Source organism: Lentzea sp. NPDC058450, from assembly GCF_042721395.1.
Taxonomy (GTDB): domain Bacteria; phylum Actinomycetota; class Actinomycetes; order Mycobacteriales; family Pseudonocardiaceae; genus Lentzea.
In genome coordinates this window covers 1-57,671 of record NZ_JBHXLO010000021.1, presented here as the reverse complement: position 1 = coordinate 57,671, position 57,671 = coordinate 1, and the positions used below count along the sequence as shown (strand labels likewise).

Annotated in this window: 6 protein-coding genes (1 of these 6 running past the window's edge); 2 read left to right on the top strand and 4 right to left on the bottom strand. The window is 71.0% G+C overall.

The features are described from left to right. The 4 genes from ACFWNN_RS28780 to ACFWNN_RS28765 form a co-directional block, all read right to left on the bottom strand. Positions 1-3,174: the 5' end (the start) of a type I polyketide synthase gene (locus tag ACFWNN_RS28780; protein WP_382443057.1), read on the bottom strand. The gene continues 18,405 nt to the left of window position 1, outside the view; the window shows 3,174 of its 21,579 coding nt (coding positions 1-3,174); it begins with the start codon at positions 3,172-3,174; the stop codon falls past the left edge of the window. A 24-nt stretch (positions 3,175-3,198) separates the two neighbouring features. Continuing rightward, entirely contained in the window at positions 3,199-23,754 is a 20,556-nt protein-coding gene (locus ACFWNN_RS28775) for a type I polyketide synthase (protein ID WP_382443056.1), read from the bottom strand. A gap of 194 nt (positions 23,755-23,948) precedes the next feature. Next, the gene (locus tag ACFWNN_RS28770; protein ID WP_382443087.1) at positions 23,949-50,909 is read right to left on the bottom strand and encodes a type I polyketide synthase; all 26,961 of its coding nucleotides are present in this window, start codon (positions 50,907-50,909) and stop codon (positions 23,949-23,951) included. A 211-nt stretch (positions 50,910-51,120) separates the two neighbouring features. Continuing rightward, positions 51,121-53,877, bottom strand: a complete 2,757-nt coding sequence (locus ACFWNN_RS28765; RefSeq protein ID WP_382443055.1) for an AAA family ATPase — start codon at positions 53,875-53,877, stop codon at positions 51,121-51,123. A gap of 697 nt (positions 53,878-54,574) precedes the next feature. On the opposite strand from ACFWNN_RS28765, the gene ACFWNN_RS28760 reads away from it, so the two are divergent. Then, the gene (locus tag ACFWNN_RS28760; RefSeq protein ID WP_382443054.1) at positions 54,575-55,369 is read left to right on the top strand and encodes a carbon-nitrogen hydrolase family protein; all 795 of its coding nucleotides are present in this window, start codon (positions 54,575-54,577) and stop codon (positions 55,367-55,369) included. Between the two features lie 33 nt (positions 55,370-55,402). Then, a complete protein-coding gene (locus ACFWNN_RS28755; protein WP_382443053.1) occupies positions 55,403-57,091 on the top strand; it encodes a flavin monoamine oxidase family protein in 1,689 nt (562 codons plus the stop codon). Positions 57,092-57,671: the final 580 nt, after the last annotated feature.

Sequence of the window (57,671 nt, the reverse complement as noted above, 5' to 3'; positions counted from 1 at the left end):
GTCCACGACGCCGCCCCAGCGGTCGGCGTGCTCCAGACCCACCACGTAGCCGATGCCCCACACCTGGGTCTGCGCCGGGTCGACCACGCCGTCGGACCGGCCGGTCGACACCGCACCGCGGGTCGTGACCCACAGCGGGGCCGTGATCTCCGCGTCGCCCAGGGCCTGCACCACGACGAGCGTCGCGGTCGCGGGCTCCGTGAGGGCCACCAGCGACAGCACCCCGTCGACCGCGCCGACGTCCCGCAGCGCGGCGGCGAGGGTTGCCCGGTCGGCGTCGTACCCGACCCGGACCACCTCGACACCGCGCTCGGTCAGGCCGGCGGCGATCTCGTCGTGACCGGTGCCGAGCACCAGCCACCGTCCCGACGCCGTGGCGGCGCCGAGGTTCGTCAGCGGGAGCCAGGAGACGCGGTAGCGCCACGCGTCGACCTTGTTGCTCGTCCTGCTCTTGCGCCGCCACTCGGCGAGCGCGTCCAGCGCGTCCTGCCCGAGCGACAGCGAGTCGCCCAGCGAGTCCAGGTCGCCGCTCTCCACCGCGGCCCAGAACTCGGAGTCCTCGCCACCGCCGGCGGCGGCCGCGCTCGACGCGCCCACCTCCAGCCAGAAGTGCTCGCGCTGGAACGGGTAGGTCGGCAGGGCCACCGGACGCGCGTCCACGAAGAACGCCGACCAGTCGACCTTCACACCGCGCACGTGCAGTTCGGCGACCGCGCGGACGATCGTGGCGACCTCGTCACGGCCCTTGCGCTGCCCCGCGACCAGCACGGCCTCGGTGACGGAGTCCTGGCCCATGGCGGTCAGCACGCCGTCCGGGCCGATCTCCAGGAACGTGCGCACGCCCTGGGCTTCCAGCGAGGTCACGGCGTCGGCGAACCGCACCGCGTCCCGCACGTGGCGCACCCAGTACTCGGGGTCCGTCACCTCGCCCAACATCGCGATCTTCGGGGCGTGGAACGTCAGCTTCGAGACGATGGCCCGGAAGTCGGCCAGCATCGGCTCCATCAACGGCGAGTGGAACGCGTGCGACACGGAAAGCCGCTTGGACTTCCGATCGGCGAACTGCGCAACCACCTGCTCGACAGCGGCCTCGTCACCCGCGATGACCACGGACGAAGGCCCGTTGATCGCGGCGATCGAGACCAGGTCGGTCAGATGCGGCGTGACCTCGTCCTCGGTGGCCTGCAACGCCACCATCGCCCCGCCCTCGGGCAGCGCCTGCATCAGGCGAGCCCGAGCACTGATCAACGTGGCCGCGTCCTCCAGCGACAACACACCAGCGACGTGCGCAGCAGCGATCTCACCGATCGAATGCCCAGCCAGGAAGTCCGGGCGAACACCCCACGACTCGACGAGCCGGTAAAGGGCGACTTCCAGCGCGAAGATCGCCGGCTGGGTGAACTCCGTGCGGTCCAGTTCCTCGTCCCGCACGTCCACCAGCGCCGCGACCTCGTCAAAGGCCTTGGCGTAGGCGGGGAACGCGGCGTACAGCTCACGGCCCATGCCTGAACGCTGGCTGCCCTGGCCGGTGAACAGGAAGGCCGTGCGGCCCTCGACCGTCCGGCCGGACACGACGTGCTCGGCGCGTTCGCCACCGGCCAGTGCTGCAACACCGGTCTCGACGTCACCGAGGACGACGGCGCGGTGCTCGAACGGGGTGCGGGTGGTGGCCAGCGACCAGCCGACGTCCACCGGGTCACCGGCAACGCCCTGCAGCCGGGAAGCCTGGGCGCGCAACGCTTCCGAGGTACGCGCGGACAGCACCCACGGCAGCACGCCGACGGTCTGCGGCGACTCGCGAACATCCTCTTCGGACTCCGGAGCCTGCTCGATGATCGTGTGCGCGTTGGTGCCGCTGACGCCGAACGACGACACGGCGCCGCGGCGCGGACGGCCGGTCTCCGGCCAGGTCTCCTCCTCGACGAGCAGCTTGACGTCGCCCGCCTCCCAGTCGACCTGCGGGGTCGGCTCGGTGACGTGCAGGGTGCGCGGGGCGACGCCGTGCCGGATGGCCATGACCATCTTGATCACGCCACCGACACCGGCGGCGGCCTGCGAGTGGCCGATGTTGGACTTCAGCGAGCCCAGCAGCAGCGGGCGGTCGCGGTCCTGGCCGTAGGTCGAGAGGATCGCCTGGGCCTCGATCGGGTCACCGAGCCGGGTGCCGGTGCCGTGCGCCTCGACGACGTCCACTTCGGACGGCGTGAGCTTCGCGCCGGAGAGCGCCTGGCGGATGACCCGCTGCTGCGCCGGACCGTTCGGGGCGGTGAGGCCGTTGGACGCACCGTCCTGGTTGATCGCGGAACCCCGCACCACGGCGAGGATCTGGTGGCCGTTGCGCTGGGCGTCGGACAGCCGCTCCAGCAACAGGATGCCGGCGCCCTCGGACCAGCCGGTGCCGTCGGCGGAGGCGGAGAACGCCTTGCAGCGACCGTCGCTCGACAGACCGCCCTGTTTGTCGAACTCGGAGAACACCGACGCGTTCGACATGACCATGACGCCGCCCGCGAGCGCCAGCGAGCACTCGCCGTTGCGCAGCGACTGGGCCGCGAGGTGGATGGCGACCAGCGACGACGAGCACGCCGTGTCGATCGTGACCGCGGGGCCCTCGAAGCCGAGCGTGTAGGCGACCCGGCCGGAGAACACGCTGGGCGTGCTGCCGGTCAGCAGGTGGCCTTCGAGGCCCTCGGGCACCTCCTCGAGACCGGTGCCGTAGCCGGTGGCACTACCACCGACGAACACACCGGTCTGGCTGCCGCGCAACGACCTGGGGTCGATGCCCGCCCGTTCGACGGCCTCCCATGAGGTCTCCAGCAGCAGCCGCTGCTGGGGGTCCATGGCGAGGGCCTCGCGCGGCGAGATGCCGAAGAAGGCCGGGTCGAACTCGGCGGCGTCGTGCAGGAAACCGCCGCCGCTGACGCCGAACGTCAGATCGTCGTCGAGCCAGCCGCGGTCGGCGGGCAGCGCCGAGATGGCGTCGCCCCCGGTGGACACGAGGTGCCACAGGTCTTCCGGCGAGCTCACGCCGCCGGGGTACCGGCAGCTCATCGAGACGATGGCGATGGGTTCGCGTGCGGCAGCCGCGAGTTGCTGGTTCTGCTTTCGCAGGCGGTCGGTCTCCTTCAGAGACGCCCGCAGTGCCGCAACGACCTTGTCGTTGGAGGAGGTGGTCATCATTTACTCCGCACTCGGGGCTGATCAGGAGTTCTTGGTGTCGAGAGCCATCTCGACGAGGTTGTCGATGTCCATGTCGTCGATCGAGTCCCCTTCGTCGTCAGCGACCGGTTCCGCTTCGCCGTTCGCGAGGCGCAGCAACGCGTCCAGCAGGCCCGCCTCGCGCAACTGCTCCAGCGAGAGGCCCGTGAGCGCCTGGCGCACCTCGGCCTCCGCGGTGTCACCGATCAGCTCGGTGCGCAGGAGGTCGACCAGGACGAGCGGGGTCGGGTAGTCGAAGACCAGGGTCGCGGGGAGCCGCAGCCCGGTCAGGGCGTTGAGTCGGTTGCGCAGTTCGACCGCGGTGATCGAGGAGAAGCCGAGCTCGCGGAACGCTCGGTCGGCCTCGACGACACCGGCGGACTGGTGCCCGAGCACCGCGGCCGCCTCGTCCCGCACCAGGTCGAGCAGCAGGCGGTCGCGGTCGTCGGCGGGCAGGCCCGTGAGCTTCGCCCGGAACGCGGCACCGGTGTCCACATCGGACACCTGGTCGCCCGCACGGCGCACCTCGGGCAGGTCCGCGATCAGCGGGCTCGGGCGGCCGGCCGTGAAGATCGGCGCGAACCGGGTCCACTCGACATCGGCGACGGTGACCGCGCGGTCCCCGGACTCGACGGCCTGCCGCAGCGCGGCGATGGCACGCTCCGGTGCCATGGCCGGAAGTCCGCTGCGGCGCAGCAGCTCGTCCTGGTCGCCACCGGCCCACGGGCCCCAGGCGACCGACGCTCCGGCGAGGCCGCGGGCGCGGCGCCGGTCCACCAGTGCGTCGAGGAACGCGCTGCCGGCGGCGTAGGCCGCCTGGTTCGCGGCGCCCCAGACACCGGCGGTCGAGGAGAACACCACGAACGCGTCGAGCGGCGTCTCCCCGAGCAGGTCGTCGAGGTGGGCGGCGCCGAGGATCTTCGCGGAGAGGACCGCTGCGAACCCGTCGAGGTCCTGCTCCCCCACCGGGGTCGACTGGGTGACCTCGACGGCGTGCACGACGGCGTCCGGCGCGTGCTCACCGACCAGCGCGGCGACCTGGTCCCGGTCGGACACGTCGCACCGCACCACCGTGGTCCGCACGCCCAGCTCCGCGAGCAGTTCGTCGACAGGGCCGTCGTGGTCCGCGGTCAGCACCAGGTGCTCGGCGCCCGCACCGGCGAGCCAGCGGGCGACCTGCCCGCCGAGCACCCCGGTGCCGCCGGTCACCAGCACCGTGCCGCGGGGCGTCCACCCGCCGGTGGCCGGACCGGCCGGCGCGTGCGCCAGCCGTCGGGCCAGCACCCCGGAGGCGCGGATCGCGACCTGGTCCTCGGTGCCCGCGAGCACGTCGGCCAGGTGGTCGAGCACGACGTCGTCCCACTCGGCCGGCACGTCCGCGAGGCCACCCCAGCGGTCGGGGTGCTCCAGCGCGGCCACCAGGCCGAGACCCCAGTTCTGGGCTTGGGCCGGGTCACGCACCGGGTCGTCGGCGCCGGTGGAGACCGCGCCGCGGGTGAGGGCCCACAGCGGCGCGGTGAAGCCCGCGTCGCCGAGTGCCTGCACCAGCACGAGGTTCTCCTCGGCGGAGCCGGCCAGGGCCAGCACGCCGTCCACGGTCCCGACACCGGTCAGCGCCTCGGTGAGCGCCACCCGGTCGGTCGAGGCCGCGACGGAACCGACCTCGAGTCCGCGGTGCACGAGGCCGTGCAGCAGCGCAGATTCCTCGTCACCGACTACGAGCCAACGCCCAGAAGGCTGCCCGCCGTGGGCGGCGACCGGGGTCCACTCGACGCGGTACCGCAGGCTGTCCGTGTCCGGCGCCTCGTCGGAGGTCAGCCAGAACCGCTCGCGCTGGAACGGGTAGGTCGGCAGGTCGATCCGCCGCGCGCCGGAGCCCGCGAAGAACGGCGACCAGTCGACCGGAACGCCCCGCACGTGCAGACCGGCCAGCGCGGTGACGACCGAGCCGGGCTCGGGCTTGTCGGCGCGCAGGGCGGACACGAGCATCGCGTCCTGCACGCTCTCCGCGCCCATCGCGGTCAGCACCGCGTCCGGGCCCAGCTCCAGGAAGGTCGACACACCGGCGCTTTCCAGCGTCGTGACGGCGTCGGCGAACCGGACGGCCTCGCGGACGTGGCGGACCCAGTAGTCCACCGACGTCAGCTCGGCCGTGGTGGCGAGCTGTCCGGTCAGCGTCGAGACGATCGGGATCCGCGGTGCGGCGAAGGCCAGTCCCTTGGCCACGACGCGGAACTCTTCGAGCATGGCGTCCATCCGCGGCGAGTGGAACGCGTGGGACACGCTGAGCCGCTTGGACTTCCGGTCGCCGAACTGCGCGACGACCTCCACCACGGCGTCCTCGTCACCCGCGACCACCACCGAGCGCGGCCCGTTCACCGCGGCGAGCGACACGCGGTCGCCCAGCAACGGCGTGACCTCGTCTTCGGTGGCCTGCAAGGCGATCATCGCGCCACCGGTGGGCAGCTCCTGCATCAACCGGCCGCGCGCGGCGACCAGCGTCACGGCGTCGTCCAGCGTCAGCACGCCGGAGACGTGCGCGGCCGCCAGCTCGCCGATCGAGTGCCCTGCCAGGAAGTCCGGCCGCACGCCCCAGTGCTCGTAGAGGCGGAACAGCGCGACTTCCAGGGCGAACAGGGCGGGCTGGGTGTTGCCGGTCTCGTTGAGTGCCGCCGCGTCGGTGCCGAAGACGACGTCGCGCAGCGGCAGGTCGAACCGGGCGCAGACCGCGTCGAACGCGTCGGCGAACACCGGCTGGGTCTCGTACAGCTCACGGCCCATGCCGATCCGCTGGCTGCCCTGACCGGTGAACAGGAAGGCGAGCCTGCCGTTCGCCGTGGCCCCGCGCACCACGTCGGGTGCGTCGGTGCCGCCGGCCACCGCGAGCAGGCCGCGGTCCAGGTCGTCCCGGTCACCGGCGATGATCACCGCGCGGTGTTCCAAGCCGGCCCTGCCGGTGGCGAGCGTGAGGCCGAGGTCGCTCAGGTCGGTGTCCACAACGGACTGGAGCTGAGCGGCCTGGGCGCGCAACGCCGCCGGGGACTTCGCGGACAGCACGACCGGCACCACGGCGACCTCGGAGCGTTCCGCGACCGGCGTGACCGGTGCCTGCTCCAGGATCGCGTGGGCATTGGTGCCGCTGTAGCCGAACGACGACACACCGGCCCGGCGGGCGCGGCCCGTCTCGGGCCACGGCGTGGTCTCGGTGGCCAGCTCGACGGCGCCGGAGCTCCAGTCGATCTGCGGCGACGGCTCGTCCACGTGCAGCGTCTTCGGCACGACCCCGTGCCGCATCGCGAGCACCGCCTTGATCACGGCGGCGACACCGGACGCGGCCTGGGTGTGGCCGATGTTCGACTTCACGGAGCCGAGCAGCAACGGAGCCTGGCGGTCCTGACCGTAGGTGGCCAGCAACGCCTGCGCCTCGATCGGATCACCGAGCGCGGTACCCGTGCCGTGCGCCTCCACGACGTCCACATCGGACGGTGCGATGCCCGCGCGGTCCAGTGCCCGGCGGATCACCCGCTGCTGCGAAGGACCGTTCGGCGCGGTCAGGCCGTTCGAAGCGCCGTCCTGGTTGACGGCGGTGCCCCGCACGATCGCGAGCACCTCGTGGCCGTTGCGCTGGGCGTCGGAGAGCCGCTCGACGAGCAGCATGCCGACACCCTCACCCCACGCGGTGCCGTCGGCTCCGGCGGCGAACGCCTTGCAGCGTCCGTCGACCGCGAGTCCGCGCTGCCGCGAGAAGTCCACGAACGCGGCGGGCGTCGACATGATCGTCACGCCACCGGCCAGCGCGAGGTCGCACTCACCGTTGCGCAGCGCCTGGGCCGCGAGGTGCAGGGCCACGAGCGACGACGAGCACGCGGTGTCGACGGTGACCGCCGGGCCCTCGAAGCCGAACGTGTAGGAGATGCGGCCAGAGAACACGCTGGCCGCGTTGCCGGTGCCGAAGTACCCCTCCAGCTCGGGCGGCAAGGAAGTCAGCTGCGAGCCGTAGTCCTGGCCGTTCGTGCCCGCGAAGACACCGACCTGACCGCCCCGCAACGACGTCGGGTCGATCCCGGCCCGCTCGAAGGCCTCCCACGAGGTCTCCAGCAGCAGGCGCTGCTGCGGGTCCATCGCCAGCGCCTCGCGCGGCGAGATCCCGAAGAAGCCGGGGTCGAACTCCCCTGCCGCGTGCAGGAACGCGCCCTCGCGGGCGTAGGACTTGCCCGGCGCGTCCGGGTCCGGGTCGTACAGGCCCGCCAGGTCCCAGCCGCGGTCGGCCGGGAACCCGGTGACGGCGTCGCCGCCGTCGACCAGCAGCCTCCACAGGTCCTCCGGGGACGAGACGCCGCCCGCGAACCGGCACGACATCGCGACGATCGCGATCGGGTCGTCGGCGACGGCCGTGGTGACCGAGGTCAGCGCGACCGGCGTGGCACCGACGAGCTCCGCGCGCAGGTGTTCCGCGAGAGCAGCCGGGTTCGGGTAGTCGAAGACGAGCGTGGCCGGCAGCCCCAGGCCCGTCGACGCGACGAGGCCGTTGCGCAGCTCGACCGCGGTGAGCGAGTCGAAGCCCAGTTCCTTGAACGCCCGGTCGGGCCGGACGTCGTCGGCGGAGCCGTGGCCGAGTGCGGCCGCGGCCTGCTCGCGGACCAGCTCCACGAGGAGGTGCAGCTGCTCGCCCTCGGACAGCTCGGCGATCCGGCGAGCCAGTGACGAGTCACCGGCCACCGCGACGGTCTGCTCGGCGACCTCCGGGAGCTCGCTCAGCAGCGGGCTCGGCCGGACGGCGGTGAACACCGGCACGAACCGGGTCCAGTCGACGTCCGCGACGGTGATCGTGGTGTCGCCGGACCGGATGGCCTGGCGCAGCGCGGTCATGGCGGCGGCCGAGTTCATCGCGACCACACCGCGGCGGCGCAGCTGCTCGGCGGCGTCGCCCTCGACGGCCATGCCGCCGTCGGCCCACGGGCCCCAGGCGACCGCCAGTGCGGTCAGCCCGCGGGCGCGGCGGGACTCGGCCAGCGCGTCCAGGTGGGCGTTGGCGGCGGCGTAGGCCGACTGGCCACCACTGCCCCACACCCCGGCGATCGACGAGAACAGCACGAACGCGTCGACCTCGCCGACCAGCTCGTCCAGGTTCCGCGCACCGGAGACCTTGCCCGCCAGCACCTTCTGCAACGTCCCGGGGTCGTGTCCTTCGACCGCTTCGTTGTGGTCGATGCCGGCCGCGTGGAAGACCGCCGTGGGCGGGTGTTCCGCGACCAGCGCGGCAACGGCGTCGCGGTCGGCCGCGTCACACGCGGCGATCGTGACCCGTGCACCGAGTTCTTCCAGCTCTGCCCGGAGTTCGGCAGCGCCGGGCGTGTCGAGGCCGCGGCGTGAGGTCAGGACGAGGTGCTCGGCACCCGCGCCCGCCAGCCACCGGGCCACGTGCCCGCCCAGCGAGCCCGTGCCACCGGTGATCAGCACCGTGCCGCGCGGCGTCCAAGCAGACCCACCGGCAACCGGTGCGTGCACCAGGCGGCGACCGAAGACTCCGCTGGCGCGCACCGCGACCTGGTCCTCGGACCCGGCCAGCACGGCGGCGAACCGGTCGAGGGCGCGGTCGTCGAGCGTGCCGGGAAGGTCGACCAGACCGCCCCAGCGCTCGGACAGCTCCAGCGCGGCCACCCGGCCGAAGCCCCACAGCTGCGCGGCTTCCGGCCGGACCGCGTTGTCCGCCCGGCCGACCGACACGGCTTCCCGCGTCACCAGCCACAACGGCGCGGCGACAGCGGCCAGCCCCTGCGTGATCGTGAGCGCCTCGGCCACGTCGGCCGGGAACGCCAGCACACCGTCGAACTCCCCGAGTTCGGTAGCCGCTGCCGGCTCCGTGACGGTGACGACTTCGATGCCACGGGCGATAAGCGAGTCCACGACGGGGTCGGCGCCCACGGCCAGCCAACGACCGGAAACCGCGGTCTGGGAGGCCGAAACCGGCTTCCACTCGACCCGGTAACGCCATCCCTCGACGGCAGACTCGCCACGGCTGTCCCGACGCCACTTCGACAACACGGGCAGCACGGCGTCGAACGCCTGCGAGTCCTCCTCGCTGAGCGCGGCGCCGAGCGACTCCAGGTCCTCCCGCTCGACCGCGTCCCAGAATCGGGCCTCGATCGAGTCCTGCACGCGGGTGGCGGCCGTCTCCAGCCACAACCGCTCGCGCTGGAACGCGTAGGTCGGCAGATCCACCCGCCGCGCGCCGGTACCGGCGAAGAACGCGGACCAGTCGACCTCGGCCCCGCGGGCGAACACCCGGCCGAGCGCGGTCAGCAGCGACCGCGCCTCCGGCCGGTCCTTGCGCAGGGCGGGCACGAACGCCGCGCCACCACCGGCCATCGCCGACAGCACCGCGTCCGGGCCCAGCTCCAGGAACGTCGTGACGTCCTGGGCTTCGAGCTCCGCGACGGCATCAGCGAACCGGACCGTGTTCCGGACGTGGTTCACCCAGTACTCGGGGTCGCTGACCTCGCCCAGCATGGAGATCGTCGGCTCGTTGAACGTCAGTTCCGCGACCACCGCGCGGAAGTCGTCCAGCATCGGGTCCATCAACGGTGAGTGGAATGCGTGCGAAACACTGAGCTGCTTCGACTTGCGGTCACCGAACTGCGCGACGACCTGCTCCACAGCGGCCTCGTCACCGGCGACGACCACCGCGTCCGGCCCGTTGACCGCCGCGAGCGATACCTGATCCGTCAGAAGCGGCAGCACTTCCGCTTCCATGGCCTGCAAAGCCACCATCGCGCCACCCTCGGGCAACGCCTGCATCAACCGGGCCCGCGCCGACACCAACGTCGCCGCGTCCTCCAGCGACAGCACCCCGGCCACGTGCGCGGCAGCGATCTCACCGATCGAGTGCCCGGCCAGGAAGTCCGGGCGCACACCCCACGACTCGACGAGCCGGAACAAAGCAACTTCCAGCGCGAAGATCGCCGGCTGCGTGAACTCCGTGCGGTCCAACTCCTCGTCCCGCACGTCCACCAACGCCGCGACCTCGTCAAAGGCCTTGGCATACACCGGGAACGCGTCGTACAGCTCACGACCCATGCCCACGCGCTGGCTGCCCTGACCGGTGAACAGGAACGCGAGGCGACCCGGCGTGACCGCGGCCGACTCGACCCGGGCCAGTTCCGCGACCAGCTCGTCCTGATCGGCGGCGACCACCACGGCCCGGTGCTCGAACCGAGCCCGCGAGGTGGCCAGCGAGAAGCCGAGGTCCGTCAGGTCCGCCGGTGCCAGTGAGGCCAGGCGGTCCGCCTGCTCCCGCAACGCTTCCGGCGTCTTGGCCGACAGCACGACCGGCACCAGCGGCAACGGCTTGTGCTCGACCTTGCTCGGCCGGGCGGCGGGAGCCTGCTCGACGATCAGGTGCGCGTTGGTGCCACCGATGCCGAACGACGACACACCCGCACGGCGTGCCCGGTTCACCGAAGGCCATTCCCGCGCCTCGGTCAGCAGCTCGACCGCACCGGACTCCCAGTCCACGTGCGGGGTCGGCTCGGCCAGGTGCAACGTCTTGGGCGCGACGCCGTTGCGCAGCGCCATCACCATCTTGATCACACCCGCGACACCGGCCGCGGACTGCGAGTGCCCGATGTTGGACTTCAACGATCCCAGCAGCACCGGCTGCTCGCGGTCCTGGCCGTAGGTGGCGAGAATGGCCTGCGCCTCGATCGGGTCGCCCAGCTTCGTACCGGTGCCGTGCGCCTCGACCAGGTCGACGTCCGAAGTGGACAGACCAGCGTTCGCCAGCGCTTGCCGGATCACCCGCTGCTGCGACGGACCGTTCGGCGCGGTCAACGTGCTCGACGCACCGTCCTGGTTCACCGCCGAACCACGGACCACCGCGAGCACCTCGTGCCCGTTGCGCTGAGCATCGGACAAGCGCTCCACCATGAGCATGCCGACACCCTCGGACCAGCCGGTCCCGTCCGCGTCGGCCGAGAACGCCTTGCAGCGGCCGTCCGGCGAGAGCCCGTTCTGCTTGGCGAACTCCGCGAAGAGCGCCGGCGTCGACAACACCATCACGCCACCGGCCAACGCGAAGTCGCACTCACCACGACGCAACGCCTGCACAGCCAGGTGAATCGCCACCAACGACGACGAACAAGCCGTGTCAACCGTCAGCGCAGGGCCTTCCAGACCGAAGGTGTAAGCGATCCGGCCGGACATCACACTCGGCGTGCTGCCGGTGAGCACCAGGCCCGCCAGCTCCTCAGGAACGACCTGGCCCGCGGAGCCGTAGTCGGTCGAGCTACCACCGATGAAGACGCCGGCCTGCTTGCCCCGCACCGAAGCCGGGTCGATCCCAGCCCGCTCGAAGGTCTCCCACGTCGTCTCCAGCAGCAACCGCTGCTGGGGGTCCATCGCGAGGGCCTCACGCGGCGAGATGCCGAAGAAGTCGCGGTCGAAGTCCATGGCGTGGTCGACGAAGCCGGCACCGGCGACGTCGAAGTCGAACTCCTGCAACAACCAGCCGCGGTCGACGGGCAACGGCGTGATCGCGTCCGTGCCCGTGGCGACGAGGTCCCACAGGTCTTCCGGCGAACGGACGCCACCGGGGAAGCGGCAGGCCATCGACACGATCGCGATCGGCTCGTCCGACCCGACCGTCGCGGCCACCGCCTTCTGCACCGGCGCATCGCCGGCCGAGCCCACCAGCTCACCGCGCAGGTGCACCGCGAGCGCTTGCGGGGTCGGGTAGTCGAACACCACCGTCGCCGGCAGCCGCAGACCCGTCGCGGCACTCAGGGTGTTGCGCAGCTCCACCGCCGACAACGAGTCCAGCCCCATGTCGACCAGACCACGGGTCACCTGCACCTGCTGCGCCGAGGAGAAGCCCAGCACCACGGCGACCTGACCGCGCACCACGTCCAGCAGCAGGTCGTCCTGCTCGGCGACCGACAGCGAAGCCAGCTTCTGGTTCCACTGCGTCGCTCCCGCGGCGACACCCGCGGCGTTGCGGCGCGTCGGCACGCGGACCAGGCCGCGCAGCAACGGGTGCAGGTCGTTCTTGCTGCCCCGCAACGCGACGAGGTCGAGCTTCATCGGCACGGAGACCGGTTCGTCCAGCACGAGCGCCGAGTCGAACAGCTCGAAGCCCTCGGCGACGGACATCGCGGGCATCCCGGCGCGGGTCATCCGCGACAGGTCCACCCGGGACAGTCCGGCGCCCATGCCCGTGCTCTGGTTCCACAGGCCCCACGCGAGCGAGACACCCGGCAGGCCGAGGAAACGCCGGTGTGCGGCCAACCCGTTCAGGTACGTGTTCGCGGCCGCGTAGTTCGCCTGGCCAGGAGAACCCATCAAGCCGGCCGTCGACGAGAACAGGGCGAACATCGCCAGGTCCCGATCGAGCGTCAGCTCGTGCAGGTGCCACGCCGCATCCACCTTCGGCGCGAACACCGTGTCCAGACGCTCCGGCGTCAACGACTCCAGAACACCGTCATCCAACACACCAGCCGTGTGCACAACACCAGTCAGCCCCCCAATCCCCTCGATCACCGAAGCAAGCGCCGCACGATCGGACACGTCACAGGCCACGACCTCGACCTGAGCGTCCAGCTCCGCCACCAGCTCGGCCGCACCCGGCGCGTCCAGGCCACGACGCGACGTCAGCACCAGACGCCGAACCCCGTGCTCGGCAACGAGATGACGCGCCAGCTCCGCACCCAGCCCACCGGTGCCACCGGTGATCAACACGGTGCCCTCGGGGTCCAGCGGAGCCGGCACGGTCAGCACGACCTTGCCGATGTTCTTGGCCTGCCCCAGGTACCGGAACGCCTCCGGTGCCCGGTGCACGTCCCACGTCGTCACGGGCAGCGGACGCAGGTCACCCGCGCTGAACCACTCGTAGAGCCGGGTCAGCAGCTCACCGATGCGGTCGAACCCGGCCTCGATCAGGTCGAACGCCTGGTAGCGGACGCCGGAGTGCGCGGCAGCGACCTCGTCGGCGTCGCGGACGTCGGTCTTGCCCATCTCCAGGAACCGGCCACCCGCGCTCTGCGCCACCAGGCGCAGCGACGAGTCCACGAACTCACCGGACAACGCGTTGAGCACCACGTCCACACCGCGGCCGTCGGTCGCGGCCGTGAACTCCTGCTCGAAGTCCGTCGTGCGCGACGACGCGATGTGGTCGTCGTCCAGACCAGCACGCCGCAGCACGTCCCACTTGCCGGTGCTCGCGGTGCCGAACACGTCGGCGCCGAGCAGCCGGGCCACCTGCGTCGCGGCCATGCCCACGCCACCGGCGGCGGCGTGGATCAGGACCTTCTCCCCGGCCTGCAGGCCACCCAGGTCGTCCAGGGCGTACAACGCCGTCAGGTACACCAGCGGCACACCGGCCGCCTGCGTGTACGACCAGCCGTCCGGGATCAGGCAGATCTGCCTGCGGTCGGCCACCGCCACCGGTGCGAACGCGGCGGCGAACATGCCCATCACCCGGTCGCCGGGCTGGAGATCCGTGACCCCCGAGCCCACCTCCAGCACCACGCCGGCGCCTTCGAGACCCATCAGGCCCGCGTCGCCGGGGTACATGCCGAGCACGTTCATCACGTCGCGGAAGTTCACGCCCGCCGCGCGCACCGCCACCCGGACCTCGCCGGCGCCCAGCTCGGACTCGGCCGCCGGCCACGGGATGGTGACCAGGTTGTCGAAGGTGCCCTTCTCGGTGAAGTCCAGGCGCCACGGACCTTCCTCCGTGAACGCCGACACCGAACCGGCGAAGCCACGGGCCAGCCGAGGCACGAACGCCGCACCGGACCGAAGGGCCACCTCGCTCTCTCCGGACAGCACAACAGCAGGCGCCAAGCGCTCGACGTCACCGGGCACGTCGGCGTCGACGAGCACGATCCGGTCGAGGTACTCCGCCTGCGCGGCGCGGACCAGACCGGACACCGCGGCGTGCGCCAGCGACGTCACGTCCTCGCCGGGCAGCACCGACACGGCCCCGCTGGTCACCACGACCAGCACGGACTCCTCGTCGGCGGCCAGGAAGCCCTGGACGTCGGCCAGCACACGGCCCGCGACGTCCCGGACTTCGCCGTTCGGCACCACCAGCGTCACCAGGCGCGGCGCACCACCCGACCGTTCCAGGGACAGGGGAAGCCACTCGACGCGGAACAGCGAGTCAGGCTGGCCGGCGCCCGGCTTCAGCGCCTGACCACCGATCGGGCGCAGCACCAACGAGTCGACGCGAGCCACCGGCACACCGCCGCCGTCGGCCACGCTCACCGAGATCGCGTCGCCGTGCCCGCTCGGGGAGATCTTGGCCCGCAGCACCGACGCACCCGTCGCGTGCAGGGTCACGCCGTTCCAGGAGAACGGCAGCGAAGCGCCCTGCCCCTTCTCCGACGCCAGCCCCAACGCGTGCAGCACGGAGTCCAGCAACGCCGGGTGCACACCGAACTTCGCTGCCTGGCGGTGCTCCGACTCGGGCAGCGCGGCCTCGACGAACAGGTCGTCGCCGGCCTTCCACGCCGCCTTCAGGCCGCGGAAGACCGGGCCGTAGTCCAGACCGCCATCAGACAAACCGTCATAAAGATCCGACAGATCCAGCTCTTCCGCACCGGCGGGCGGCCACGTGCTCAGGTCGAACCCGGGAGCGACCGACTCGTCCGACAGCACACCGACCGCGTGCGTCGTCCAGACGTCGCCGTCCTGCGCCAGCACGGTGACCGTGCGCCGTCCGCCGTCGAGCTCGCCGACGACGACCCGCACCTTCACGCCCGCGGCGGTCAGCACCAGCGGCTGCTGCAACAGCAGCTCTTCGACGTGCCCGCAGCCGACCTCGTCACCGGTGCGGATCACCAGCTCGGCCAGCGCGGTTCCCGGCACGACCACGGAACCCGCGACGACGTGGTCCGCGAGCCAGCGGTGGGTGTCCGAGGACAGCCTCGCCGTGCCGAGCACCCCGCCGTCGGGCATCGAGAACACCGCGTCCAGCAGCGGGTGCTGCGCCGAGTCGAGTCCGCCGGTGGAGGTCGAGAAGTCCAGCCAGAACCGCTCGCGCTGGAACGCGTACGTCGGCAGGTCGACCCGCCGCGCGCCGGTACCGGCGAAGCAGGAGGCCCAGTCGACCTCGACACCCCTGGCGTGCACCCGGCCGAGCGCCTGCAGCAGCGACCGCGCTTCCGGCCGGCCCTTGCGCAGGGTCGGCACGAACGCCGCGTCGCCGTTGCCCATCGCCGACAGCACGGCGTCCGGCCCCAGCTCCAGGAACGTCGTGACGTTCCGCGCCGACAGCTTCGACACCGCGTCGGCGAACCGGACCGTGCCGCGGACGTGCCGCACCCAGTACTCGGGGTCCGTCACCTCGCCGAACATCGCGATCTTGGGCTCGTTGAACGTCAACTCCGAGACCACGGCCCGGAAGTCGTCCAGCATCGGGTCCATCAACGGCGAGTGGAACGCGTGAGACACGGAAAGACGCTTCGACTTGCGGTCACCGAACCGCGCCACCACCTGCTCGACCGCGGCCTCGTCCCCCGCGACGACCAGCGACTGCGGGCCGTTGATCGCGGCGATCGACACCAGGTCGGACAGGTGCGGCGTGACCTCGTTCTCCGTGGCCTGCAACGCGACCATCGCGCCGCCCTCGGGCAGCGCCTGCATCAGGCGGGCCCGAGCCGAGATCAACGTCGCCGCGTCTTCCAGCGACAACACCCCGGCCACATGAGCAGCGGCGATCTCGCCGATCGAATGACCGGCCAGGAAGTCCGGCCTGACGCCGAACGACTCGACCAGTCGGTACAGGGCGACTTCCAGCGCGAAGATCGCCGGCTGGGTGAACTCGGTCCGGTCCAGCTCTTCGTCGCGCACGTCGACCAGAGCGGCAACCTCGTCAAAGGCCTTGGCGTAAGCGGGGAACGCGTCGTAGAGCTCACGCCCCATCCCGGCCCGCTGGCTGCCCTGACCGGTGAACAGGAACGCCACCCGGCCAGGAGCCACCGTCGCGGGGCGAACCGCGGCCAGTTCGCGAACCAGCTCGTCCTGGTCCGCGGCGACCACCACGGCCCGGTGCTCGAAGCGGGCACGCGTCGTCGCCAACGAGAAACCGAGGTCCGTCAGGTCCACCGGTGCCGACGCGGCCAGGCGGTCCGCCTGCTCCCGCAACGCTTCCGGCGTCTTGCCCGACAGCACCAGCGGCACCAGCGGCAACGGCTTGTGCTCGACGTCCACCGGCCGGGTGGCCGGAGCCTGCTCGATGATCACGTGCGCGTTGGTGCCGCCGATACCGAAGGACGACACACCCGCACGGCGCGGACGACCCCGGTCCGGCCACGACCGCGACTCGGTCAGCAGCTCGACCGCCCCGGCTTCCCAGTCGACGTGCGGGGAGGGCTCCTCCGCGTGCAACGTCTTGGGTGCCACGCCGTTGCGCAGCGCCATCACCATCTTGATCACGCCACCGACACCGGCGGCGGACTGCGCGTGGCCGATGTTGGACTTCAGCGAGCCCAGCAGCAACGGCTCCTCGCGGTCCTGACCGTAGGTCGCCAGCACCGCCTGCGCCTCGATCGGGTCGCCCAGCTTAGTGCCGGTGCCGTGCGCTTCGACCACGTCGACGTCCGAAGTGGACAGACCTGCGTTCGCAAGCGCTTGCCTGATAACCCGTTGCTGCGACGGACCGTTGGGCGCGGTCAGCGTGCTCGAAGCACCGTCCTGGTTGACCGCCGAACCCCGCACCACCGCGAGCACCTCGTGCCCGTTGCGACGCGCGTCCGAAAGCCGCTCCACCAGGAGCATGCCGACGCCCTCGGACCAGCCCGTGCCGTCCGCGTCGGCCGAGAAGGCCTTGCAGCGCCCGTCCGGCGAAAGCCCGTTCTGCTTGGCGAACTCCGCGAAGAGCGCGGGCGTCGACAGCACCATGACGCCACCGGCCAGCGCGAAGTCGCACTCACCGCGACGCAACGCCTGCACCGCGAGGTGAATCGCGACCAACGACGACGAACAAGCCGTGTCGACGGTCAGCGCGGGGCCTTCGAGGCCGAACGTGTAAGCGATCCGGCCCGACATGACGCTCGGGGTGCTGCCGGTGAGCAGCAGGCCCGCCAGCTCGTCGGGCACGACCTGGCCCTGGGAACCGTAGTCCGTGGCGCTGCCGCCGACGAACACGCCGGCCTGCCTGCCGCGCACGGACGCCGGGTCGATCCCGGCCCGCTCGAAGGTCTCCCAGGCCGTCTCCAGCAGCAACCGCTGCTGCGGCTCCATGGCGAGCGCCTCACGCGGCGAGATGCCGAAGAAGCTGCTGTCGAAGTCCATGGCGTGGTCGACGAAACCACCGCCCGCGACGTCGAAGTCCATGTCCTGCAACAGCCAGCCGCGGTCGACGGGCAACGGCGTGATCGCGTCCGTGCCCGTGGAGACGAGCTCCCACAGGTCTTCCGGCGACCGGACCCCGCCGGGGAAGCGGCAGGCCATCGACACGATCGCGATCGGCTCGTCCGACCCGACCGTCGCGGCCACCACCTGCTGCACCGGCGCCTCGTCGGCCGACGAGGCCAGTTCGCCCCGCAGGTGCGCGGCGAGGGCCTGGGGCGTCGGGTAGTCGAACACGACGGTGGCCGGCAGCCGCAGGCCCGTCGCGACGCTCAACGTGTTGCGCAGCTCGACGGCGGACAGCGAGTCCAGGCCCATCTCGACGAGGCCGCGGGTCACCTGGACCTGCTGCGCCGAGGAGAAGCCCAGCACCACGGCCACCTGACCGCGCACCAACTCCAGCAGCAAATCGTCCTGCTCGGCCGTGGAGAGGCCCGCGAGCCGGGCCGACCACGACGACGGCTCGGCCTTGCCACCCGAGGCCGCGGCCCGCCGGTTCTGCGTGCGGACGAGGCCGCGCAGCAACGGCTGCACCTCGGGGCCGCCGCGCAACGCGGCCAGGTCGAGCTTCATCGGCACGGCGACGGCTTCGTCCAGCACGAGTGCCGAGTCGAACAACGCGAAGCCCTCGGCGATCGTCATCGCCGGCATGCCGTTCCGCGCCATCCGGGCGAGATCCGCCTTGGTCAGGCCGGAACCCATGCCCACGTTGGAGCTCCACAGGCCCCACACCAGCGAGACGGCGGGCAGGCCGAGGGAACGGCGGTGGGCGGCGAGACCGTTCAGGTAGGTGTTGGCGGCCGCGTAGTTGGCCTGGCCAGGCGACCCCAGCACACCGGCCGTGGACGAGAACAGGGCGAACATCGCCAGGTCGCGGTCACGGGTCAGCTCGTGCAGGTACAGCGCGGCATCGACCTTCGGACCGAAGACGGTGCCGATGCGTTCCGGCGTCAGGGACTCCAGCACGCCGTCGTCGAGAACACCGGCCGTGTGCACGACACCGGTGAGGTTCTCGATGCCCGCGATCACGGCGGCGAGCGCATCGCGATCCGACACGTCACAGGCCACGACCTCGACCCGCGCGTCCAGCTCGGCGACCAGCTCGGCCGCACCCGGCGCGTCCAGGCCACGGCGAGAAGTCAGCACCAGGTGCTTGACTCCGCGCACGGTCACGAGGTGACGCGCCAGTTCGGCGCCCAGACCACCCGTGCCACCGGTGATCAGCACCGCGCCCTCGGGGTCCAGCGGCGCCGGAATCGTGAGGACGACCTTGCCGATGTTCTTGGCCTGGCCCAGGTAGCGGAACGCCTCCGGCGCGCGGTGCAGGTCCCACGCCGTCACCGGCAGCGGGCGCAGCACACCCGCGCTGAACCAGTCGTAGAGCTGGTAGAGCATCTCGCGGATGCGGTCGGGGCCCGCCTCGATCAGGTCGAACGCCTGGTAGCCGACACCGGGGTACTGGGTGGCGACCTCGGCGGCGTCGCGGACGTCGGTCTTGCCCATCTCGACGAACCGGCCGCCACCGCCCATGCCGGTCAGCCGCAGCGAGGCGTCGACGAACTCGCCCGCCAGCGCGTCCAGCACGACGTCGACGCCGCGGCCGCCGGTGACGGTGGTGAACTGCTGCTCGAACTCGGTGGTGCGCGAGGAAGCGATGTGGTCGTCCGGGATCCCGGCCTGACGAAGGATGTGCCACTTGCCGGTGCTGGCGGTGCCGAACACCTCGGCGCCGAGCTGGCGGGCGACCTGCGTCGCGGCCATGCCGACACCACCGGCGGCGGCGTGGATCAGGACCGACTCGCCCGCCTGGAGACCGGCGAGGTCGCCGAGGCCGTAGAGCGCGGTGAGGAACACCAGCGGCACACCGGCCGCGTCGGCGTAGCTCCAGCCGGTGGGCATCGGGCAGACCATGCGCTCGTCGGCGATCGCGACCGGCCCGAAGGCGGCGTCCATCATGCCCATCACCCGGTCGCCGGGTGCGAGACCGTCCACTTCGGACCCGACGGCGAGCACGACACCGGCGGCTTCGAGGCCCATCAGGCCCGCGTCGCCGGGGTACATGCCGAGCGTGTTCATGACGTCGCGGAAGTTGACGCCCGCGGCGCGCACGGCGATGCGGACCTGGTTGGGCTCCAGGTCGTCCATGGCCTGCGGCCACGGGATGGTGACGAGGTTGTCGAACGTGCCCTGCTCGGTGAAGTCGAGGCGCCACGGCTCGTCGCCGGCGAACGGCGTGACCGAACCGGCGAAACCGCGGGCGAGTCGCGGCACGAACGCCTTGCCGCCGCGGACCGCGACCTCGCTCTCCCCCGAGGCCGCGATGGCCGGCAGGAGGTCGTCGAGGTCGGCCGGCACGTCGGCGTCGATCAGCACGATCCGGTCGACGTGCTCGGCCTGCGCGGCCCGGATGAGGCCGGACACGGCGGCGTGGCCGAGGTTCGGCACGTCCTCGCCGGGCAGCACGGACGCGCCACCGCGGGTGACCACGGCCAGCACGGAGTCGTGATCCTCGGCCAGGAAGGCCTGCACGTCGGCCAGCACCGCGGCGACGACGTCCCGGGTCTCGCCGTCGGGCGCGACCACGGTGACGACCTGCGCCGTGCTGCCGTCGCGCTCCAGCGAGAGCGGGTTCCAGTCGATGCGGAACAACGCGTCCGGCTGACCGGAACCGGCCTTGAGCTGACCACCGATCGGGCGCAGCACCAACGAGTCGATCTGGGCGACCGGCGTGCCGGTCTCGTCGGCGACCCGGACCGAGACCGCGTCGCCCTGCCCGACCGGCGAGATCTTGGCGCGCAGCACCGAGGCACCGGAGGCGAAGAGGCTGACGCCGTTCCAGGAGAACGGCAGCGAGCCGCTCTGGCCCTTCGCCGACTCGTCCAGGCCGAGCGCGTGCAGCACCGAGTCCAGCAGCGCCGGGTGCAGCCCGAACTTGGCCGCCTGCCGGTGCTCCGACTCGGGCAGCGTCACCTCGGCGTACACGTCGTCACCGGACCGCCAGGCGGCCCGCAGGCCGCGGAACACCGGGCCGTACTCGAGGCCGGCGCCCGCGAGGTCGTCGTAGACCCCGTCGAGCTCGATCTCCCGGGCGTCGGCCGGCGGCCACGTCCTGAGGTCGAAGCCCGCCGCGATCTCGTCCTCCGCGAGCACACCGACGGCGTGCGTCGTCCACTCGGCGTCGTCCTCGCCGTCCGGTCGCGTGTAGACGGTGACCGCGCGGCGGCCCGAGGCGTCCGCCTCGGCGACCGCGATGCACAGCGTGACCGCGCCCTTCGCCGGCAGCACCAGCGGTGCCTGCAGCAGCAGTTCGTCCAGGTAGCCGCAGTGCAGCTGGTCGCCCGCGCGGATGGCGAGCTCGACGATCGCGGTGCCCGGCACGACCACGTTGCCCGCGACGACGTGGTCGGCGAGCCAGGCGTGCGAGGTGCGGGACAGTCTGGCGGTGAACAGGGCTCCGCCGTTGGGGGTGGAGAGCACCGCGCCGAGCAGCGGGTGGTCGGCCGCGCCGAGACCGGCGGCCGTCACGTCGTGCACGGCACCGGTGGCGTCGACCCAGAACCGTTCGCGCTGGAACGCGTAGGTGGGCAACGGGATCGCCCGCGCGCCGGACCCGGCGAAGTAGGCGGACCAGTCGACCCGCACGCCCCGGCCGTGGATCCGGCCGAGCGCGGACAGGATGCTCTGGACCTCGTCGCGGTCCTTGCGCAGCGCGGACACGAGCACCGCGTCCTGGACGCTCTCCGCGCCCATCGCGGTGAGCACGCCGTCCGGGCCGAGCTCGAGGAACGTCGTGACGCCTTCGGTCTCCAGCGCGCGCACGGCGTCGGCGAACCGGACGGCCTCGCGCACGTGCCGCACCCAGTACTCCGGCGAGGTGATCTCGTCGGCCGTGACGAGCGCGCCGGTCAGCGTGGACACGATCGAGATCGTCGGAGCGCTGAAGGTCAGCTTCCGCACCACGGCGCGGAAGTCCGCCAGCATGCCGTCCATCTGCGGCGAGTGGAACGCGTGCGAGACGCTGAGCCGCTTGGCCTTGCGGTCGGGGAACTGCGCGGCGATCTGCTCGACGGCGTCCTCGGCGCCCGCGACGACGACCGAGCGCGGGCCGTTGACCGCGGCGAGCGAGACAGCGTCGGTGAGGTGCGGCAGCACCTCTTCCTCGGTGGCCTGCAGCGCGAGCATGGCACCGTCGCCCGGCAGCGCCTGCATGAGCCGGCCCCGTGCGCTGACCAGAGCGGCCGCGTCTGCCAGGGACAGCACGCCGGCGACGTGCGCGGCGGCGATCTCGCCGATCGAGTGGCCGGCCAGGAAGTCGGGCTTGACGCCCCACGACTCGACGAGGCGGTAGAGCGCGACCTCGACGGCGAACAGCGCGGGCTGGGTGAACTCGGTGCGGTTCAGCAGGTCCGGAGTGGACAGTGCCTCGGCGAGCTTCGGGTCGAGGTGAGCGCAGACGGCGTCGAACGCCTCGGCGAACACCGGGAACGCGGCGTGCAGCTGTTGCCCCATCGCGATCCGCTGGCTGCCCTGACCGGTGAACAGGATCGCGGTCCGGCCCTTGACGGCCGCCTCGGGCACGGGCGCGTCGGTGGCCAGGGCGTCCAGGGCCGCGAGCAGGTCCTCGGAACCCTCGGCGACGATCGTGGCCCGGTGGTCGTGGTGGGTCCGACTGGTCGCGGTGGAGTACGCGAGGTCGGCCAGGTCTGCCCCGGCGCGCACCGCCTCGGCGAGCCTGGCGGCGTTGGCGCGCACCGCGTTCTCGGTCTTGCCGGAGACGAGCACGGGCACGACCGGCAGTGCGGCGCGGGATTCCTCGTCGATCTCCTGCGCCGGTGCCTGCTCCAGGATCGCGTGCGCGTTGGTGCCGCTGTAGCCGAACGACGACACACCGATCCGGCGCTCGCGTCCGGTCTCCGGCCACGGCTGGGACTCGGTGGCCAGCTCGATCGCGCCGGCGCTCCAGTCGATCTGCTTCGACGGCTCGTTCACGTGCAGCGTCTTCGGCACCAGGCCGTGCCGCAGCGACAGGACGGCCTTGATCAGGGCGGCGACACCGGCGGCGGCCTGCGTGTGGCCGATGTTCGACTTCACCGAGCCCAGCAGCATCGGCTGGTCGCGGTCCTTGCCGTAGGCCGCGAGCAGTGCCTGCGCCTCGATCGGGTCGCCGAGGGCGGTACCCGTGCCGTGCGCCTCAACCACGTCGACGTCCACAGAGGACAGCTGCGCGTCCGCGAGCGCCGCCTTGATGACGCGCTGCTGCGACGGGCCGTTCGGCGCGGTGAGGCCGTTCGACGCGCCGTCCTGGTTGACCGCGGTCCCGCGCACGACGGCGAGGACCTGGTGGCCGTTGCGCTGGGCGTCCGACAGCCGCTCCACGAGCAGCATGCCGACGCCCTCGCCCCATGCCGTGCCGTCGGCGCCGGCCGCGAACGCCTTGCAACGCCCGTCGACCGCGAGCCCCCGCGCCCGGGAGAAGTCGATGAACGCGCCGGGCGAGGACATGATCGTCACGCCGCCGGCCAGCGCGAGGTCGCACTCGCCATTGCGCAGCGCCTGCACCGCGAGGTGCAGGGCGACGAGCGAACCGGAGCAGGCCGTGTCGATCGTGACGGCAGGGCCCTCGAAGCCGAACGTGTAGGAGATGCGGCCGGAGAACATGCTCGCCGCGTTGCCGGTGCCGAGGTGGCCTTCGAGACCTTCCGGCACGCCGCCGTCGAACAGCGCGATGTAGTCCTGGCCGTTGGTGGAGGTGAACACACCGGTCCGGCTGCCGCGCAACGCCTGCGGGTCGACACCCGCGCGTTCGAACGTGTGCCAGGCCGTCTCCAGCAGCAGACGTTGCTGCGGATCCATCGCCAGCGCCTCGCGCGGCGAAATGCCGAAGAACCCGGGATCGAATTCAGCGACACCCTCGACGAATGCGCCTTCGGCGACGTAGGAGGTGCCCTGGTGATCGGGGTCCGGGTGATAAAGCGACTCGACGTCCCAGCCGCGATCGGTCGGGAACGGCGCGATGGCGTCACGTCCCTCGACGAGGAAGTCCCAGAACTCGTCAGGCGACGAGACGCCGCCCGCGAAGCGGCAGTCCATCGCCACGATCGCGATGGGCTCGTGCCCCTTCGCCTCCGCCGCCTGCAGGCGTTGGCGCGTGTTGTGCAGGTCCGCCGTCACCCGCTTGAGGTAGTCGCGAAGCTTCTGCTCGTTGGACATTCAACGCCACCTCTTCAGGGCAACCGGCACGTCTCGGGGTAAGTCCGACAGACCTCTGGACCGAAAACTAACGAGGGGGCCGCCAGGGACAACACCCCTGACGGCCCCCTACGCGTCCCCTACGGCTCCCGTTCCGAGAAGAAGCGGGAAATCCCTAAAGAAACAGTTGGGAATTCCTTAGAAAACCGGTCTTCCTAGACGCCGAACTCCTTGTCGATGAAGGCGAAGATCTCGTCGTCGTCGGCGGTGTCGAGCTGGTCGTTGATGCCGTCCTCGCCGTCGGCGGGCGTGTACCGGGCCAGCAGCGCCTGCAGCCGCTTCACCACCGCGGCGCGCACGTCGTCGTCCAGTTCGGTCCGCACGGCGACGCCCTCCAGTCGCTCCAACTCGTCCAGCACCGGGGTGACCACCTGCTCGGTCAGCCCCAGCTGCTCGCTGAGGTAGCCGACCAGCGCGGTCGACGTCGGGTAGTCGAAGATCAGCGTGGCCGGCAGTGCCAGCCCGGTCGCCGCGCCCAGCGTGTTGCGCAGCTCCACCGCGGACAGCGAGTCGAAGCCCAGCTCGCCGAACGGGCGGTCCGGTTGCACCGCGTCGATCCCGCTGTGGCCGAGCACCGCGGCCACCCTTGCCCGCACCGCGTCCAGCAGCAGCCGGTCCCGTTCCATCGGGCTCACCGCGGCGAGCCTGTGCACCAGATCCGGCTGGCCGCTCTCCTGCGCGGCGGGCTTGTCCGCCGCCACGGTCAGTTCCGCGAGCAGCGGAGCAGGCCGGGACGACTCGAACACGGCGGAGAAGAGCGTCCAGTCCACGTCGGCCAGGGTGATCGTGGTGTCCCGCTGCGCCATCGACTCGCGCAACGCGGACACCGCGCGGTCGGCGGACATCGCGGTCACGCCGCGGCGGCGCAGGTGCTCCGCCACCTCGTCGTCCGCCATGCCTCCGTCCGCCCACGGTCCCCACGACACCGACAGTGCCGTGAGCCCGCGCGCCCGGCGCGACTCGGCCAGTCCGTCGAGCGCGGCGTTCGCGGCCGAGTACGCGGCCTGCCCGCCACTGCCCCACGTGCCGGCGATCGACGCGAACAGCACGAACGCGTCCAGCTCCCGGTCGCCCAGCAGCTCGTCCAGGTGCACCGCGCCGTCGACCTTGGCCGCCAGCACGCCGCCGAACTCGCCCAGGTCGTGCTCTTCGATCGGGCTGAACAGGTCGGTTCCCGCCGCGTGCACGACGGTGTCCGGCGGGTACAGCTCCAGCAACGACTCGACCGACTGCCGGTCCGCGACGTCGCAGGCCAGCACGGTCACCTTCGAGCCCAGTCCTTCGAGCTCCGCGACCAGGTCGTGGGCGCCGGGCGCGTCCGGCCCGCGGCGCGAGGTGAGCACCAGGTGCTCGGCGCCCGCTCCCGCGAGCCACCGGGCCACGTGCCCGCCCAGCGCACCCGTGCCACCGGTGATCAACACCGTGCCGCGCGGCGACCACTCCTCCGCACCGGCCTGCGCCGGCGCGGCGGCGAGCCGGCGGCCGAACACGCCGTCCGCCCGGATCGCGACCTGGTCCTCGGTCCCCGTGAGGACTGCGACGAACTTGTCGAGCACCGTCTCGTCCACGACGGACGGCAGGTCGACCAGACCACCCCAGCGGTCGGGGTGCTCCAGCGCGACCACACGGCCGAGGCCCCACAGGCCCGCGGCCACCGGATCGACGCTTTCGTCGTCCACCGCCACGGCGTTGCTCGTGACACTCCACAGTGGAGCGTCGATCACCGCGTCCCCGAGAGCCTGCACCAGCACGACCATCGAAGCGGCGTCGTCGACGAACGACAGCACGCCGTCGACCGGTCCTTCGGTCATCAGCAGCTCGGACAGCAGGGTGCGATCGGTCGACGCGCTGACCGGGGCGATCTCGATGCCCCGTGCGGTCAGGCCCGCGAGCACCGCCGCGTCTGCCTCACCGACGGCGAGCCAGCGGCCGGTCGCGGCCGCACCGGTCTCGACGGACGTCCAGCCGACCCGGTAACGGGAGTTGGTCTCCACCGACCGGCGCCGGGTGTCGCCGCCGAGCCAGAAGTGCTCGTGCTGGAACGCGTAGGTGGGCAGGTCGACCCGCCGCGCACCCGTTCCGGCGAAGAACTTCGTCCAGTCGACCTCGACACCACGGGCGTGCACCTTGCCGAGCGCGGTCAGCACCGACCGCGCCTCCGGCCGTCCCTTGCGCAAGGCCGGGACGAACTCGGACCCGCCGCCCATGGCGGACAGCACCGCGTCCGGGCCGAGTTCCAGGAACGTCGACACGCCCCGGTCCGTCAGCTCCGCGACCGCGTCGGCGAACCGGACCGTGCCGCGGACGTGCCGCACCCAGTACTCGGGGTCGGTCACCTCGCCCAGCATCGCGATCTCCGGCTCGTTGAAGGTCAGTTCGGTGACCACGGCCCGGAAGTCGTCCAGCATCGGGTCCATCAACGGCGAGTGGAACCCGTGCGACACGCTGAGTCGCTTGGACTTGCGGTCCGGGAACTGCGCGATCACCTGCTCGACCGCGGCCTCGTCACCGGCGACGACCACCGCGTCCGGCCCGTTGATCGCCGCGAGCGAGACCAGGTCACCCAGGTGAGGTGTGACCTCGTCCTCGGTCGCCTGCAACGCGACCATCGCGCCGCCTTCAGGCAGAGCCTGCATCAACCGCGCACGGGCGCTGATCAACGTGGCCGCGTCTTCGAGCGAGAGCACACCGGCCACGTGGGCCGCCGCGATCTCACCGATCGAGTGCCCGGCCAGGAAGTCCGGCCTGACACCCCACGACTCGACCAACCGGAACAAAGCCACTTCCAGCGCGAAGATCGCCGGCTGCGTGAACTCCGTCCGGTCCAGCTCCTCGTCGCGAACGTCAACCAGAGCAGCGACCTCGTCAAAAGCCTTGGCGTAAGCCGGGAACGCGTCGTACAGCTCACGACCCATCCCGACCCGCTGGCTGCCCTGTCCGGTGAACAGGAACGCGAGGCGACCGGGGGCGACCGTCACCGGTTCCACCGCGCCGAGGTCCCTGACCAGGTCGTCCTGGTCGGCAGCGACCACGACGGCCCGGTGCTCGAACCGAGCCCGCGAGGTGGCCAGCGAGAAGCCGAGGTCCGTCAGGTCCGCCGCGGCCAGCCCGGCCAGCCGGTCCGCCTGCTCCCGCAACGCTTCGGGCGTCCTCGCCGACAGCACCACCGGCACCAGCGGCAACGGCTTGCGCTCGACCTTCGCCGGTTCCCCGGTGGGGGCCTGCTCGATGATCGTGTGTGCGTTGGTACCGCCGATGCCGAACGACGACACCGCAGCGCGGCGAGGCCGGTCGACCGAAGGCCAGTCCCGCGTCTCGGTCAGCAGCGAGACCGAGCCAGCCGCCCAGTCGACGTGCGGCGTCGGCTCGTCCGCGTGCAACGTCTTCGGTGCGACGCCGTGCTTCAGCGCCATCACCATCTTGATCACGCCACCGACACCGGCCGCGGCCTGCGAGTGACCGATGTTGGACTTCAAGGAGCCCAGCAGCACCGGTTCGTCGCGGTCCTGTCCGTAGGTGGCGAGCAGTGCCTGCGCCTCGATCGGGTCACCGAGCGGGGTGCCCGTGCCGTGGCCCTCGATCACGTCGACGTCCGAAGTGGACAGACCGGCGTTCGCAAGCGCTTGCCGGATCACGCGTTGCTGCGACGGACCGTTCGGCGCCGTCAACGTGCTCGACGCGCCATCCTGGTTCACCGCAGAACCCCGGACCACCGCGAGCACCTCGTGCCCGTTGCGACGCGCGTCCGAAAGCCGTTCCACGAGCACCATGCCGACGCCCTCGGACCAGCCGACGCCGTCCGCACCAGCCGAGTAGGCCTTCGACCGGCCGTCGGCCGAGAGCCCGCGCTGGCGGGAGAAGTCGACGAACGTCTCCGGCGTGGCCATGACGGTCACACCGCCGGCCAGCGCGAGGTCGCACTCACCCGACCGCAGCGCCTGCACGGCCCAGTGCAGGGCGACGAGCGACGACGAGCAGGCGGTGTCGACCGTGACCGCCGGGCCTTCCAGCCCGAACGTGTAGGAGATGCGGCCGGACACGACGCTGCCGGAGGTGCCGGTGCCGAGGTAGCCCTCGACCTCGGCGGGCAGGGAGTCCAGCCCGGTCGCGTAGTCGTGGTACATCAGGCCGGCGAACACGCCCGTCCGGCTGCCTCGCACGGTCGCCGGGTCGATGCCCGCGCGTTCGAACGTCTCCCACGAGGTCTCCAGCAGCAGGCGCTGCTGCGGGTCCATGGCCAACGCCTCACGCGGCGAGATCCCGAAGAACGCGGGATCGAACTCGTCGGCGTCGTGCAGGAAGCCGCCGGACCGGGTGTAGGTCTTGCCGATGGCACCGGGGTCCGGGTCGTACAGGCCGTCGATGTCCCAGCCTCGGCCGGTCGGGAACCCGGTGATCGCGTCCTGGCCGTCGACCACCAGCCTCCAGAGGTCCTCCGGCGACGTGACGCCACCGGGGAAGCGGCAGGCCATGCCGACGATGACGATCGGGTCGTTGTCGACGACCCGCACGGGCACAACAGCCTCGACGACCTCTTCTTCGCCGACGAGCTCCGTGCGCAGATGGGTCGCCAGTGCGATCGAGGTCGGGTAGTCGAACACCACCGTCGCAGGCAGCCTGAGACCGGTCGCGGCACCGAGCGCGTTGCGCAACTCCACCGCCGACAACGAGTCCAGACCCATCTCGACCAGACCGCGTCCCGGTTCGACCACGCTCTGGTCCTTGTACCCGAGCACGGTCGCCACCTGCGTGCGGACCAGGTCCAGCAGCAGACGGTCCTGGTCCTCAGTGGACAGTCCGAGCAACTGCTTCGACCACTGCCGGGACTCCGCCGACGACTTCGCTGCCGTGCGGCGCTTCGGCGCACGGACCAGGCCGCGCAGCAGGGCGGGCACGTCGGCGCTGGTCTTCAGCACGGCCGTGTCGAGCTTCATCGGCACGACCAGTGCGGCGTCCGCGCGCAGGCCGGCGTCGAACAACGCCATCCCGTCCGCGATCGGCAGCGCGGGCATGCCCGCCCGTGCGATCCGGGCGAGGTCGGCGGCCGACAGCCCCGCACCCATGCCCTTCGTCTGCTCCCACACGCCCCAGGCCATCGACGTCGCCGCCAGGCCCCGCGCCCGGCGGTGAGCAGCCAGGCCGTCGAGGAACGTGTTGGCCGCCGCGTAGTTGCCCTGCCCCGGAGCGCCGAGCACACCCGACGACGAGGAGAACAGGACGAACATCGCCAGGTCCCGATCGAGCGTCAGCTCGTGCAGGTGCTGTGCGGCATCGGCCTTCGGGCCGAACACCGTGGCGAAGCGTTCCGGCGTCAGCGACTCCAGCACACCGTCGTCCAGCACACCGGCCGTGTGCACCACACCGCTCAAAGAGTCGATGCCCGCGATCACGGCTGCAAGTGCGTCGCGATCGGACACGTCACAGGCCACGACCTCGACCTGCGCCTCCAGTTCGTCGACCAGCTCGGCCGCACCCGGTGCGTCCAGGCCACGGCGAGAGGTCAGCACCAGGTGCTGGACCCCGTGCTCAGCGACCAGATGACGTGCCAGCTCCGCACCCAGCCCACCGGTACCACCGGTGATGAGCACGGTGCCGTCGAGCGTGACGGTCTCCGCGGCCGGTGCGACGGCGACGAGCCGTGGCACGTAGACCTTGCCGGCCCGCACCGCAGTCTCGGCTTCGCCGCTGACCGGCGTGGTCGCCGGATCATCGGTGTCCACCAGCAGGAACCGATCCGGGTGCTCGGACTGCGCGGTGCGGATCAGACCGGACACCGCGGCGTGCGCGAGTGAGGTCACGTCCTCCCCCGCCACCGACACGGCGCCAGAGGTGACGACCACGAGCTGGTCGCGGTCGCTCTCCAGGAACGCGTGCAGCTCGGCCAGCACCGCGGCGGTCACGTCGTGCAGGTCGCCCGAGGGCACCACCAGCACGTCGGTGGCCTGCTCGAAGTCCTCGGCCGGCAGCTCGGTCCACTCCACCGCGTACAGCGGGTCGGCGGCCTTGCGGACCGTGCCGATCTCCCGCAACGTCAGCGAGTCGGCGCGCAGCACCGGAGCGCCGGCGCCGTCGGCGGCCAGCACCGACGCCACGCCGTTGCCCTGGGGCGAGATCCGGGCCCGCAGCACGGCGGCGCCGGAGGCGAACAGGTGCACGTCGTTCCACGAGAACGGCACCATGCCCGCCCCGGTCTGCCCGATCCCCAGCGCGTGCAGCACCGAGTCGAGCAACGCCGGATGCACCCCGAACCCGGCCGCCTGGCGCGATTCCGACTCCGGCAGCGCGACCTCGGCGTAGAGGTCGTCGCCTGCCTTCCACGCCGCCTGCAGCCCGCGGAACACCGGGCCGTAGGCCAGCCCACCAGCCGCCAACTCGTCGTAGAGATCGGCAATCTCCAGCGCGGTCGCGCCGGCAGGCGGCCACGTGCCCAGGTCGAAGTCCGCAGCTTCGGACTCCGTCAGCACACCGACCGCGTGGGTCGTCCAGACATCGCCTTCCTGTGCCAGCACGGACACCGACCGCCGACCGGCGTCGAGCTCCCCGACCGCCACCCGCACGATCACACCGGCGTCGGTCAGCACCAACGGCTGCTGCAACAGCAGCTCTTCCACGTGCCCACAACCAACTTCGTCACCGGCGCGGATCACCAGTTCGAGCAACGCCGTCCCGGGCACCACCACGGAACCGGTCACCACGTGATCGGTCAGCCAGCGGTGCGTGCCGAGCGTCAGCTTCGCGATGCCCAGCACCCCGCCGTCGGGCATCGGCAGCACCGCGTCCAGCAGCGGGTGCACGGCCGAGCCCGTCCCGGCCGCCTGGCCGGTGCCTTCCATCCAGAACCGCTCGCGCTGGAACGCGTACGTCGGCAGATCGACCCGCCGCGCACCGGAACCCGCGAAGTACGCGGCCCAGTCCACCGGCACACCACGGCTGTGCAGCACACCCACGGCGTGGACCAGGGTCTTGACCTCGGAACGATCCTTGCGCAACCCCGCGACCAACGCCGCGTCCGTCACGCTCTCCGCGCCCATCGCCGTGAGGACACCGTCCGGCCCGAGCTCCAGGAACGTCGAGACGCCCCGGCCCTCCAGAGTCGTGACGGCCTCGGAGAACCGCACCGCCTCACGAACGTGCCGCACCCAGTACTCGGGGTCGGTCACCTCGCCCAACATCGCGATCTTCGGCTCGCTGAACGTCAGTTCCGAGACCACGGAACGGAAGTCGTCCAGCATCGGGTCCATCAACGGCGAGTGGAACGCGTGCGAAACACTGAGCCGCTTCGACTTGCGGTCCGCGAACTGCGCAACCACCTGCTCAACCGCAGCCTCATCACCAGCGACAACGACCGAGTTCGGCCCGTTGATCGCAGCGATCGACACCAGATCGGTCAGGTGAGGCGTGACCTCGTCCTCAGTGGCTTGCAAGGCGACCATCGCGCCACCCTCGGGCAACGCCTGCATCAACCGCGCACGAGCCGAGATCAGCGTCGCCGCATCCTTCAGCGACAACACACCGGCCACATGCGCAGCAGCGATCTCACCGATCGAGTGGCCGGCCAGGAAGTCCGGACGGACACCCCACGACTCGACCAGGCGGTACAGAGCAACTTCCAACGCGAAGATCGCCGGCTGCGTGAACTCCGTGCGGTCGAGTTCCTCATCCCGCACATCAACAAGAGCCGCGACCTCGTCAAACGCCTTGGCGTACACGGGGAACGCCTCGTACAGCTCGCGGCCCATCCCAACCCGCTGACTGCCCTGACCGGTGAACAAGAACGCCAACCGGCCACCGACCACCGAGCCAGAAGACAGGTTCCGCAACCCGGCACGCAGATCCTCGTGATCCGCCGCGACCACCACCGCGCGATGCTCCAGCAACGCCCGAGTCGTCACCGACGAGAACCCGACATCCACAAGATCAGCGGTGACGTCCAGCAGCGCGGACGCCTGCGCCTGCAACGCCTCAGGTGTCTTGCCGGACAACACCACCGGCACCACGGCAGGAGCGACCCGCTCCACCACGGTCACCTCGGCGGCCGGAGCCTGCTCGATGATCGCGTGGGCGTTGGTGCCGCTGTAGCCGAACGACGACACACCGACCCTGCGGACGTGACCCGTCTCGGGCCACGGCACGGTCTCCGTCGCCAGCTCGACCGCACCGGAAGTCCAGTCGATCTGCGGCGAAGGCTCGTCGACGTGCAGCGTCTTGGGCACGATCCCGTGCCGCATCGCGAGGACCATCTTGATGACGGCGGCGACGCCGGCGGCGGCCTGCGTGTGCCCGATGTTCGACTTGACCGAGCCGAGCAGCAACGGCGTCTGGCGGTCCTGGCCGTAGGTGGCCAGCAGCGCCTGCGCCTCGATCGGGTCACCCAACGCGGTACCCGTGCCGTGCGCCTCCACCACATCGACGTCCGAAGTGGACAGACCAGCGTTCGCCAGGGCCTTGCGGATCACCCGCTGCTGCGAAGGACCGTTCGGCGCCGTCAAACCGTTCGACGCACCATCCTGGTTCACGGCACTGCCGCGGATGACGGCCAGCACCTCGTGGCCGTTGCGCTGGGCATCCGACAGCCGCTCCACGAGCAGCATGCCGACACCTTCACCCCAAGCCGTGCCATCCGCACCCGCCGCGAACGCCTTGCAACGCCCGTCAATCGCGAGTCCACGCTGACGCGAGAAGTCGATGAACGCACCAGGCGAGGACATGATCGTCACACCACCGGCGAGGGCCAGATCGCACTCGCCGTTGCGCAACGCCTGAGCCGCTAGGTGCAGAGCCACGAGCGACGACGAGCACGCCGTGTCCACCGTGACCGCCGGACCCTCGAACCCGAAGGTGTACGAGATGCGGCCGGAGAACACGCTCGCCGCATTACCGGTGCCGAAGTAGCCCTCCAGCTCAGCCGGCAGCGACGTCAGCTGCGAACCGTAATCCTGGCCGTTCGTGCCCGCGAAGACACCGACCTGACCACCCCGCAACGAGGTCGGATCGATCCCAGCCCGTTCGAAGGCCTCCCACGACGTCTCCAGAAGCAACCGCTGCTGCGGGTCCATCGCCAACGCCTCACGCGGCGAGATCCCGAAGAACACCGGATCGAAGTCACCGACGCCCTCGACGAACGCACCCTCACGGGCGTACGACTTGCCCACCGCGTCCGGGTCCGGGTCGTAGAGATCGGCCAGATCCCAGCCTCGGTCCGTCGGGAACCCGGTCATGGTGTCGACACCGTCGAAGACGAGGTCCCACAACTGCTCGGGAGACGAGACACCACCGGGGAACCGGCACGCCATCGCCACGATCGCGATCGGCTCGTCCGTCCGGATCGCCGTCGTCTCGACCACTTCCAGCTGAACACCGACGAGCTCCGAGCGCAGGTGCTCGGCCAGCGCAACCGGGGTCGGGTAGTCGAACACCAGCGTGGCGGGCAGCTTCAGCCCAGTCGCGGTGGCGATCGCGCCGCGGAACTCCACCGCGGTCAGCGAGTCGAACCCGAGGTCCTTGAACGCACGCCCGGAGTCCACGACGTCCTGCGCCCCGAGCACGGCGGAGACCTGCTCGCTCACCAGCTCCACCAGCAGGTGCCGCTGGTCGCTCTCGGACAGGCCCCTCAACCGGGCCACGACGTCCGGATCACCGGCCTGGCCGGAGGACAGGTCCTTGCGCACCTGGGGAAGATCCGCCAGGAACGGGCTCGGCCGCACGGACGTGAACAGCGAAGCGAACTTCTCCCACTCCACGTCCGCGATCACCAGCGCGCCGACGTCCGCCCCGACCGCACGGCGCAACTCCGCCAGCGCCAGATCCGGCGCCATCAGACGGATTCCACGCGCCCGCAGGTGCTCTTCGGCACCGCCCTCGGTCGCCATGCCACCGTCAGCCCAAGCACCCCAGGCGACCGACACCGCACTCAGCCCACGAGCCCGGCGCGACTCGGCAAGACCGTCGAGGTAAGCGTTCGCGGCGGCATAAGCAGCCTGCCCGCCCGCACCCCACACACCCGCGATCGACGAGAACAACACGAACGCGTCGACGTCGCCGACCAGCGCGTCCAGGTTCCTGGCACCGTCGACCTTCGCGGCCAGCACCTGCCCGAACTCGCCCAGGTCCTGCTCGGCCAGCGGCGAGAAGAGCTCAACGCCCGCCGCGTGCACGACAGCGTTCGGCGGGTACTCCGCCAGCACGGCCGCCAGCGCATCCCGATCCGCAACGTCACAAGCCACCACCGTGACCGGAACGTCCAGCTCCGCCACCAGCTCGGCCGCACCAGGAGCATCCATGCCCCGCCGCGACGTCAGCACCAGGTGCTCAGCACCCGCACTCGCCAGCCAGCGAGCGACCCGGCTGCCGAGCGCGCCCGTGCCACCGGTGATCAGCACCGTGCCGCGCGGCGACCAGCCTTCCGCACCGGCCTGAGCGGGCACGGCAGCGAGCCGGCGACCGAACGCACCGTCCGCCCGGACCGCGACCTGGTCCTCGGACCCCGCCAGCACAGCGACGAACTTGTCGAGCACCGCGTCGTCCACGACGGACGGCAGGTCGACCAGACCACCCCAGCGGTTCGAGTGCTCCAGCGCGACGACCCGGCCGAGCCCCCAGAGCTGAGCCAGCTCCGGCACGACCACGACGTCGTCACGACCGGTCGACACCGCACCACGGGTCACACACCACAGCTTCGCTTCCAGACCACGCACCAGCGAAACCGTGTCGAACACGTCTGCACACAACGACAGCACACCGTCGAACTCGCCATCCGGCACCGAGCCAGGACCCGCGACAACAACGTCAAGCCCACGCGCCACGAGCCCGTCGACCAACGCCGACTCGTCGTGATCAGCGACCACCAACCAGCGTCCAGTGACCCTGCCGCTGGTGTTGATCGGCTTCCACTCGACCCGATATCCCCACCCGGAGTCACGCGAGTCCGCACCGAGCCAGAACCACTCGTGCTGGAACGCGTACGTCGGCAACGCGGTCTTGCCGGCACCCGAACCGGCGAAGTAGGCCGTCCAGTCGACACCGTGCCCGCGCTCGTGCAGGACACCCAACGCCCGCACCAGCGACTCGGCCTCCGACCGGTCCTTGCGCAGACCGGCGACCAGCACCGCGTCCGTCACACTCTCGGCGCCCATCGCCGTGAGGACACCGTCCGGCCCGAGTTCGAGGAACGTCGAAACGCCCCGATCCTCCAAAGTCGTGACTGCCTCGGCGAAGCGGACGGCGTTGCGGACGTGGCTGACCCAGTACTCGGGGTCCGTCACCTCGCCCAGCATCGCGATCTTCGGCTCGCTGAACGTCAACTCCGTGACCACGGCCCGGAAGTCGTCCAACATCGGGTCCATCAACGGCGAGTGGAACGCATGCGACACGGCAAGCCGCTTCGACTTGCGGTCCGTGAACTGCGCGACGACCTGCTCGACGGCGGCCTCATCACCCGCGACCACGACCGAGTTCGGCCCGTTGATCGCAGCGATCGACACCAGATCCGTCAGGTGCGGCAGCACTTCCGCCTCGGTGGCCTGCAAAGCCACCATCGCCCCGCCCTCAGGCAGAGCCTGCATCAACCGAGCACGAGCCGAGATCAACGTCGCCGCATCCTCCAGCGACAACACCCCAGCCACATGCGCAGCAGCGATCTCACCGATCGAATGCCCAGCAAGGAAGTCCGGGCGAACACCCCACGACTCGACGAGCCGGAACAAAGCAACTTCCAGCGCGAAGATCGCAGGCTGCGTGAACTCCGTGCGGTCCAGCTCCTCGTCCCGCACATCGACCAGAGCAGCGACCTCGTCAAAGGCCTTCGCATAGGCAGGGAACGCGGCGTACAGCTCGCGACCCATCCCGACCCGCTGACTGCCCTGACCGGTGAACAGGAACGCCAACCGGCCACCGGCCACTGGAACAGGAGACAGGTTCCGCAACCCGGCACGCAGATCGTCGTGGTCCGCAGCGACCACCACCGCGCGGTGCTCCAGCAACGCCCGGGTCGTCACCGACGAGAACCCGAGATCCGCGAGATCCGCTGTGACGTCCAGGAACCGATCCGCCTGGGCCCGCACCGCGGCCGCGGTCTTGCCGGACAGCACGACCGGCACCACGGGCAACGGCTTGCGCGCCACGACCGGAGCAGTGACCACCGGGGCCTGCTCGATGATCGTGTGCGCGTTGGTGCCACCGATGCCGAACGACGACACGGCGGCACGCCGCGGCCGGTCGACCACGGGCCAGTCCCGCGCCTCGGTCAGCAGCTCGACCGAGCCGGCCGCCCAGTCGACGTGCGGGGTGGGCACCTCCGCGTGCAACGTCCTGGGCGCGACACCGTGCCGCAGCGCCATGACCATCTTGATCACGCCACCGACACCGGCCGCTGCCTGCGTGTGCCCGATGTTGGACTTCAAAGACCCGAGCAGCACCGGCAGATCCCGGTCCTGGCCGTAGGTCGCCAGCAGAGCCTGCGCCTCGATCGGGTCACCGAGCTTGGTGCCCGTGCCGTGGCCCTCGATCACGTCGACGTCCGAAGTGGACAGACCAGCATTCGCCAGCGCCTGCCGGATCACCCGCTGCTGCGACGGACCGTTGGGCGCCGTCAGCGTGCTCGACGCACCGTCCTGGTTCACCGCCGAGCCACGGACCACGGCAAGAACCTCGTGCCCGTTGCGAACCGCGTCCGACAACCGCTCCACCAGGAGCATGCCGACGCCTTCGCCCCAGCCGACACCATCTGCACCGGCACCGAAGGCCTTCGACCGGCCGTCAGCCGAGAGCCCGCGCTGGCGGGAGAAGTCGACGAACGTCTCGGGCGAGGACATCACGGTCACACCGCCGGCCAGCGCCAGGTCGCACTCACCGGACCGCAGCGCCTGCACCGCCAGGTGCAACGCCACCAACGAGGAGGAGCACGCCGTGTCGACCGTAATGGCCGGGCCTTCCAGCCCGAACGTGTAGGACACCCGGCCGGACAGCACGCTGCCCGACACACCAGTGCCGACGTAGCCGCTGACCTCCTCCGGAATCGCGATCGGCCCGGTGGCGTAGTCGTGGTACATCAGGCCCGCGAACACACCGGTCCGGCTTCCGCGCACCTTGACCGGGTCGATGCCCGCCCGTTCGAACGCCTCCCAGGAGATCTCCAGCAGCAACCGCTGCTGCGGGTCCATCGCCAGCGCCTCGCGCTGGGTGATGCCGAACAGCGCGGGGTCGAACTCGCCGGCGTCGTGCAGGAAGCCGCCGGAACGGGTGTAGGTCTTGCCGAGGGCGTCGGGGTTCGGGTCGTAGAGCCCGTCGACGTCCCAGCCCCGGTTGATCGGGAAGGACGAGATGGCGTCGGTCCCGGAGTCGACCAGCCGCCACAGGTCCTCCGGCGACGTGACGCCACCTGGGAAGCGGCAGGCCATGCCGACGATGACGATCGGGTCGTTGTCGACCACCCGCACCGGCGCAACAGCCTTGACGACTTCTTCCTCGCCCACCAGTCCCGTGCGCAGGTGGGTCGCCAGCGCAACAGAGGTCGGGTAGTCGAACACCACCGTCGCAGGCAGCCTGAGCCCAGTCGCGGCGCTGAGCGCGTTGCGCAACTCGACCGCGGACAACGAGTCCAGGCCCATCTCGACCAGGCCACGCCCCGGTTCGACCGCGTTCTGGTCGCGATAGCCGAGCACGGTCGCTACCTGCGTGCGAACCAGATCCAGCAGCAGCCTGTCCTGCTCCTCAGTGGACAGTCCGTGCAGCTGGGCCGACCACTGCCGGGACTCCGCCGACGACTTCGCCGCCGTGCGGCGCTTCGGCGCGCGCACCAGCCCACGCAGCAACGCGTGCACCTCAGCGCTCGTCCTCAGCACGGCCGTGTCGAGCTTCATCGGCACGACCAGCGCGGCATCGGAACGCAGCGCGGTGTCGAACAACGCGAGACCGTCCGCGATCGGCAGCGCGGGCATGCCCGCCCGGGCGATCCGGGCGAGGTCCGCGGCCGAGAGGTCGGCGCCCATGCCCTTGGTCTGCTCCCACACACCCCACGCGAGCGACACGGCAGCCAGGCCGTGCGCCCGGCGGTGGGCCGCGAGGCCGTCGAGGAACGTGTTGGCGGCCGCGTAGTTCGCCTGGCCGGGGGCGCCGAGCACACCGGACGCCGACGAGAACAGCGCGAACACGGCCAGGTCCAGGTCCTGGGTCAGCTCGTGCAGGTGCCACGCCGCATCCGCCTTCGGCGCGAACACCGTGCCCAGGCGCTGTGGCGTCAGCGACTCCAGCACACCGTCATCCACCACACCGGCCGTGTGCACGACACCGACGAGGTCCTCAACACCCGCGAGCACTGCCGCAAGCGCGTCACGATCCGAAACGTCACAGGCCACCACGTCGACCTGCGCGTCCAGCTCGGCGACCAACTCGGCCGCTCCGGGCGCATCCAGGCCACGGCGAGAGGTCAGCACCAAACGCCGCACACCGTGCTCGGCGACCAGATGACGAGCCAGCTCCGCACCCAGCCCACCGGTACCACCGGTGATCAGCACAGTGCCGTCGAGCGTCCGAGTTTCGGCGGCCGGAGCGACGGCCACGAGCCGCGGCACGTAGACCTTGCCGGCCCGCACCGCAGTCTCGGCTTCGCCGCTGATCGGCGGAACGGTCGCGGGATCGTCGGTGTCCACCAGCAGGAACCGGTCCGGGTTCTCGGACTGCGCCGAGCGCACCAGGCCGGACACGGCGGCGTGCGCGAGCGAGGTCACGTCCTCCCCCGCCACCGACACGGCACCGGAGGTGACGACCACCAGCTGGTCGCGGTCACTCGCCAGGAACGTCTGCAACTCGGCCAGCACTGCGGCCGTCACCTCGCGCGGGTCGCCCGCGGGGACGACCAGCACGTCAGTCGCCGACTCGAAGTCCTCGACCGGCAGCTCGGTCCACTCCACCGCGTACAACGGGTCGGAGGCCTTGCGCACCGAGCCGATCTCCCGCAACGCCAGGGAGTCGACCCGCAGCACCGGGGCACCGGCGCCATCGGCGGCCAGCACCGACACCGAACCGTTGCCCGCGAACGAGATCCGGGCGCGGAGCACGGCGGCTCCCGCCGCGAACAGATGCACGTCGTTCCACGAGAACGGGACCGTGCCCGCTCCGGTCTGCTCTATCCCGAGCGCGTGCAGCACCGAGTCGAGCAACGCCGGATGCACGCCGAACCCGGCCGCCTGACGCAGCTCCGACTCCGGCAGCTCGACCTCGGCGAACAGGTCGTCGCCCGACTTCCACGCCGCCTTCAGACCGCGGAACACCGGGCCGTACGCCAGCCCGCTCGCGGCCAACCCGTCGTAGACCCCGGCGATCTCCAGCGCGGTCGCGCCGGCAGGCGGCCACTCGGTCAGCTCGAAGTCCGGCGCTTCGGCTTCCGTCAGCACACCGACCGCGTGGGTCGTCCAGACGTCACCTTCCTGCGCCTGCAGGGTGACCGGCCGACGGCCGCCGTCGAGCTCCCCGACCGACACCCGCACACTCACACCGGCATCGGTCAGCACCAGCGGCTGCTGCAACAGCAGCTCCTCGACGTGCCCGCACCCGACCTCGTCGCCCGTGCGGATCACCAGCTCGAGCAGCGCCGTCCCGGGCACCACCACGGCACCGGCCACCACGTGATCGGCCAGCCAGCGGTGGGACGTCGGGGAAAGCCTGGCAGTACCGAGCACTCCGCCGTCGGGCATCAGGAAGATCGAGCCCAGCAAAGGGTGCCCGGCCGAGTCCTGTCCGACGACAGCGCCGGTGCTTTCGAGCCAGAACCGCTCGCGCTGGAACGCGTACGTCGGCAGATCCACCTGCCGCGCACCGGACCCCGCGAAGTAGGCGGCCCAGTCCACCGGCACACCCCGGCTGTGCACGGCGCCGACCGCCCGCACCAGCGACTCGGCCTCCGGCCGGCCCTTGCGCAGACCGGCGACCAGCACCGCGTCCGTCACGCTCTCGGCACCCATCGCCGTGAGCACACCGTCTGGACCCAGCTCCAGGAACGTCGACACGCCATCGGATTCCAGCGCACGCACGGCGTCCGCGAACCGGACCGTGCCGCGCACGTGCCGCACCCAGTACTCGGGGTCCGTGACGTCGCCCAGCATCGCGATCTGCGGTGCGGTGAACGTCAGCTTCGAGACCACGGCCCGGAAGTCGTCCAGCATCGGGTCCATCAACGGCGAGTGGAACGCGTGCGACACGGCAAGCCGCTTCGACTTGCGGTCCGCGAACCGCGCCACGACCTGCTCGACCTCGGCCTCGTCACCCGCGACGACGACCGACTGCGGGCCGTTGATGGCCGCGAGCGAGACCAGCTCGGTCAGGTGCGGCGTGACCTCGTCCTCGGTGGCCTGCAACGCCACCATCGCCCCGCCCTCGGGCAACGCCTGCATCAACCGGGCACGAGCCGAGATCAACGTCGCCGCGTCCTCGAGCGACAACACCCCGGCCACGTGCGCCGCAGCGATCTCACCGATCGAATGACCGGCCAGGAAGTCCGGGCGAACGCCCCACGACTCCACCAACCGGAACAACGCCACCTCGAGCGCGAAGATCGCAGGCTGAGTGAACTCCGTCCGGTCCAAGTCCTCATCGCGCACGTCCACCAACGCCGCGACCTCGTCAAAAGCCTTGGCGTAGGCGGGGAAGGCGTCGTACAGCTCACGACCCATGCCGACGCGCTGGCTGCCCTGACCGGTGAACAGGATCGCCAACCGGCCCTCGGTGGCAGCGGTCGACGAGCCGTTGACCACGGTCTCCAACTCGGCCCGCAGGTCGTCCGTGACCGCGAGCACCGCCCGGTGCTCCAGCCGGGCCCGGCCGGTGGCAAGAGAGAACCCGAGATCCGCCAGGTCACCGGAGTAGTCCAGCAGCGCGGAGGCCTGCGCCTGCAACGCCTCAGGAGTCTTGCCGGACAGCACCACCGGCACCACGGCAGGAGCGACGCGCTCCACCACAACGCCCTCGACCACCGGCGCCTGCTCGATGATCGCGTGCGCGTTCGTGCCGCTGTAGCCGAACGACGACACACCAGCCCGGCGGGCGTGACCCGTCTCAGGCCACGCCGTGGCCTCGGTGGCCAACTCGACCGCTCCGGCGCTCCAGTCGATCTGCGGCGACGGCTCGTCCACGTGCAGCGTCTTCGGCACCAGGCCGTGCCGCATCGCCAGCACCATCTTGATCACGGCGCCGACACCCGCGGCGGCCTGCGTGTGGCCGACGTTCGACTTCATCGAACCCAGCAGCAGGGGCACGTCACGATCCTGGCCGTAGGTCGCCAGCAGAGCCTGGGCCTCGATCGGGTCGCCCAACGCGGTACCCGTGCCGTGCGCTTCCACCACGTCGACGTCCGAAGTGGACAGACCGGCGTTGGCCAGCGCCTTGCGGATCACCCGCTGCTGCGACGGACCGTTCGGCGCCGTCAAGCCGTTCGACGCACCGTCCTGGTTGATCGCGGAACCCCGCACCACCGCCAGCACCTGGTGCCCGTTGCGCTGGGCGTCCGACAGCCGCTCGACGAGCAGCATGCCGACACCTTCACCCCACGCCGTGCCGTCGGCGCCAGCGGCGAACGCCTTGCAACGTCCGTCACTCGCGAGTCCGCGCTGCCGGGAGAAGTCGATGAACGCGGCGGGCGACGACATGATCGTCACACCACCGGCCAGCGCCAGCGAGCACTCGCCGTTGCGCAGTGACTGCACCGCCAAGTGCAACGCCACCAACGACGACGAACAGGCAGTGTCGACCGTGACCGCAGGACCCTCGAACCCGAAGGTGTACGAGATGCGACCGGAGAACACGCTGGCCGCGTTACCGGTGCCGAAGTAGCCCTCCAGCTCCGCCGGCATCGCCCCGACCTGCGCCGCGTAGTCCTGGCCGTTCGTGCCCGCGAAGACACCGACCTGACCGCCCCGCAACGAAGTGGGGTCGATCCCGGCCCGCTCGAAGGCCTCCCACGACGTCTCCATCAACAGCCGCTGCTGGGGATCCATCGCCAGCGCCTCACGCGGCGAGATCCCGAAGAAGGCCGGATCGAACTCCGCCACCTCGCGCAGGAACGCGCCTTCACGGGCGTACGACTTGCCCGGCGCGTCCGGGTCCGGGTCGTAGAGATCCGCCAGGTCCCAGCCTCGGTCGGTCGGGAACCCGGTCACGGCATCGCCGTTGTCGAGCAGCAGCTGCCACAGCTCTTCCGGAGTGGTGACGCCACCGGGGTACCGGCACGCCATCGCCACGATCGCGATCGGCTCGTCCGAACGCACAGCCGTCGCGTCCACCACGTCCAGCTCGGCGCCCACGAGCTCCGAGCGCAGGTGCTCGGCCAGCACGGCCGGCGTCGGGTAGTCGAACACCACCGTGGCGGGCAGCTTCAGCCCGGTCGCGGCGGCGATCGCGCCGCGGAACTCCACCGCGGTCAACGAGTCGAACCCGAGATCCTTGAACGCCCGCCCGGACTCCACGACGTCCTTCGCGCCCAGCACCGCGGAGACGTGCTCGCGCACCAGCTCCACCAGCACGCGCCGCTGGTCGCTCTCGGACAGACCCCTCAACCGAGCCACGACGTCCGAGTTGCCGGCAGGACCGGAAGAGGACAGCGCCTGACGCACCTGAGGAAGGTCCGCCAGGAACGGGCTCGGCCGCACGGACGTGAACAGCGGAGCGAACTTCTCCCACTCCACGTCCGCGACCACCACCGCGCCCGCGTCCGACCCGACCGCGCGCCACAGCTCCGTCAGCGCCTGATCCGGTGCCATCAAACGGACGCCACGCGCCCGCAGGTGCTCCGCGGTGTCGCCTTCGGTCGCCATGCCGCTGTCAGCCCACGCACCCCAGGCGACCGACGTCGCAGCCAGCCCGCGCGCCCGGCGCGAGTCGACCAGACCGTCGAGGTAGGCGTTCGCGGCGCCGTAGGCCGCCTGGCCACCACTGCCCCAGATGCCCGAGATGGACGAGAACAGCACGAACGCGTCCACGTCGCCGACCAGCGCGTCGAGGTTCCTGGCGCCGTCGACCTTCGCGGCCAGGACGTCCGCGAACTCGGCCAGGTCCTGCTCCGCCAACGGAGCGGAGATCTCGATGCCCGCCGTGTGCACGACGGCGTTCGGCGGGTACTCCGCCAGCACGGCCGCCAGTGCGTCCCGATCCGCCACGTCACAAGCCACCACCGTGACGGGAACGTCCAGCTCCGCCACCAGTTCCGCCGCGCCAGGAGCGTCCAGGCCACGTCGAGACGTCAGCACCAGGTGCTCGGCGCCCGCACCCGCGAGCCAGCGAGCGACCCGGCTGCCGAGCGCACCCGTGCCACCGGTGATCAGCACCGTGCCCCGCGGCGACCACTCGGTGGTCCCGGTGCTCGTGGACGCGAGCCTCCTGCCGAACACCCCGGACGGCCGGATCGCGACCTGGTCCTCGCTGCCCGCCAGCACGGCGACCAGGCGATCGAGCACCCGGTCGTCCAGCTCCGGCAGGTCGACCAGACCACCCCAGCGGTCGGAGTGCTCCAGCGCGGCGGCCCGGCCGAGTCCCCAGATCTGAGTCAGTTCCGGGTCGACCACGACGTCGTCACGGCCGGTCGACACCGCACCACGCGTCAGGCACCACAGCTTCGCATCGAGGCCACGCACCACCGAAATCGTGTCGAACACATCCGCGCACAACGACAACACACCGTCGAACTCGCCGTCCGGCACCGAACCCGGACCAGCGACAACAACATCAAGCCCACGCGCCACGAGCCCGTCGACCAACGCCGACTCGTCGTGATCAGCAACCACCAACCAGCGTCCCGTGACCCTGCCGGTGACGTTGACCGGTCGCCACTCGACCCGGTAACCCCATCCGGAGTCACGCGCGTCCGCACCGAGCCAGAACCACTCGCGCTGGAACGCGTACGTCGGCAGCTCCACCCGCCGCGCACCGGACCCGGCGAAGTACGCGGCCCAGTCGACCTCGACGCCACGGGCGTGCGCCACGCCGACCGCCCGCACCAGCGACTCGGCCTCCGGCCGGCCCTTGCGCAGACCGGCGACCAGCACCGCGTCCGTGACACTCTCGGCACCCATCGCCGTGAGCACACCATCCGGCCCGAGTTCCAGGAACGTCGAGACGCCCCGGCCCTCCAGGGTCGTGATCGCGTCGGCGAACCGCACCGCGTCACGAACGTGCCGCACCCAGTACTCGGGGTCCGTGACGTCGCCCAGCATCGGAATCCGGGGCTCGTTGAACGTCAGACCCGAAACCACCGCACGGAAGTCGTCCAGCATCGGGTCCATCAACGGCGAGTGGAACGCGTGCGACACGGCAAGCCGCTTCGACTTGCGATCCGCGAACTGCGCAACCACTCGCTCAACCGCGGCCTCGTCACCGGCGACGACAACGGAGTTCGGCCCGTTGATCGCGGCGATCGACACCAGGTCACCGAGGTGTGGCGTGACCTCGGCCTCCGTGGCCTGCAACGCCACCATCGCGCCGCCCTCGGGCAACGCCTGCATCAAGCGAGCGCGCGCCGAGATCAACGTCGCCGCGTCCTCCAGCGACAGCACACCGGCCACGTGGGCCGCGGCGATCTCACCGATCGAATGACCAGCCAGGAAGTCCGGGCGCACACCCCACGACTCCACCAACCGGAACAACGCCACCTCAAGCGCGAAGATCGCCGGTTGCGTGAACTCCGTGCGGTTCAGCGTCTCCTGGTCGTCGATCCGCACGTCGACGAGGTCGCACACGTCGTCGAAGGCGTCAGCGAACACGGGGAACGCCTCGTACAGCTCCCGGCCCATCCCGGCCCGCTGGCTGCCCTGACCGGTGAACAGGAACGCGAGCCGGCCGCCGGTCGCGGGCTCGGACTCCCCGCGCAGCACGGTCTCCAGCTCGCCCCGCAGGTCGTCCGTGACCGCGAGCACCGCCCGGTGCTCCAAGCGGGCACGGCCGGTCGCGAGGGAGAAGCCGAGGTCCGCCAGATCACCGGAGTAGTCCAACAGCGCGGAGGCCTGCGCCCGCAGTCCCGCGGAAGTCTTGCCGGACAACACCACCGGCACCACGGCCGGCGTCAGTCGCGTCGCGGCAGCAGGCTCGACCACCGGAGCCTGCTCGATGATCGCGTGCGCGTTCGTGCCGCTGAACCCGAACGACGACACACCAGCGCGCCGCGGCCGGTCGGCCTCGGGCCACTCCGTGGTCGACGTGGCCAGGTCGATCGCCCCGGCCGACCAGTCGACCTCACGGGAGGGCTCGTCCACGTGCAGCGTCTTCGGCACGACCCCGTGCCGCATCGCCAGCACCATCTTGATCACCGCGGCGACACCGGCGGCGGCCTGCGTGTGCCCGATGTTCGACTTCACCGAGCCGAGCAACAACGGCACAGCGCGATCCTGGCCGTAAGTCGCCAGCAGAGCCTGCGCCTCGATCGGGTCACCGAGTGCGGTACCCGTGCCGTGCGCCTCCACCACGTCGACGTCCGAAGTGGACAGACCGGCGTTGGCCAGAGCCTTGCGGATCACCCGCTGCTGCGAAGGACCGTTCGGTGCCGTCAAACCGTTCGAGGCACCGTCCTGGTTGATCGCGGTGCCACGAACCACGGCCAACACCTCGTGGCCGTTGCGCTGGGCGTCTGACAGCCGCTCCACGAGCAGCATGCCGACACCTTCACCCCACGCCGTGCCATCGGCCCCTGCCGCAAACGCTTTGCAGCGCCCGTCAACAGCGAGCCCGCGCTGACGCGAGAAGTCCACGAACGCGGCGGGCGTCGACATGATCGTCACACCACCGGCGAGCGCCAGCGAGCACTCACCGCTCCGCAGCGCCTGCACCGCCAAGTGCAACGCCACCAACGAAGACGAACACGCGGTGTCGACCGTGACCGCCGGACCCTCGAACCCGAAGGTGTAGGAGATGCGACCGGAGAACACGCTCGCCGCGTTGCCGGTGCCGAAGTAGCCCTCCAGCTCAGGCGGCAGCGACGTCAGCTGCGAACCGTAGTCCTGGCCGTTCGTACCCGCGAACACGCCAACCTGACCACCCCGCAACGAAGTCGGGTCGATCCCGGCCCGTTCAAAGGCCTCCCACGACGTCTCCAGCAGCAACCGCTGCTGCGGGTCCATCGCGAGCGCCTCACGCCGGGAGATCCCGAAGAACGCCGGGTCGAACTCCCCCGCGTCGTGCAGGAACGCGCCGTCACGGGCGTAGGACTTGCCCGGCGCGTCCGGGTCGGGATCGAAGAGGTCCGCCAGATCCCAGCCGCGATCGGCCGGGAACCCGGTCACCGTGTCGACCCCGTCGAAGACGAGATCCCACAACTGCTCGGGCGAGGTGACGCCACCGGGGAACCGGCACGCCATGGCCACGATCGCGATCGGCTCGTCCGTCCGGACCGCGGTGGCGTCCACCGCCTCCACCTGGCCACCGACGAGCTCCGACCGCAGGTGATCGGCGAGCGCCACCGGGGTCGGGTAGTCGAACACCACCGTGGCCGGCAGCGAGAGACCGGTGTCCGCAGCGAGCACGCCGCGGAACTCCACCGCGGCCAGCGAGTCGAACCCGATCTCCTTGAACGCCTTGTTGGGCTCAATGGCTTCGCCTGAGGAGTGACCGAGCACCGCCGCGGCGTGCCGGCGCACCAGGTCGAGGACGACGTGGCGCTGCTCCTGCTCGCCGAGTCCGGCGAGCCGAGAGGTCAGGCCCGCCCCCGCGTCCTTGCGCGCTCCGCCCGCGAGTGCCTCCGCGGCCTGCGGCAGGTCCTGGAACAACGGGCTGTGCCGCTCGGAGGCGAACACCGGCGCGAACCGCGCCCAGTCGACGTCCGCGACCGTCACGACGGTCTCGTCCAGCGCGATGGCCTTGCGCAGCGCGCTGATCGCGAGCGCCGGGTCCATCGCGCGGACTCCGCGCAGCCGCAGGTGTTCCTCGGTGTCCTCGACCGTCGCCATGCCCGCGCCGGCCCAGGCGCCCCAGGCCACCGCCAGCGCGGTCAGGCCACGCGCGCGCCGGGACTCCGCGAGGCCGTCCAGGAAGGCGTTGCCCGCGCCATAAGCGGCCTGGCCGCCACTGCCCCACGTGCTGGCGATGGACGAGAACAGCACGAACGCGTCCACGTCGCCGACCAGCGCGTCGAGGTTCGCGGCGCCGGCCGCCTTGGCCGCGACGACCGCGCGGAAGCTCTCCGGGTCCTCGGCGTCGAGCGACACCAGCGAGTCGACGCCCGCGGCGTGCACGACGGCGTCCGGCGGGTACTCCGCCAGCACCGCCGCCAGCGCATCCCGATCCGCAACGTCACAAGCCACCACCGTGACGGGAATCTCCAGCTCCGCCACCAGTTCCGCCGCGCCCGGTGCGTCCATGCCCCGCCGCGACGTCAGCACCAGGTGCTCAGCACCCGCACCAGCGAGCCAGCGCGCGACCTGTGTGCCCAGCGCGCCCGTGCCACCGGTGATGAGCACCGTGCCGCGAGGAGTCCACTCGGCGCCACTCGCCGCGGACGCCTGCACGAGCCTGCGCCCCAGGACCCGGTGACCGCGGATGGCCACCTGGTCCTCGTCGCCGGTGAGCACGCACGCGAGCCGGTCCAGCACCCGGCCGTCCACGACGGCGGGCAGGTCGACCAGACCGCCCCAGCGGTCGGGGTGCTCCAGCGCGGCCACCCGGCCGACACCCCAGATCTGGGTGAGCGCCGGGTTCACCTCGTCGGCGCGCGCCGCGGACACAGCCCCCTGGGTGGCGCACCAGAGCTTGGCTCCGATGCCCGCGTCCCCGAGCGCCTGGATCAGGACCACGGTCTCCACGACGTCGTCGCACAACGCCAGCACGCCGTCGACGGGACCGGCGGCCGCGAGCGCTTCCGCGAGCTCCGCCCGGTCGGCCGACGGATCGACCCGCACGAGGTCCAGGTCGAGGTCGAGGTCCGTGCGGGAGACGAGCAGCCACCGCCCGGTCGCCCGGACTCCCCCGTCGGCCAGCCGTCGCCACTCGGCGCGGTACCGCCACGAGTCCACGATGGACGAAGAGGCCCAGCCGCGCCGCCACTTCGCCAGCACCGGCAGCAGGTCGGCGAGCGCACCGGCGTCGTCCAGGGACAGGGAGGTGGCGAGCGAGTCCAGGTCCTCGCGGTCGACTGCGGCCCAGAACTCGGTCTCGTGCCGGTCGACGGAGGCAGGCGCGGACTGGCCGATGAGCCAGAAGCTCTCGCGCTGGAAGGGATAGGTCGGCAGGTCGACGCGCACCGCGCCGGTGCCCTCGTAGAACGCCGCCCAGTCCACCCGCAGACCGCGCACGTGCAGCCGGCAGAGCGCCGTCACGAGTGACCGGACCTCGGACCGGTCCCTGCGCATCACCGGGACGAGCTCGCTGTCGGGCGCGGACTCCGCGGCCATCGCGGTGAGCACGGCGTCGGGCCCGAGCTCGAGGAACGTCGACACGCCCTTGGCCTTCAACGTCTCCACGGCGTCGGCGAACCGGACGGGCTCGCGCACGTGCCGCACCCAGTACTCGGGCGAGCACAGCTCTTCGGCCGTCACGACCCGGCCGGTCACCGTCGACACGACCGGCACGCGCGGCGCCGAGTACTCGAGGACCTCGGCGACCCAGCGGAACTCGTCGAGCATCGGCTCCATCAACGGCGAGTGGAACGCGTGCGACACGGTGAGCCGCTTGGACTGCCGGTCGGGGAACGCCGCCACGACCTCGGTCACCGCGGCCTCGTCGCCCGCGAGGACGACGGACCCCGGCCCGTTGATCGCGGCGATCGACACGAGGTCGTGCAGGTGGGGCAGCACTTCTTCTTCGGAGGCGCGCAGGGCCACCATCGCGCCCAGCTCGGGCAGCGCCTGCATCATCCGGCCGCGGGCGGCGACGAGCGCGGAGGCGTCGTCGAGCGACAGCACCCCGGCGACGTGCGCGGCGGCGATCTCGCCGATCGAGTGGCCTGCCACGAAGTCCTGCCGCACGCCCCACGACTCGACCGTGCGGAACAGCGCGACCTCGATCGCGAACAGGGCGGGCTGGGTGTACTCGGTGCGGTCCAGCAGGTCCGCGTCGTCGCCGAAGACGACGTCGCGCAGCGGCACGTCGAGGTGCGGGTCCAGGTGGCGGCAGGCGTCGTCGAACGCCTGCGCGAACACCGGGAACTGGTCGTGCAGCTCGCGGCCCATCGCGAGCCGCTGGCTGCCCTGCCCGGTGAACAGGAACGCGAGCTTGCCGCCGGTACCGCTGCCGGTCAGCAGCCCGGGCGAGGACGTGCCGTCCGCCAGCGCGCGCAGCGCCTGCCGGAAGTCGGAGGGGTCCGCGCCGAGCACGACGGCGCGGTGCTCGAACGGCACGCGGGTCGTGGCGAGCGAGCAGCCGACGTCCACTTCGGACAGTTCGGGCCGCGCGTCCAGGTGGGCCAGCAGGTGCCGGGCCTGGTCGCCGAGCGCCTCCGTCGTCTTGGCCGACAGCACCCACGGCAGCACGCCCGCCGGGCGTTCGGCTTCCGGACGCTCGACGGGCTCGGGGACGAACTCCTCGATGATGGTGTGCGCGTTGGTGCCGCTGATGCCGAACGCGGACACGCCGGCCCGCCTCGTCCGGTCGCCCACCGGCCACGGCGAGGCCTCGGTGAGCAGCTCGACCGACCCGGCGGACCAGTCGACGTGCGGGGACGGCCGGTCGACGTGCAGGGTGCGCGGCAGGGTCTCGTTGCGCAGGGCCATGACCATCTTGATCACACCGGCGACGCCCGCGGCGGCCTGCGTGTGGCCGAGGTTCGACTTCAGCGACCCGAGCAGCAGCGGCTTCTCGCGGTTCTGCCCGTAGGTGGCCAGGATGGCCTGCGCCTCGATCGGGTCGCCGAGCTTGGTGCCGGTGCCGTGCGCCTCGACCACGTCGACGTCCGCGGTGGACAGACCGGCGTCGACGAGCGCCTGGTGGATCACGCGTTGCTGGGACAGGCCGTTCGGCGCGGTGAGGCCGTTCGAGGCGCCGTCCTGGTTGATCGCCGTGCCCTTGACGATGGCGAGCACGGGGTGGCCGTTGCGCTGGGCGTCGGAAAGCCGCTCCAGCAACAGCATGCCGACGCCCTCGGACCAGCCGGTGCCGTCCGCGTCGGAGGAGAACGCCTTGCACCGGCCGTCGGGCGCGAGCCCGCGCTGGCGGCTGAACGCGACCAGCGAACCGGGGCTCGCCATCACCGCGGCACCACCGGCGAACGCCAGCGTGGCCTCGCCGCGGCGCAGCGTCTGCACGGCGAGGTGCAGGGCCACCAGCGAGGCCGAGCACGCCGTGTCGACGGTGACCGCGGGGCCTTCGAGGCCCAGGGTGTAGGCGATGCGGCCGGACGCGACGCTGGCGGTGTTGCCGGTCAGCAACGTGCCTTCGTGCTGCTGCGCCTCGTGCAGGCGGGGACCGTAGTCCTGCTGCTCGGCGCCCACGTAGACGGCGGCCGCGCTGCCGCGCAGGGTGCCGGGGTCGATGCCCGCCCGCTCCAGCACCTCCCACGACGTCTCCAGCAGCAGTCGCTGCTGCGGGTCCATCGCGATCGCCTCGCGGGGCGCGATGCCGAAGAAGCCGGCGTCGAACAGGTCCGCGTCGTGCAGGAACCCGCCTTCACGGGTGTAGGTCGTGCCCTGCCGCTCGGGGTCGGGGTCGTAGAGGTTCGCGAGGTCCCAGCCGCGGTTGTCGGGGAACTCGCTGATCGCGTCGCCGCCGTCCGCGACGAACGCCCACAGGTCTTCCGGGCTGTTGAGGCCACCGGGGAAGCGGCAGGCCATGGACACGATCGCGATCGGCTCATCGGACGCCGTGTTGGCGCTGGGCGGCAGGATCGGCGCCGCGGACAGTCCCAGCGCCTCCGCCCGCAGGAACGCCGCCACCGCCGCCGGGGTCGGGTAGTCGAACGCCAGCGTGATCGGCAGGTGCAGCCCGGTCGCGGCCGTCAGCTTGGCGTGCAGGTCCACCGCGGCGATGGAGTCGAACCCGAGCTCGAGGAACGGCCGGTCGGGCGGGATCTCCTGCGTCCTGCGGAGAACCGCGGCCGAGGCCTGCGCCACGAGGTCGACGAGCAACTGCTCCTGCTCGGCTGCCGGAGCGTGCACGAGTCGTTCCCACGACTCCGCAGCGTTGGTGGAGGCGGGCGTGCTGTGCTCTGGCTCGTTCAACATGACGCTCCACAATCCGATGGCAGAAAATGCGCGACCGTACGCATCGTTTCCCGGTGGCCAGGGCGCAAACACCCCTACCCGGCCCCTAGGGAACCCTTGCGTTCGCGGCTTCCTATGAAGTCGTGCAGACAAAGCAAGAGCTCCCTCGCGCGGAGGAAGCTCGGGGAAGGACAGGACCGCGCGGGGGGACTCCCCGCGCGGTCCGGGATCAGGCGCCCAGGGCCACGACGTTCCAGAGATCGGCGGGCAGGTCCCTGCGCTGCGTGATGTTCAGCTTGCGGTAGACCTTCGTGAGGTGCTGCTCCACCGTGGACACCGTCACGAACAGCTTCGTGGCGATCTCCCGGTTGGTGTGCCCGAGCGCCGCGAGCCCCGCCACCCGGCGTTCCGCGTCGGAGAGCGCGCCCCAGCGGGCCTCCGCCCTGGCCTCCCCCGGCGACGTCTCGGCACGGGACTCGTTGTCGGGGATCAGCTGCGCGCACAACGTCTCCGCCTGGCAGTCCTTGGCGAGACGCCAGGCGCGGCGAGCCGTGATCCGGGCGCGGTCGGGCTGCCCGAGCTCGTGGTACATCTGCGAGAGGTCGGCCAGCACCCGCGCGACCTCCAGCTGCGCACCGGCGGCCTGCACCTCCTCCAGCGCCCCGTAGAGCAGCTGCGAACGCTGCCGCAGGTCCGTGGTGGCGGCCTTGACCCGCATCGCCATGCCGCGCGACAGCGACCTGTCCAGGACCGGCAGTGCGAGCTGCTGGTCGGCCAGTTCCCTTGCCTTGGCGTGGTTTCCGAGCCGGGTGTAGACCTCGGCGGCACCGGCGCGCCACGGCACGATGCCCGGCGAGTCGATCCCCCACTTCACCATCAGCTCGCCACAGGTCAGGAAGTCGCCCAGCGCGGCGTGCAGCTGTTCGGTCGCCAGGTGGTAGTGCCCGCGCGCGTAGAGGTAGTGCAGCCCGTAGCGGCCCCGGTAGGCGTGCTGGGGCACGCGCTGCCGCATCGCGGCCGCGGCCTCGTCGTAGCGGCCCATCGCGGTGGTGGCGAGGATCAGCGTGCCGAGCGCCATGCCGATGCTCGCGCCCCAGATCCGCGGGTCGACCTTCTCCAGCGCCTCCTGCGCGTGGTCCCGCGCGGTGCCCAGGTCTCCGGTGCGGAACGCCACCTCGGCGCGGACCATCGCCGGCACGCCGTGCCAGCCGGGCGACGAGTGCGGACCGCGCTGGACCAGCCGGTCGCACCACGTCTTCACGCTGTCGAGCTTCTCCAGGTACAGCAACACGTGCAGCGCGGAGCTGATCTCGTCGGACGGCTCCTCCGCGAGGTTGGCGCTCTGCAGGACGCGCTCCGCGGTCATGATCAGGTTCTCGTCGAGCCGGCCGTCGACGACCTGCGTCAGCGCCGCGGCGGCGTCCACCCGCATCCCCGTCCGCACGTCGACCCCGACGGGCTCCAGGCGGATCTGCGGCACGTCGGCGACGAGGTCCGGGTACGCCCCGGCGGCCCACATGCGGGCGATGGCGACCTCGGCCCGGTCGTGGTCGTCGAGCTCCGCCGAACGGGACACCAGCTTCGCGAGGCCCTCCGCCACGTCGTCACCCCGGCCGTGCACGACCAGCAGGCGCACGAACCACGACAGCCCGTGGCCCAGCAGCCTCCCCTCGCGCATGGCCTGTCCCAGCTCGGGCACGTGCTGCAGAACGGAAGCGGGCGCCAGGCGTTCCTTGAGGCGCACCAGCATCATCACGAGCTCGACCGGCGCGTCGTCCGCGTGGTCGCTCAGCGCGAACTCCAGGTACTCGACGGCTTCCGCGACCTGGTCGTCGAGGATCGCCGCGTCGGCGGCCTCGCGCAGCAGGGGCAGCGCCCACGCCGGGCAGGACGTGCCCGACGCGACGAGGTGCGCGGCGACGACGCGCCGGTCCTCGCCGTCCTGCGAGAGCAGGCACGCGACGCGCTGGTGCAGCTCGGGGAGGTCCGTGTGGATCGACGCGTCGTCGAGCACCGCCTCGCGGATCGCCGGGTCGCGGTAGTTGGCGCCCAGCACCAGCCCCATGTCCGCGAGGGTCTCGACGTCCTTGGCCACGGCCTTCTGGCCGACCTCCAGCACGCGGGCCAGCAGCCTGGTCTGGTCGGAGTGCGAGTCCAGCACGGCGAGGGCGTGGGCGACCTCGCGGATCGCCGGGTCACCCCGGTGCAGGCAGCTCATCACGGCTTCGGCGAACCCCTCGCCCGCCACCGGAGCACCGTCGAAGGGGGTGCGGTGCTGGTCCTCCAGCAACGCGCGGAGCAGCAACGGGTTGCCGCCGGTCATCTCGTGGTAGCGCGCGCCGAACTCGTCCGCGACCCGCGATCCCAGCTCGGCGGCCACGACCTCCGCCACACCGCGGGGCGACAACAGGCTCACCCAGACGCTGTGGCGGTGGGGGTGGCGGAGGAACTCGGTGTGGAACAGCGAGCGGGGCTCCCGCGCACCGACGCCCTGGGTGAGGACGACGGCGACGCGCGTCGACCGCAGCCTGCCCAGTACGTGCAGCAGGGCCTCCTTGGACAGCTCGTCCGCGTACTGGACGTCGTCCACGACGATCACGACGGGCCGGGTCTCCGCGATGGCGAGCAACGCCGTGCTCGCCTGGCGGAGCAGGTGCCCCCGCCGCGCGGCGTCCGCGTCCGTCCCCAGTGGACTCGCGCTCTCGGCCGGCAGCTGCTCGGCGGAACGGTCCTGGCGGAACTCCTCCGGCACGTTGCGCTGGAGCTGGCTGAACACCCCCAGCGGTAACGAGCGTTCGCCCGGCGTGCAGGAGGCGCTGAGCAGGAGCGCCTCCGAGCGCTGGACCTCCTCGCCGAAGGCGTGCAGCAACGCGGTCTTCCCGGTGGCCCTGGCGCCGGTGATCATGGCCACCGCCGACCGGCCCTGCCGGCAGTCCTCCAGCACGTGCAGGAGGGTGGCCAGCTCGCGCGTTCGTTCGACCAACATCTACGACCACGTTCCTCTCGCGGTGTTGTCCCCCCGGCCCTGCGGACGAGCGCGCTGCGAACCAACAGCGACAAGCTCAGACCGAGGGGTGTGACACCAGGGCATTCCGGCACTGCGAAAATCAGACCCCGAGAGCCCTTAGTACATCCCCTAGTCAGCCCTCAATTGAGATGCCTGAGCCCGAAAATTAGAGCCTTGATAGCAATGCGATAGAACCGCGAAAACCCGTGCACGCCCCGCTTTTAGCAGACCCCCGACGAGCGCGAACCGCCAGCACCGGCCAGGCGTGACGCCCCGAGGCGAACCCACGGAAACGAAATGCAAAAAATAACCAACGGGAACAGCTGACATCGATTTAACACGGATGCGCACATACGCGCCACCCGTCACTTCCTTAATAAAGACTTCACAAACGCGGCCACGAAGTTCATCTGCCGAACCTGTACCGTTCGGCCCCGCCGCCGCACCGCCACCGCCCCCGGCACGACAGGGGTCACCCCAGGCCGGACAGGGGTTCGGCAGGGGGTCTCGCCGGGTTGTCGCCCGGCGACGGCGCTGCCTAGCGTTGTCGCGTTGGATGTCTCATCCGACCGGGAAATCGCATCCCCGTTCCACCTTCACGTCGTGGAGGCCGTTCACCACCGGGCCGCTTCACGACCGTCATTGCCCACCCACCGTCAACTAGGGGCCGAAGCACATGAGGATCGCTTGCTGGCAGACCGTCGCGGGTGGTGAGGCCCCGAGGACGCGGTTACGGGCCACAGCACACGAAGCCGCCGCGGCGGGTGCGCGACTACTGATCACGGCAGAGGTCTCGCTGACCGGGTACCACCTGGGTCCGCGCAGGCTCCGCCAACTCGCGGAGCCCGGCGACGGCGCGATGTGCACCGAGGTGGCGGAGATCGCCGCCGAGGCCGGCATCGCGATCGTCTTCGGCTGGCCGGAACTCGCCGACGGCAACGTGTACAACTCCGTCCGCATGGTCGACAAGACCGGCGAGACCCTCGCGACCTACCGCAAGACCCACCTGTTCGGCGACATCGACCGGGCGATCTTCGAACCCGGCCAGACGCCGGTCGTGCAGGCGGAGCTCGACGGGCTGACCGTCGGCATGCTGATCTGCTACGACGTCGAGTTCCCCGAGACCGTGCGGGCGCACGCGCTCGCGGGCACCGAGCTGCTGGTCGTGCCGACCGCGTTGATGAAGCCGTGGGAGATCGTGGCGCAGACGCTCGTGCACGCCCGCGCGCTGGAGAACCAGATCTACGTCGCGTACGTCAACTGGTCGGGCTCCGAACGCGAGCTCGACTACTGCGGCCTCACCCGCGTGGTAGGGCCGTCCGGCTTCGCGCTGCACGACGACGTGCACGGCGAACAGCTGGTGCTGGCCGACCTCGACCCCATGCGGATCACGAAAGCCAAGCAGGTCAACGACTACGTCGCCGACCGACGGCCGGACCTCTACGGCTCCCTTTCCACTGACCCTGCCTGAACAGGTCACCACCGTCACACGGGGGTAGCGCACATGGACCAAGGCTTCCCGTCCGACGCAGTTCCGCACGGCCTGCGATCGCCGGTCACGATGTTCGGCCCGGACTTCCCGTTCGCCTACGACGACTGGCTCAACCACCCCGCGGGCCTCGGCGCCCTACCGGCTTCGGCCCACGGCACCGAGGTCGCCGTCATCGGCGGTGGCATCGCAGGCCTCGTAGCCGCGTACGAGCTGATGAAACTAGGCCTGCGGCCGGTTCTCTACGAGGCCGAGCAGCTGGGCGGCCGGATGCGCTCGGTACCGTTCCGGGAGCACCCGACGTCGGTCGCCGAGATGGGCGCCATGCGGTTCCCGCTGGCGGCCACGACCTTGTTCCACTACATCGACAAGGTCGGCCTGCGCACCTCGCCGTTCCCCAACCCGCTGTCGCACGAGACCCCCAGCACCGTGGTGGACCTCAAGGGCGTCAGCCACTTCGCCCACACCATGACCGACCTGCCGGTGATCTACCAGCAGGTGGCGGACGCGTGGGAGAAGGCACTGCACGAGACCGCGGAGCTCTCCGCGATGGCGGACGCGGTGCGCACCCGCGACGTGGCGGCCATCAAGGCGATCTGGAACCGCCTGGTCCCCCGCCTGGACGACGTCTCGTTCTACGGCTTCCTGGCCGGCTCCCCGGCGTTCGCCTCGTTCGAACACCGCGAGATCTTCGGCCAGGTCGGCTTCGGCACAGGCGGCTGGGACACCGACTTCCCCAACTCGATGCTGGAGATCCTGCGCGTCGTCTACAACGGCGCCGACGTAGACCAGCACCGCATCATCGGCGGCAGCCAACAGCTCCCGACCAGACTCTGGTCGCACGCACCAGAACGCCTGGACCACTGGCCAGAAGGCACAACGCTGGCCTCCCTCCACAAACGAGGCGTGCCCAAGCCCGCAGCCAAGTGGATGCGCCGCACCGCACACGGCATCACGGTAGAAGACGCCGAGCACGGCATCCGAACCTTCCCGGCAGCAGTGTTCACCGCACAGAGCTGGGCACTCCTGTCGAAGGTCAAGACCGACGAATCCCTGCTCCCCCAACCGTTGTGGACCGCGGTAGAACGCACCCACTACATGGGCAGCTCAAAACTCTTCGTCGTAACCGACCGCCCCTTCTGGCTGGACATAGACCCCAACACGGGCAGGCACGTCATGAGCATGACGCTCACCGACCGCATGCCCCGAGGCGTCTACCTCTTCGACGACGGCCCGGACAAGCCAGGCGTCATGTGCCTGTCCTACACCTGGAACGACGACTCGCTCAAACTGGCGACCCTGACCCTGGAAGAACGGCTGGAAGTGGTCCTGGGCTCCCTGGCCGAGATCTACCCGGGCGTAGACGTGCGCACGCACATCATCGGCGACCCGGTAACCATCACCTGGGAAACCGAACCGCACTTCATGGGCGCGTTCAAGGCCAACCTGCCGGGCCACTACCGCTACCAGCGCCGGCTCTACACGCACTTCATGCAGGACAACCTCACCGACGCCCAGCGAGGCCTCTTCCTGGCAGGCGACGACATCTCGTGGTGCGGCGGCTTCGCAGAAGGCGCGGTAACCACAGCACTGAACGCGGTCTGGGGCGTCCTGCACCACCTGGGCGGCCGCACCCACCGAGGCAACCCGGGCCCAGGCGACGTCTTCGCCGAGATCGCCCCACTGGAACTCCCCGACCACTGACACAGCCCACAAGCCACTTCCCCTCCCACCGTCGAGCCCCCGCGATCAGCTGATCGCGGGGGCTCAGACGTGTTCCGGCAGAAGGAGGAAGAAGCATGGAGGAAGGACGAGAAGCGGCCGAGGCCGAAGTGGACCGCGGACGGACTGGGACGAGGACCTCGCCAGAACGACGAAGAGGCGTGTCCCGATAGGACACACCTCTTGGCAGTCGGGCAGACGTGGTGCGGAGGGAAGCAGGGCCGGGCGAGACGACGTAAGGCAAGACGGTTCGAGGTAAGACGGGTTAGGGCAAGAGGGGTTGGGCAAGACTCAGGTCACCAATGGCTTTAGGTGTCCGCGATGCCGAAGGCGAGCCCGTATGAGCGCGAGCATCGCGATGGCGCAGCCGAGCCCAGGCAAGACCCAACGCAATGCCGAAGGCGAGACGTCCCTCCTGGGCGCACCACATCAACCGGTAATGACGTGACGTACCAGCACAAACGCAACCACGCTGCAAAGAGATTGGGGCTTGACTTTGGGTGCGAGGTGCTAGCTTCGAGAGCTCGGCCGGGCGCTTTTCAGCCCGGCCTTTTCCGGCCGA

Excerpts from the sequence above, each read along its gene's own strand:
- ACFWNN_RS28775 (WP_382443056.1), bottom strand. The coding sequence starts at position 23,754 with ATGTCCAACGAGCAGAAGCTTCGCGACTACCTCAAGCGGGTGACGGCG.
- ACFWNN_RS28765 (WP_382443055.1), bottom strand. The coding sequence starts at position 53,877 with ATGTTGGTCGAACGAACGCGCGAGCTGGCCACCCTCCTGCACGTGCTG.
- ACFWNN_RS28760 (WP_382443054.1), top strand. The coding sequence starts at position 54,575 with ATGAGGATCGCTTGCTGGCAGACCGTCGCGGGTGGTGAGGCCCCGAGG.
- ACFWNN_RS28755 (WP_382443053.1), top strand. The coding sequence starts at position 55,403 with ATGGACCAAGGCTTCCCGTCCGACGCAGTTCCGCACGGCCTGCGATCG.